We start from the raw sequence: 57,441 nt of genomic DNA, 5'->3' as shown, positions 1-57,441 counted from the left end.
TATGAAATCCGGGCTGCGGAAGCCAGAACCCTGCAGGCGGACTACCTTCCCAATCCAACGCTCAATCTTGATTCGGAAGATTTCGGCGGCAGGGGGACGAGACGGGGATTTGATGGCTCGGCCAGTACGCTTTCCTTCAGCCAACTGATCGAATTGGGCGGCAAACGCAGCCATCGCGTCCGCGCCGCCCAATGGGACGAAAGCCTCGCCGCGTGGGATTACGAAGCGAAACGGTTGGACACGCTTTTGGAAACGAACCGCGCCTTTATCGGGTTGCTCGCCGGACAACAAAAGCTGGAGCTGGCCGAAAAGGCCCTCATGCTCGACCAGCAGGTCCACGCGACGGTGGTCGAACGCGTCCGCGCGGGCCGCGTATCTCCTCAGGAGGAACAGCGTTCCCAGGTCGCCGTCGGCAAGGCCACGGTGACCGCCAATCGCGCCCGAAGAGAGGTCAGCAACGCCCGTGAGCGCCTGGCCACGCTATGGGGAGGGAAAGCCGCCCGCTTCGACAAGGCCGTCGGAGATTTATCCGCGATTTCTCCGCCGCCCTCGCAGGAGGAAATGCTGGCCGCGGTCTCTCAAAATCCCGACATGGCCCGCTGGAAGGCGGAACTGGAAAGCCGGCGGGCGAAACTGGATGTGGAAAAATCCAAAGATATTCCCGATCCGACGATCTCGGCCGGCGTCCGCCGCTACGGGGATGACAGGTCGACCGCGTTCATCGCCGGAATCAGCTTCCCTCTTCCGGTTTTCGGTCTGAACCAGGGCAATGTCCTCGATGCGCAGCAAAAATTGGCAAAAGGCTATGCTGAGCAAAAAGGGGCCGAGACTCGGATCGTGGGAGCCGTGAAGGAAGGCTTCGAACGTCTGTCCTCGGCCTACGATGAGACGACATCGCTTACTCATGACGTGCTCCCCGCCGCCTCATCCGCCTTCGAAGGAGCCCGCGAGGGATACCGCCAGGGCAAGTTCGCCCTGATAGACGTGCTGGATTCGCAACGAATCCTGACCGAGGCGCAGGATCGCCTGGTGGACGCCATGGCCGAATATCAAACCGCCAAAGCGGAAATCGAACGCCTGATCGGTGGACCGACGGGTCCCACCCGGTTTTCCACCAATGTAGATTCAGGAGAAGTGAAATGACCGTCAAGACGACAGGCACCTATCTGGCCGTTGCTTTTTTCAGCGGATTTTTGGCCTCATCACCGGTCATCGCCGTGGAAACGCCAGAAGCGGCGGAAATCCATTTGAACGATGACCAACTCCGTCTCATCGAACTGCAAACGGTCCCCGCCACACGCGGCAATTTTGTCGACGAGCTCACCATAAACGGGGAAATCACGCCGGATCTGGACCGAACGGCCGATATTCAGCCACGGACCGGAGGCGTGGTCCGCGAGGTCCTCGGCCGATTGGGTGAACCGGTCCACTCGGGCGCCGACCTCGCCATCATCGAAAGCGGTCAGACGACGGAAGCGGAAGCGGCATATCTGGCCGCGCGCTCGCGGTTCTCCATGGCCAGGACCCAACTCGACCGCGAAGAGATTTTATGGGCCAAGAAGATCTCCGCCGAACAGGACTATCAAAAGGCGAAGCAGGAGGCCACTTTGGCCGAGATCGAACTGCGCACGGCGGAACGCAAACTCAGGCTGCTCGGCCTCGATCCCGCCGCCAAGGATTACAAGCGCACCTCTCCCGCGGGCGTTTTGCGACTGCCCGTCAAGGCGCCCTTCGATGGAGTCCTGATCGACAAACGCGTCGCCGTCGGAGATCAGGTCACGGAAGCCAGTGCACTCTACCGGCTGGCCAATCTCGACAAGGTCTGGGTCATCGGCAGCATTCATGAGAACGACATGGGACGCGTGGCGGTCGGCATGTCCGCCAAGGTCAAGATTGCGGCTTACGCGGGCCGCAGCTTCGAGGGCCGCGTGGCCTGGGTGGCCGATTTGCTCGACGAAAAAACCCGAACCCTCAAAATCCGCATCGAACTCGATAATAAGGAAAAATTGCTCAAGCCGGGCAGTTTCGCGCAAGTGGTCCTGACGTCGGCGGGCAAGGAAACGTTGATCGTGCCCAATTCCGCGGTCCAGAGGCAAAAAGCGGAGCGAATAGTCTTCGTTGAAACCTCCAAGGGGGTATTCCTGCGCCGGGAAGTGAAAGTCGGCGCGTCATCCCGCCTTTCGGCCGAAATCATCGACGGTTTGAGCGATGGCGAGCGCGTGGTGAGCAACGGAGCCTTTGCCCTCAAATCCGAACTCGAAAAAAGCGCTTTCGCGGACAAGGACTGACCCCCGATGATTGACAAGATAATCGAACGCGCCCTGGCGCAGCGTTTGCTGGTCATCCTTGCCGCTCTCGGCGTTCTCGCGATCGGCATCTGGTCGATGTTTCGACTGAATCTGGATGCCTTCCCCGATGTGACCAACATTCAAGTGCAGGTCAACACCCAATCCCCCGGTCTCGCGGCCGCGGAAGTGGAAAGACTGATCACATTCCCGGTCGAATCCGTCATGAACGGACTTCCCGGCGTTACGGAAGTCCGTTCCACGTCGAAAACCGGACTGTCCGTCGTTACCGTCGTCTTCGAGGACCGGGTCGACACCTACTTCGCCCGCCAGCTCGTCCTTGAGAAACTGCAAACCGCGAAGGAGCGCATCCCCAATGGACTGGGGGCCCCGGAACTCGGCCCCATCACCACCGGCCTGGGACAGGTCTATAAATACATTCTTACCAGCCCCACTCTCAGCGCGATGGAGCTGCGCGAGATCAATGACTGGCAGGTCAAAGTCCACCTGCGCACCGTCCCCGGCGTCACCGACGTCCTCAGCTTCGGCGGCGATGTCCGGCAATATCAAGTCCAAATCGACCCCGATAAACTCGTCTCCTACGACCTGACGCTCGAAGACCTGAAGAAGGCGCTGCAAGCCAACAACGCCAACGCCGGCGGATGGTACATCGAGGGGGCCCAAGAGCAGTTGTCCGTCCGCGGCGAAGGATTGATCAGGGGCGGTGGCGATGGGTTGACCGACATCGAGACCATCGTCCTCAAATCCGTCGATGGGACGCCCGTTCTCATCCGCGACGTGGCCAATGTGGAATATGGCAGCGAGATTCGCCAGGGCGCCATTTCGATGAACGGCAAGGGCGAAGCCGTCATGGGCGTGGTCTTGCAGTTGAAAGGCGCGAATACGAATTCCGTCATCGGCGGAATTCACCGGAAATTGGAGACCCTCCAGGCGGCCTTGCCTCCGAACGTCAAGATCGAGCCGGTCTACGATCAATCCCACTTGATTCAGAAAGCGGTCGAAACGGTACGAAAGGCTCTTGAAGAGGCCGCCGTACTGATCGTCGTCGTTCTCTTCCTTTTTCTGTGGAATCTGCGTTCGGCGCTGGTCGTCCTCGTCTCCATTCCATTTTCCATGCTCACAGCGGTCATCATGATGCGATGGGCGGGACTTTCGGCCAATCTGCAATCACTGGGAGGATTGGCGATCGCCATCGGCATGATGGTCGACGGTTCCCTCGTAATGGTCGAAAACATCGTACGTCATCTGGCGGAACCTCATTATCGGGATCAATCCCTGGCCTGGCGCGTTGCCCAGGCCGCGCGGGAGGTCGGCCATCCGATCTTCTTCGCCGTCCTCATCATCATCGTGGTCTTCCTGCCCTTGTTCACCTTGCAAGGCGTCGAAGGGAAAATGTTCAGCCCAATGGCCTTCGTCATCGCGTTCGCCATGCTGGGTTCGCTGATCGTGGCCTTGACCCTCGTGCCGGTTCTAGCCTCGCTCGTCCTCAAGGCCAATGAAGCCGACGAGGACAGTTTTCTCGTCCGTTCGATCCGACGGATCTACCAGCCGGCTTTGGCCTTCGCGCTGCGCCGCCGCCGCCTCGTGGTGGGATGCGCCTTGGCCGCCCTGCTGATTTCGGGAGGATTGCTGACGCGGCTCGGCACAGAATTCGTCCCCGAATTGGACGAGGGAACGTTGAGCGTGCGGGTCACGATGAACCCCAGCATTTCACTTGCCGAATCGCTCAAGATCGCCAGAAAAATGGAACAGAAGCTCCTGAGAAATCCCGACGTCACCTATGCGGTCAGTCAAATCGGCCGCCCCGAACTGGGAGGAGATCCGGAAGCGGTCAACAACAATGAGATCTGGGTCGGCCTCAAGCCTCAAGCCGAATGGTCGAGCGCCGGTTCGCGCGCCGAGCTCATCGCTCTCATCAACAAGGATCTGGAGGAATATCCCGGCATCGCCATCAACATCTCCCAACCCATCGCCACGCGCATCGACGAGTTGCTGTCCGGAGTCAAAGCGCAAATCGCCATCAAGCTGTTCGGCGACGACTTGGCCCTGCTCGAGGCCAAAGGCCGCGAAATCGAAGAGGTGGTCAAGTCCGTCAAAGGTGCCGCCGATGTGCAGACGGAGCAAATCAGCGGAGAATCTCAACTGGTTGTCCGGGTCAACCGCGAAGAGCTTGCCCGTTACGGCCTCAATGTCGCCGACGTGATGGACGTCGTCTCCACCGCCATCGGCGGAGAAGCGGTAACGAACGTTCTCGACGGTCAACGGCGTTTCGCCGTCTATCTGCGTGCCGCCGAACCTTTCCGTTCCGACCCCGCGGCCATTGGAAATCTCTGGGTCATCAACAAGGATGGCGTTCGCGTTCCCTTGTCGCGAGTGTCCGAAATCAGCCTCATGGAAGGCCCCCCCAGCATCAACCGGGAGGACGCTCAGCGCCGCACGGTCATTCAGGCCAATGTCCGAAACCGGGACATGGGCGGTTTCGTCGCCGAGGCGCAAGCGGCCGTGGCCCAGAAAGTAACCTTGCCGGCCGGCTACGTGGTCACGTGGGGAGGGCAATTCGAAAACCAGCAACGCGCCCAGCGAACGCTGATGATCGTCGTCCCCGTTTGCCTCGGACTGATCTTTCTCCTGCTCTATCTGTCTTTCGGCTCCGTCGGAAACGCGCTCCTTATTCTCCTCAACGTTCCCTTCGCCCTGATCGGGGGAATATTCGCCTTGTGGAGTTCCGGACAATTTCTCAGCGTCCCCTCTTCCGTCGGCTTCATCGCGCTATTCGGCGTCGCCGTTCTGAACGGCGTCGTGATGGTGTCCTATTTCGACCAACTCCTGCGACAAGGCCGCACGGTCGCTGAAGCGGTGACGGAGGGGGCCATGTTACGCCTGCGCCCGGTATTGATGACGGCCACCGTGGCCAGTCTTGGCCTCATACCATTGCTGCTGTCATCCGGAATAGGATCCGAAGTCCAAAAGCCGCTGGCGACGGTCGTTGTCGGCGGCCTCGTCTCTTCGACGCTCCTCACCTTGCTGGTGTTACCCGCGCTCTATGGATGGCTTGCCGAGTGGAGGGAAAGGAGAGAGAAAACGCTGACCGCCGGCCCGTTGTCCACCGCCGATTCCGTCTAAAATCCGAATTGCCCTCCACTTTATTGGGATGGTGCCGGATTAGGGAGCCCCCCAAATCCGGCACTTCCGGGAAACGCGCCCTAAAAGCGCAGCAGTGTCCCGGTGATCTCCTTCAATTCGCCGGCCAGCAGGTCGTCGAGAGCAATCCTTTCTCCGCGTGTCGAACGCCACCGCGCGCCCTCCGCGTCCCAGTCGAAATGCCAGGCGCCGCTTCTCGGCGAGGAGAGCCAGACCTGCTTCAGCGGTGCGTTCTTATTGATGATGTACTGGCCACCGTCGGGCAGGACGAGGGTGAGAATTTCGTTCTGCTCCTCCACGTCGATCTCATCGCCCAGATCAGTGTCGATGGCCTCGGCCAAGGCGCTGATGGTCTTGTCGGCGAGAGAATGAAAACTGGCTTCGTCAAGGGGCATGGCTATCTCCTGCTGCGTTTGGCCATTAGGGCAGAGCCTAGGATTACGTTCAAGGCTTGCAACCTGGGCAGCGCTGGTTTATATACGCCGCTTCGAATTCTGGAGCACCGTTATGAAGCAAGACATTCATCCCGAATATCACGAAATTTCCGTGATCATGACCGATGGCACCGAGTTCAAGACTCGCTCCACCATGGGAAAACCGGGTGACGTGTTGCGCCTCGACATCGATCCCAAGTCCCATCCGGCCTGGACTGGCGTTCATCGCCTGATGGATACCGGGGGGCAGTTGGCGAAGTTCAACAAACGCTTCGCCAATTTCGGTTCGAAGAAATAGGAAATGGCTGGGGGTTGATCTTTTACCCCCCTTCAGCATCTATTTTTTCCCGGTTACTTGATGTATTTGTAGAAGTGCGCCATGTCCTGATCGACTGGCGCACTTCGCTTTTGCGTGGGCGCTAATGTCCATACTATTGTAATCATGGGTTTTCGCTGTGCGCGAATTATGACGGACGCATGAGTTCTCAAGGGATCGCCATCGTTCATTATGAGGTCTATGCGCTCGACGGACAGCGCTGGACTCTCCATGCGCGCTTCCGCAAGGACGAGAAGGAAGACGCGCTGGAGGAAGCCAAGATTGTGGAAAACAGTCTCGGCTTCTGCGCCAAGGTGGTTCGGGAAACCTATTATCCCGGCAACAATGCCAGCGAAGAAATGCTGGTCTACTCCAGCGACAAGAATTTTCGGCCCCGCGTCCATGCGACCGCTCCCCGGCGGGCTTATGCCCGAGGCGACGCCGGTTTCAACGCCGCAATCGCGACACCGGACTTCCGGACGGCAGGAAAGGCCAAAGCGGCGGGGTCCATGGGGGTCCTGCTCAAACTGCTGCTGGTGGTGGCCGCAGCCCTTGCCATCGCGGGCGGCGTCACGGCCATCGTCAGCAATCTGATCACCAAGCTGGATGGTGCGATCAGCGGCAACGCCTCTTCGCTGCTGGTCTTCCTTACCTTCGTCATCACGTTCCTGATTTCGGGCGTGCCGATGGCCTTGTCGGTCGTCGATTGGCGCGAAAGCTCTTCCGTTAAGGATACCAAGCCGAAATACCGGCCGCAGGCGCCGATGAAGGATGTGACGGCTCCGATTGACGACACGCCACCGCCGCCGGTCGATGTGCAACCGGAAGCAGCCGGGGAACCGGAGGCGGAAAAGCAGGCGGCAGAGGAAAAGAAGGACGAGGACGGCGAGGCCGCCCCCGAACAGGTCGCCGCTCCCGAAAAGCCGGCCGAGCCGGAATCGGAAACACCGGCCGACGAGAAATCCGGCGGCCCGGACGAACAGGCCCCGGAGCCGATGGAAAGCTTCCGGATGGCCATGATTCGCCTCCTCAGCGGCTTGCTGACCGAAATCAAAAAGATCCGGCCCAACCTCGATGCCTACAACATTTTTGGCATTGATTTGATGCTGGCCGGCGCCATCGACGTTCTCGGCACGCAAAAACACCTCGAACCGGAAGATAAACGGGCCATTCTCAAGGACACCATCGAGGTGATGGGGACCAAGAGCGAGGTCGCCAAAGCCTTCGCGGACAAATACGAGGACTATCTCGTCGAGCCGAAATACATGACGATGGTGCAGGCCGGCAGGAACAACATGGAGTCGCTTCTGGCCGGCGCCGACATCGCTGCTGATCAAATCACCCAGACGCTCGAGGCCTGGAACAAGCCGCAGCCGCTTTCCCCGGTGTCGCACCGCATCGTTACCGTCCTTTTCACCGACATGGTCGGCTCCACCGACCTGACGCAAACCCGTGGCGATCATGCCGCCCAGGACGTCGTCCGCCGCCATAACAGCATCGTGCGCACGGCGCTGGCGGAATATGCGGGCAAAGAGATCAAACATACCGGCGACGGCATCATGGCTTCGTTCGCCAGCGCGTCGAACGCCATCGAAGCGGCCATCGTCATTCAGCGCGCCTGCGCGGCCCACAACGACATGCGTCCGGAACTTCCTCTGCATCTGCGCATCGGGCTCAACGCCGGCGAACCGATCGAGGAGGAGGACGACCTGTTCGGCACCACGGTACAGTTGTCGGCTCGCGTTTGCGCCAAGGCCGAAACAGACGAAATTCTCTGTACGAATGTCGTTCGCGAACTGTCGGCCGGCAAAGATCTGACCTTTGTCGCCAAAGGCATGCAGGAGCTCAAGGGGTTCAAGGAAACGGTGCCTGTTTACGAAGTTCTCTGGAAGCCCTCCGTGGAAGCCGCCGCCCCGCCGCCTGCGCCATCGACGCCCAAAAAAGAGCCTAAAGCGAAAAGCACGGCACCGAAGGAGGGAAAAGCGAAAGCCCCCCCTTCAAAACAGAAGGCCGCCACCGACGCCTTGCCGGCCAAACAAGCCGTCAAGCCAACCACGGAACGATAAGGCCGGGGTCCCCCTCAGGCCCCGGGACGAAACAATCGCTCCAGAGCCTAAGGGTTTATATGATGCCTGCGCCTCCGGCTTCGGCCAAGCTCATGCGCCGCTCGGGCTTAAGGGCTTGGAGCGATAATTTCGCCCCAAACCCTCAATTGACGGCCCGTGCCAGCCCCACCCGCCCCAGCACCATTTCCTCAAGCCGCGAAACCCGTTGATAGAGATGGTAGCTGCGGTCCAGCAAACTGCGCAACCCGGCGGGCAGACTGTCATCCGTCATGCTGTCGGTATCAAGGCAGACTTCACGACCGGAAAGCCTGTTGCATTCGCGGCAGGCCTCTTCCGGACTGATCTCGCCATAAACCACCGCCCGCTGCAGCATCAGCCAGGCCATCACCTGTGTCAGGCGGGATGTCACCCGCAAAGCCTCGCAACTGAAGCGAAGATCGGGATTGCTGCGGCGTTTCGGAAATATTCTCGGCTCGACATGCGTCATGTAATTCCGAGCCTCGACGATCATATCCAAGGTTTCATCGTAGGTCCGGGTGAAGATCGCAGTTTGAGAGCCCATTCAATCGCTCCGCAGTTCCGCCACACCGAGAATCGAGCCATGCCGCCAGCTTTGTACCTGTGTCCAACAACCAGCTATTTCAACATCGCACGGGGAAATAACAACTAACAGGCGTTTATCATGGGAGACTTGACAGCCTGAACGCAAGACTTAGATCTTTAAGCGTGGCCGCCGAATTGGGGCCGCATGAAGGTTGGCGAAGCCGTATTGCACTTGTTGGATGCCGCTCCGCCGCACGTCACACATTGCTCGTTGGAGGATGTCACTATGCGCACGTTTGATTTCACCCCCCTGTTCCGCTCCACCGTCGGATTTGACCATCTGGCCCAGATGCTCGACGCCAGCTCGCGCGTCGATGAACAGGCATTCGCCTATCCCCCGTACAATATCGAAAAGCTCGGCGACGATCGCTATCGCATCACCATGGCGGTGGCCGGCTTCGCCGAAAGCGACCTGCAAATCACCACTCAGGATCACACTCTGTTGATTTCGGGCACCGCGCAAAAGGAAGAGTCCGCACCGCAATATCTACACCACGGCATTGCCGGCCGCTCCTTCGAACGACGCTTCGAATTGGCGGACCACATCCGTCCCGCCAGCGCCAGCTTGGTGAATGGACTCCTGCATGTCGACTTGTTGCGTGAGGTTCCCGAAGCGTTGAAACCCCGCAGCATCCCGATCGCGGCCGCTGTCGAAAACACGGAGCAGCCGAAGATCCTCGAGAACAAGGCCGCCTGAGCCCACCAAAGCCGGAGGCGCAGGCGTCGTATAAACCTTGGGCTCCGGGGCAATTATTTCGCCCCGGAGCCTCCGCCGCTTCCCCCGACATGTCATTTCCGGAAAAGTTGCTCGGCTCCGCTTCGAACGCTTCGCTTTGCCGCGATGGCGTCCTTCACCCGCAGGATTTCCGCTTCCAATTCGCCGATATAAACCGCCAGTTCCTCGACCGACATCGGTTCGAGATTTCGCCGTTCGGCCGGCTTCACGCGCGGCTCCAGATCGTCCGGATCCATGACTAGCTCCCTTGCCTCTCCAGGGATTAAGGTATCAGACTGATCCTCGCCTAGAAAACTGAAGAGACGAACATGAGCCTTCCCGCGAATATGCAATGTGTCGAAATCAGCACGCCCGGAGGTCCCGAGGTATTGCGGGTCGCCTCTCGCCCGGTTCCCCGCCCCGGCCCCGGCGAGGTCCTCATCCGCGTCGCGGCGGCGGGGGTCAACCGCCCCGACGTGGCGCAACGCATGGGGAAATATCCGCCTCCCCCGGGCGCACCCGACCTGCCCGGTCTGGAAATCGCCGGAACCATCGCCGCCATCGGCGCGGACGCAGGCGGGCTGTCGGTAGGACAATCGGTCTGCGCCCTGGTTTCCGGTGGCGGATATGCGGAGTTCTGTCTCGCCCAGGCCTCCCTCTGCTTTCCTTTTCCCAAGGGCTACACCGCCGTCCAGGCAGCCGCCCTGCCCGAAACGTTCTGCACCGTCTGGCACAACGTCTTCCAACGCGGCGCCCTGAAAAAAGGCGAAAGCCTTCTGGTGCATGGAGGCAGCAGCGGCATCGGAACCACGGCCATCCAACTGGCCAAGGCGTTCGGCTCCACCGTCTACACCACCGCCGGTGGCGGCGCCAAATGTCAGGCCTGTCTCGATCTCGGGGCCGACCGGGCGATCGATTATAAAAGCGAGGACTTCGTCCAAGTGATCGCCGAGGCCACCGGAGGCCGCGGTGTCGACGTCATTCTCGACATGGTGGGGGGGACGTATCTGAACCGTAATATCAAATGCTTGGCTCCCGACGGGCGCCATGTCAGCATCGCCTTCCTGGAGGGCAGCAAGGCGGAGGTGAACTTTCTTCCCGTCATGGTGAAACGCCTGGTGCTCACCGGTTCGACGCTGCGCCCCCGTTCGGTTCCCGAAAAGGCGGCGATCGCCGGCGCGCTCCGCGCCAATGTCTGGCCCTTGCTCGACCAGGGTCGCCTGGCACCGGCTATTTTCGCCACCTTTCCGCTCCATCAGGCGGAGGATGCACATAGACTTATGGAAAGTAGCGCACATATCGGCAAGATCGTGCTGGCTTTGTGAATCATTTTACCTGTATTTGACCTTCAGGTGGGTGCATGCCTATATATGGGCAGACACCCATCTTGCGCCGGTTTCGTCCGGCAAGACCGATCCAGGTCAGAATAACGTCAAGAGAAGACCTGAAAGGAGGACCTATGGCCTTGCCGCTCATGCCCAAGGCGACAGCCGTCTGGCTCGTCGAAAATAGTACGCTGTCATTCGAACAGATCGCCGCCTTCTGCGGGATGCATGCACTTGAGGTGCAAGCCATCGCGGATGGAGAAGTGGCTGTTGGAATCGTCGGCCTCGACCCCGTGGCCAATGGTCAATTGACCCGCGAGGAAATCGAACGCTGCGAAAAGGATGAAAACGCTTATCTTCGTCTTTCGAGCGTTCCCGATCTGGCGCTTCAAAAAGTCAAGGGCGCCCGCTACACGCCGGTATCCAAACGTCAGGATAAGCCGGATGCCATCGCTTGGTTGCTCAAGCATCACCCCGAATTGTCCGACGCCCAGTTGTGCAAACTGATCGGCACGACCAAGGACACCATCGCCAAGGTCAGAGATCGCAGCCACTGGAACGCAGCCAATATCAAGCCGCGCAACCCCGTGACTTTGGGATTGTGCACGGAGCCTGATCTGGAGAAGGCCGTGATCATCGCACGGCCCCGCAGCGGACAAACCGTGGCGGTGCCGCTCGACCTCTACGACCAGGCACAGGAATAGACCTGATCACCATCGATGAAAACGAGGCGCGGGAAGCTCGCTTCCCGCGCCTCGTTTTCATTCAGGCCGTTTCCTCGCGGGCCTTGGCATAGCCGATGGCGGTCAAATCCTCTTCGATTTCCTCCAGAATTCCGGGATCATCGATGGTCGCCGGCATTTTAAAGGCTTCGTGATCGGCGATCTTCTGCATGGTGCCGCGCAGGATCTTGCCCGACCGGGTCTTGGGAAGCCGTTTCACCACCGTCGCCGTCTTGAAGGCGGCGACGGGACCGATCCTTTCGCGCACCAGGGCGACCACCTCCTTCAAGATCTGATCGTGCGACTTGGTGACGCCGGCCTTCAGGACCAGGAACCCCAACGGCAATTGCCCCTTCATCGCGTCATGCACGCCGATAACGGCGCATTCGGCCACATCGGGATGGCTGGCCAGCACCTCCTCCATGGCACCTGTGGAAAGACGATGCCCCGCGACGTTGATGATGTCGTCGGTTCGGCTCATCACATAGATGTAGCCGTCTTCGTCGATATAGCCGGCATCGGCGGTCTTGTAATAGCCGGGGAATTCGTAGAGATAGCTGTCGATGAACCGCTGGTCGGCGTTCCACAGGGTCGTCAGGGTACCGGGCGGCAACGGCAATTTGACGACCAGGGCGCCCACCTTGCCCGGCTCGCAATTGTGATGTCCCTCGTCCAGAACCTGCACGTCCCAGCCCGGCGCCGCCTTGGTCGGCGAGCCGTGTTTTACCGGAAAGGCATGCAGCCCCATACAATTGGCGGCGATGGCCCAGCCCGTTTCCGTCTGCCACCAGTGATCGATCACCGGCACCCGCAAATGCCGCTCGGCCCATTGCAGGGTATCGGGATCCGAGCGTTCCCCGGCCAGGAAAAGCGTCCGGAAATGGCTGAGATCGTAATTCTTGAGCAGCAAGGCATCGGGATCGTCGCGCTTGATGGCGCGAAAGGCCGTGGGAGCGGTGAACAGGGTCTGTACCTTGTGCTCGGCGATCACCCGCCAGAAGGCGCCGGCATCGGGCGTGCCGACCGGTTTTCCCTCGAAAACCAGCGTCGTGCAGCCATGCAGCAAGGGGGCATAGACGATATAGCTGTGCCCCACCACCCAACCGACGTCCGAGGCGGCCCAATAGACCTCGCCCGGCTTGACGTCATAGATGTTGGACATGGTCCATTTCAACGCCACCATATGGCCGCCGTTGTCGCGCACCACTCCTTTCGGCTGCCCGGTGGTCCCCGAGGTATAAAGGATATAGAGCGGATCGGTCGCCGCGACCGGCACGCAGTCGTGCGGCGTCGCCTTGGCTTCCGCCTCCTCCCAATCGAGATCGCGGCCCGGGGTCAAGGATGCCTCGACCTGCGGACGCTGCAGGATGACGGTATGATCGGGCTTGTGCTCCGCCAGTTCGATCGCATGATCGAGCAACGGCTTATAGGCGATGACTTTCTGCCCTTCGATGCCGCATGAGGCGGAAACGATGACCTTCGGCCGGGCGTCGTTGATCCTGGTCGCCAATTCGTTCGCGGCGAAGCCTCCGAACACCACCGAATGGACGGCCCCCAGCCGGGCCGTCGCCAGCATGGCCACCAGGGCCTCCGGCACCATCGGCATATAGACGATCACCCGATCGCCCTTCCCCACGCCCAGCCCCGCCAGAACCCCGGCGAAACGCGCCGTGCGGTCCCGCAATTGCCGATAGCTGAGCCGACGCACCGTATGGGTCATAGGACTGTCGTAAATGATGGCGGCCTGATCGCCGCGACCGTTTTCGACATGACGATCGACCGCATTGTAGCAGGTGTTGACAATACCTCCCGAGAACCAGCGGTAGAACGGCGCATTGCTGTCGTCCAAGACCCTGTCCCAGGTCTTGTACCAGGAAATCTCCCGGGCGGCCTCAGCCCAGAATTCAGCGGGATTTTCGATCGATCGCCGATAGGCCAGGTCGTAGGCGTTGGTCATGTTCTTTCCATCCGCATCTATATTGGACAATTTCATGTCGTTCTTATGCCGTAAAACTTTGCAAGAATTTTACCTCTTTGGCTAGGCGGCATATGCCGACCTCGCCATCGGGGATAGATCCCAAGGGACTGGCGGACGGACATGCGGTATGTTATTTTCCTTTTTGGAAACTTTTGGCTACAATTTCGATGCAAGAGGACCTTTCCATGAGGACATTCATCACCGCCCTCGGCATGACCACGCTGCTGCTGACGGCCCCCTGCCTGGCCGCGTCTTCGGTCAAGACCACCGATGCGGCGAGCACCGCCCCCGTAACCCAGGCTGCTCCGGCGAAAGAGGACGGCCGCGATCAGATCAAGGCGAAATTCAAGGAACAGAGGGAGAAGCTCAAGCTGACCCAGAAGGATCAGAGCGAAAAGCTGAAGGCCGACATCAAGGAACAACGGGACAAACTGAAGGCCGAGCAAAAGCAGCAACGGGACAAACTGAAGATCGCCGAACGCGAACAGTTGCGGAAATTCGCCGACCAGCAGGCCGACGCCGAAGACACCGCCACCGCCCCCCGAAGCAAGAAGGCCACCTCGGCGCTGCGCTGAACCGACGGGGAACAGTCTGGACATTAAAAAAGCGGCCATCAGCCGCTTGGATCAAGACTTTGTCCGGCACCACCGGTTTCCCGATCTCCCCGGGAAACCGGCTGCCGAAGACCGATCAGTGTGGGGCGATACGCTCCAGTTCATCCTTGATCTTCAGCTTTTTTCGTTTGAGCTCCGCGATCGCAACTTCATCCGGCGCCGGACGCCGCGCCTCGTCATCGAGCGCTGCATCCAAAGCCGCATGCTTTGCTTTGAGGGACTGGACACGATCGAGAAGGCTCATCACTATCCTCCCATAACATGGATACCCGACTATGATATTAAGCTTGGGCTAGATCGATTGTCAGCAGATAAAAAATGAACATCCCCCCCCTGCTCGTCGGTATCAGCGGCGCGTCCGGCGTCATTTACGGCATCCGCATGCTCGAAGCCCTGCGCGCCCTCGGCATCCCCAGCCACCTAGTGATGAGCCGCTCGGCCGAGGTCACCCTCGCCCTCGAAACGACGCTTAAATTGGCGGATGTCCATGCCCTGGCCGACAGCGTTTTCAATCCGGCCGATATCGCCGCGGCGCCGTCGTCAGGCTCGGCGCGCTACCGGGGAATGGTCATCGCCCCCTGCTCGATCCGTTCGATGTCGGAAATCGCCACGGGCGTCACCTCAAGCCTCCTGACACGGGCGGCCGACGTCACTTTGAAGGAGCGCCGGCGCCTGATCCTCATGGTCAGGGAGACGCCCCTCCATACGGGACATCTGCGGACAATGACCGCGCTTTCCGAAATGGGCGCGATCATCGCCCCCCCCGTCCCGGCCTTCTACGCAGCTCCCGTCAGCATCGACGATATGGTCGATCACACGGTCGGCCGCATCCTCGATCTTTTCGACCTCGACACCGGCCGGGTGAAGCGCTGGGGCCAGACGGGACAAGCGGCTCGAAAGCGTCCCCGGCGCGAAGACGGCGGTCAGTAGCCGGGATAGTAGCCGGGCGCATAATAGACGGCACGCGGCTGGGCGTAATAGGGCTGGGCGTAGACGACGGTCGGCGGCGGCGCATAGACCACCTGCGGCGGCGGCGCATAAGCCGGAGCCACATAGACCTGCTGGGGCGGAGGAGCGGAGGACGCCGCCAAGGCGGCGACCGAGCCGATCACCGCGGCTCCCAGCAATCCCAGACCGATCGCATCGCCCCGCCCATGATCATGGGCCTGGGCCGGTACGTAAGGAACGGCGACCAACATCGCGGTAGCCACCAAACCCGCAATCGTTTTGCCCTGCATCTTTACCATGATGACCTCGCGGCCCCTTTTGGGCCGATCCAATATTGGGCGAAACAAGATGCCCGCCCCATGAAGGAAGACGTTATCGGGTAATGGTGACGGAAATATGGCCGGTTGCCGGCTCAATCAAGGCAAGTGTTGGCATGAACGCCTGAGGTGGGTTAGATTTAACATAAGGAAACCTTAGAGATATAAATGTGACCGTCGGACGGCGGCAGGGGGAACGACAATGTCGAGCGCTAAATTCAGACTGGTGACCCGTAGCGACTTCGACGGCCTGGTTTGCGCCGTACTGTTGAAACATCTCGATCTCATCGAAGACATCAAATTCGTTCATCCCAAGGATATGCAGGACGGTCTGGTCGCCATCGGACCCAACGACATCACGACCAATCTGCCCTACGTCGATGGCGTCTATCAGGCCTTCGACCATCATCTATCGGAGACCTTGCGGGTCGGACCGGAGGCCAACCACATCATCGACCCCGATGCCCCTTCGGCCGCCCATGTCGTCTGCAAACATTTCGGAGGGCGCTCCCGCTTCCCGGCGAACTGGAAGGCTATGCTGGACGCCGTCGATCGGGGCGATTCGGCGCAATACCGCGTCGACGATATTCTGGAACCGAAAGACTGGACGCTGCTGAATTTCATCATGGACGCGCGCACCGGTCTGGGTCGCTTCCGCGATTTCCGGGTATCCAATTACGAACTGATGATGAATCTCATCGATTATTGCACCCGGCACAGTATCGATGAGATCCTGGCCCTTCCGGACGTGCGCGAACGGACGGATCTTTACTTCGCCCATCAGGAACGTTTCGAGGAACAGATTACACGCTGCGCGACGGTCCGGAACAATCTGGTGGTGCTCGATCTCCGCGACGAGGAAACCATCTACGCCGGCAACCGTTTCGTCATTTACGCCCTGTTTCCCGCCTGCAACATCTCGATCCACGTCATGTGGGGCGTGAAGAAGGCCAACACGGTGTTCGCCATCGGCAAATCGATCGTCAACCGGACATCCAACACCAACATCGGCGCGCTGTGCCTACAATACGGCGGCGGCGGCCACGCCAACGCGGGAACCTGCCAAGTGGCCAATGAACGGGCGGCGGAGGTGCTGGCGGATCTGATCGCCCGCATCACCGCCGACGGTTGAGCCGAAACGGCGATTAAGGGCCTGGTGATCGGTTATGATCACCGAGATTTGGTATCAGTGCACGAGAGACAAACCATCGCTCAAGGATGACATCCGGGACCGCTGCCGGACATGGACGAGGAATTCCTCGGCCGGCATCGGGCGGCCGAACAGAAAGCCTTGCGCCTGGTCACATCCTTCGTCGTGCAGAAACCGCCACTGGCCCGGCTCTTCGACCCCTTCGGCGATCACACTCAATCCCAGGGATTTTCCCAGCACGATAATGGTTTTGGCGATGGTGGCGTCATTGGCGTCGACCAGGATGTCGCGCACGAAGGACCGGTCGATCTTGATCTGGCTGAGCGGCAGGCGCTTCAGATAGGCAAGCGACGAATATCCAGTGCCGAAATCATCAAGGGACAAGGAAACACCCAGATTTTCCAGGGCGCGCATCTTTTGAACGGCGTCGTCCATTTCCTGAAGCAGAAGGCTCTCGGTCAGTTCCAGTTTCAAAAGACGCGGATCGATTTTCGAACGGGCCAGGGCCCCCTCGACTTCGCCGATGAAACCGGGATGGCGAAACTGGCGGGCGCTGACATTGATCGCCAGCGCCAGGTGACTCGTCACCGGGTCGCGGCTCCAGGCCGCCAATTGATCGCAAGCCATGGCGATAACCCTGGTTCCCAAGGCCAGGATAAGGCCGCTGGCCTCGGCCAGGGGAATGAACTCATCGGGCTGAACGATGCCCTTGACGGGATGGCGCCATCGCAACAACCCTTCGGCCCCGATCAAGCCGCCACGCCGATCGACCTGAGGCTGGTAATGAAGAACCAGCGACTCCTTGTTCTCCAAGGCGGCGCGCAGATCGCTTTCCAACGCCGACTGGGCGGCCAGGCCGGCTTGCATTTTCGGATCGAAGAACCGGCGGGTATTCCGTCCCCCCGCCTTGGCCTGATACATGGCGAGATCGGCTTGACGCAGCAGATCGTCGTTGGTGACGTCCTTGTCGTGGAACAGGGTGACGCCCAGGCTCACCGTGCTGAAATGCAGATGATTTTCCAGTTGGTACGGTTCAGCCAGATGCTCCAGAACCTTCTCGACGATGCCATCGGCCCGCAGCGCCGCCTCCTCGACGTCGCCGCTCAAGTCCTCCAGTACGATGACGAACTCGTCGCCGCCGAACCGGGCCACGGTATCCGTGTCCCTTACGCAAGCCTTGAGGCGCCCGGCGATCTCCGCCAGCAGCAGATCGCCCATCCGGTGCCCCAAGGTGTCATTGAGGATCTTGAAATTATCGACGTCGAAGAAGGCCACCGCACCATGGGTTCCGTTGCGGCTGACCAGCGCCTTGGCCTGCGTGAGGCGTTCCAACAGAAGGCGACGGTTGGGCAGATGGGTCAGACTATCGTAGAAAGCGAGTTGCTGGATCTTGGCTTCCGCCGTCTTGCGTTCGGTGATATCGCGGGCAGCGGCATAAAGATAGCGCATGCCGTCGACATGCACCCCACGGCAGGAAATCTCGACATCGAAGACGGTTCCGTCACGTCGACGGAATTTGGCCTCGAAAATTCGCCCTTCCTGCTCTTCCACCTGAAAGCGCAGCGACGCCAGAGTGGTGTCCGGATGAAAGTCGACATACCAGTCACCGACCGCCATCCCCTCCATTTCGTGGGCCTCGTAGCCCAGCATCCGCAGGAAGGAATCGCTGGTCTCCAGCAGATTGCCGTGCTCATCGAGAGTATGGATACCGTCGCTGGCGGTCTTCAGCAAAGCCTGAAAACGCCCGGCCGACTGAATCACCTGCGCCTGGGAAAGGCGCAATTCCTCGACCAGGCGCGCCAGCATGGCCTCGGTCGTCTTGCTCTCGCTCAACTCGGCGCAGACCTGAATCTCGCGAGAACGCGCGTTGCCGAGGGCGGCACCCATTTCGTCGAGTTCCCGGATAAGCGTCGCGGGCAATCGCCGCTCCTCGCCAGCGTCCAGCGTCGTCGAGGCGACGGCCAGATCGGAGACCTGTCGCGCCAGATGACGCGCCAGCCACAGGGAGGCGGCCATACCCACCATGACCAGCAGCGCTCCTCCGATCCCCATCGCCCACAACGATTGCATGAGACCGGCGTTCAGCAACGCGACGGGAGCCCCGATAACCACCGCCCAGTCCGCCTCCGGGATACGTTGCACCAGGGTTTTAACCTGCGTTCCTTCATGGGTAACGCTGTCGAAAACCCCTTCCCGGCGGGAGGCGATGGCCTCGAAGATGTCATCGCGGCTCCTCTCTCCAACGAATTGTTCGGCCTCATGATTGCGGGCGATGATGACACCGCTTTGACTGATCAACGCCACCGTCCAACCCGGCGGAACCGCCTGATCGCGAAGCGCCTGGCTGAAAATGTCGACGAGAACGCTCATTCTGAGGCAATAGACGACCCGCCCTTCGCGCGAGACGGGCACATTGATGGAAATAGTCGGCTCAGCCACGACCACGCCCGTATAAAGATCGGACACGACCGGCAAGCCGGTCGAAAACACCCTCCGCACCACCTCACCTTGACTGGCTGGCGGAATAGCCGATCCCAAAGGCACGGCCGTATTGAAAATCTGCCGGCCTTCGGCATCGATAAGGGTGATCAGCCGCGCCTCCGGCGCCACCTTGAGCAGACGCGTCGCCTGCCGATAAAGCGCCGGGACGTCGCCTTGCAGGGCAGCATCGGACAGGGCCAGCCCCCGGGTCATCGCCGACATCGCGGCCAAGCGCTGTTCGACCGCCACAGCGGCCGCCACGGCCCGATGGGACAAACGGGATATCTGGACGTTCTGCTGCGAGACCCCCAGGCGGTAAATGGTGAACCCGGAAAAAAGGACGATGGGAATGGCCGAGAACAGGGAAAGGAGAATCAACCAGGCATTAATGCCCAGCCGTAGCCGACGCCTCATGCCTTGGCCCCCTTTTCGCCACCCCCGACCAGACGCACTCTAACACGGAGGGTGGCATCGCGCCTAAATCTATCACCTTAAACGCGAACAACTTCAATGCAAAACGCGTCATGCAGGGAAGCGGGGATCCGCCTCAATCTCACCCGATCTCCCTGATCAAGGGCCTATGGATTCGATAATTTATCAACAGGACCTAAGGATCTTATGCCCATCGTGGCGAATCGATGGGGGACCGCTATCCTGCCGACCGGGCCCTGTCCTGGGAGGACTCCGCGGGAAAGCGCAGAGAATTGTCCATCGACTGGTAAAGACTTTCGACGGCGGACAGCAGTTCCGACACCACGGACGTCAAGCGCAGGAGCGCCGCTTCGTCCCGGCGCTCCGCCGCATTCACCACTTCTCCGAAACGGGGGGAGATCAGGTCCGATTGCAGAAAATGCTGGCGGAACGCCTCGAAAACCGAGGCATCGGACGGCGTTTGCACGCCCCTCGTGATCAGAAGGGCGCGGGACGCCAAAAAAGCCAGTCGCTGGAGACGCGCGCCCTCGGTCAAATCGCCGCCGCTTTCGCCATCCCGCAGACGCGCCGCCGCCTTCAGGTCCAGTTCGATCAGGTCGAACAATCCGGCAGCGCATTCGCCACTGCCCCGCCCCGCCAACGAAAACGGCTCGCTGGCGCCCCAGTCGACGTAATAACTGCGGTCGTCGCGGAAATCGGGGATCTCCCGGTAGCGTTCGGCGATGGTGCGCATGTCTCCCTCCCCGCCATTGTCGATATAATCGGCAAAGGACGCATGTGCTGCTTTCCTCTCGATCCAAAGCGCCATGACGTCGCGGGCGAACGATGGGACATCATGCGCGCTGACGCGGGCGACTTGCCGGGCGAAGCGCGCCTGACCATCGGCCAGACGGGCCCCGGCGACCACCGCATAGGCGGGATACATGCGCTGCCCCTTGCTGCCGGCGTTCCCGAAAAAGCCCAGATCCGCCAGCAGATGCTGACCGCAGGTATTGGGGCAACCGGACACATGCAGACGGAAATCGGGAACCGTGTCGAGCGGTAAATCCGACTTTCCCAGGGTGTCGAGCGTCGCCGTCAGCGCCCCCTTGGAAAGGCAGATGCCCAACTGGCAGGTATCGGCGCCGGTGCAGGACACGGCATTGGCCAGCATGGCCGGCGCCCGCGACAGTCCGCCGATGCCGGAAAGCACGGACCAGACATTGCCCAGATAGGCTTCCGGAATATTACGCAGGCGCAGGTTCTGCCCAAAGGTGGCGCGAATTGTCTGCGGGCCGAACGGCTCCAGAAAATCGGCCAGACGCAGCGCGTCCTCGTTTCTCACATTGCCCAGGAAAAGCGGAACGAGAACGGAGTACAGCCCGGCCTGCCGCTGCGCCGAGACGAAACGGTTCTTCCATTCGACGAAATCCGAGGAACCGACGGAAAGCGGCGCGATGTCCGGCGCCAATCCTTCAACGGAAAAATCCTCGACGAGCAGCGGTGGACGTCCTTCCGTGCGCAGCGCTTCCAACTCCGCCGCATAGAGATCACGGAAACCGGCCTCGCCTGCGGAATTCCACAGAAAGCGCAGACGCGCGGCGTTGCGTTTCTTCCGGTTTCCATGCTTGTCGAACAGCCGTTTCACCGCCTCGGCGATCAGATAGACGTCAGAAGCGGGAACGAAATCATGCAGCAGATGACCGACTTCCGGTTTGCCGCCCATGCCCCCCGCCACATAAACCCGGAAACCGGACACGCCATCGCGGATACGGGCGATGAACCCGATATCGTTGAATTGGGCGAGGCCGGTGTCGGCCGGTGAGTTTGAAAAAGCGATCTTCAACTTCCGGGGCAGCAACCAGGAATCTCCTTCCGAGATCAGGCGGCTGGTCAGGGCGAAGGCATGGGGGCTCGGATCGAAGACCTCGTCCAAACCGATGCCGGCCTCGGGCGAAACCATGATATTGCGTACCGTATTGCCGCCACCACCACGGCTGGCCAGGCCGACGGCCAGCAACTCGCGCATGACGGTGGTGACGTCTTCGAGGGACAGGTCGTGGATCTGGAATTCCTGCCGGGTCGTGACATGCAGGGACGACGCGCCGTAGCGTGCCGAAATCCGCGCGATGGTTCCCAGTTGATGGGGTGAGAGCGCGCCGCCCGTGGTGCGGATGCGGACCATGAAGGTCCCATCCCGGCGCTGCTCGTAACAGCCGAAAGGCACCCGGTGAGCCTTGAGGGCCGCCGCATCGAGCCTCCCCTGCCGGAAGTCCGCGATATATCCGTCCAATTCGGCCAGTTCGGCGGACAGATTGGATGGGATCTCATAGAACATCGAAGAACTCCTCGGGTGGTCGCTTCGGCCGGCCCGCGCCGGCGCCATATCCGCATGGGATGTGAGGATTAGTAGCGCCGATCAGCGGGAACGATCAAGCCACAACCACACATGCAATGCACTAAATCATCAAAATTATACATTAATTTTTTGTTAAATATGCCTCGCGCACTTGCGAATGCAAATGATTATTATTTGTAATGCGCCGGGGCCGTGATAGAGTCCGCCTTGTCGTCAAGGCCGATCCCTTCGGGATGGCAGGCGGCTGGTCTTCACTGCGGAATGGGCGAAAAAAGGTGCTGGTACCATTTTTGATCATGCTGCGGGAGGGGTTGGAAGCCGCTCTCATCGTCGGAATCGTCGCAAGCTATCTGAAACAGACGGGACGGACTCAATGGCTGCCCGCCATCTGGTCGGGCATCGGCCTGGCCTGCCTCCTCTGCCTGGGGATCGGCCTGGGGCTGGATCTCATCAGCGCGGAATTTCCGCAAAAACAGCAGGAAATGTTCGAGGCCGCCGTCGGACTGATCGCCGTAGGCATCCTGACGTCGATGGTTTTCTGGATGAAGAAGGCCGGACATTCGGTCAAATCCCAGCTTCACGGCGCCATTGACGAGGCATTGCGCCCCGGCGCCCGCCAGGGCGCCGCCCTGGTCGGCATGGTGTTCTTCGCCGTCGCCCGCGAAGGGCTGGAGGCGGTGTTCTTCCTGTTGGCCGTCTTCCAGCAAAGCAGCGGTTCCGGCCCCGTCATCGGCGCGGCCGCCGGCCTTCTGGCCGCCGCCGCCACCGGCTATGGCCTTTATTACGGCGGCATGCGGCTCAATCTCAGGCTGTTCTTCCGCATCACCGGTCTTTTCATCCTGGTGGTGGCCGCCGGCCTGCTGTCCGGATCCGTGCGCGCCCTGCATGAGGCCGGCCTGTGGAACGGCCTTCAGGCCACCGCCTTCGACCTGAGCGCCGTCCTGCCCAACGATAGCGCCATCGGCTCGGTGCTGACCGGACTGTTCGGCTATCAGGACACGCCCAGCGTCGGCGAGGTGTCAGCCTATATCCTGTTTCTCGCCTTGAGCCTCCCCCTCTTCCTGTCCGACGCCCGACGCCCCCTGATCGCCCGGCCCCGATCCGGCACCTGACAAGAAGGCCTTTCCATGCCATTCACACGCTCACAACGACGCTGGGGGGCCGGGATCTCCGTGTTCATCCTGGCCGCCGCCGGAATGATCGGCGCCTATACGGTGGAGAAATCCCGCCGCCTCCAACTCAAGGCGTCGGCTGAAACCGCCTCCCCCGTCAAGCCTGCCGCCGCCCGCGAGATCACCGTCACGGTGACCGCCAAGACCTGCGAGCCGGCACATCTGACGGCGCCCGCCGGAAAGATCGCCTTCCGCATCGTCAATCAAAGCCAGCGCGTGCTGGAATGGGAAATCCTGAAGGGCGTGATGGTGGTCGATGAACGGGAGAACATCGCGCCCGGCTTCGCCCAGACACTGACCACCACGCTGCAGGCCGGCGACTATGAGATCACCTGCGGATTGCTGGGCAATCCTCGCGGCACATTGACCGTGACGGCGGATGGCGCAGCCGGTGCCGGCCGTCCCGTCAAGCCGACGCCGGTCGAACTGATCGGACCGACGGTCGAATACAAGGTTTTCATCTCGCTGGAAGCGGACGATCTGATCGACGCCCTGCGGGACCTGGCCGATGCCGCGAAAACCGGCGATCTGACGGCCGCCCGATCCGCTTATGCCCAGGCGAGAAGTCACTACCTGCGCATCGCGACGACGGCGGGCCTCTTCGATGATCTGGACAAGACGATCACCGAGGACCTTCTCCAGGCCGGCAAGACGCTCTTCCCGCAACATGTCCCGCAAGGGCTGCCCCCCGCCGCCGACAGGCTGGCGGCCGATGCCGCCGCCCTGCAGACGCGGCTGCGGGATCTGTCCGTTCCCCCCGGCAAGATGGTGGCGGGCGCCGCCGCCCAAGTCCGGGCGATCGGAGACGGCAAGGACGGCCTCAATGCGCAAGAGCCGCCCGACCTCCGCGCCCGGCTGGATGGCGTCCGCAAGATCGTCGCCCTCTTGCGCCCCTTGAGCGAAAGAACCGACCCGGCATTGAGCGGACGGATCGACGCGACGGTGACGGCCCTCCAGGAAGCCCTGATCCGGCCGCACGGCGGCACGCCGGCGGCGAATGATGCCTTGCGCCGGCAAATCGGAGAGCTGGCGGACGATCTGACCAAACTGGGGAGCGCCTTGGGCCTGAGTTGAGCGAGCCCCATTCACTTGAGAAACAAGGAGTTTTGAACCATGAACCACCCTACCGCCACCGATCATCCAGTTTCGGATGACCTGCCGGCGCAACCGGGCCGGCGCAATTTGCTGATGGGTCTCGGGCTGATGGGCGGCGGCGCCGCCCTCGGCGCCCTGACCTCCGCCGGCGCGGCCCTGGCGGAAAGCGCCGCGCCGGACTCCTCTCCGGCTTCGGCCTCGTCTCCGTCGACATCATCAATTCCGTTCCATGGCGTGCATCAGGCCGGAATCGTCAACCCGGCGCCCAGCGCCGGCGCCCTGGCCGCCTTCGACGTTCTGGCCCGCGACGCGGCCGAACTGCGGCAGTTGATGCAAGGACTCACCCAGCGCATCGCGTTCCTCACGCAGGGCGGGCAGGCCCCCAGCCGCGACGCGAAATTTCCCCCGCTGGATTCCGGATTGCTGGGCCCGACCATCGCCCCGGACAATCTGACCGTCACCGTGGCGGTGGGCGCCTCGCTGTTCGATAACCGCTTCGGCCTGGCCTCCGTCAAGCCGAAGCGCCTGGACCGCATGCGGGGCTTTCCCAACGACGCCCTGGTTCCCGGCCTGTGCCATGGCGATCTGCTGCTGCAATTCTGCGCCGATTCGCCGGAAACCAACATTCACGCCCTCAGGGATATCGTGAAGCATTTCCCCGGCCAATTGGCCATCCGCTGGCGAATGGACGGGTTTCTGCCCCACAAGCCCCCGGGGGACGACGGCGCCGGACGCAATCTGCTGGGCTTCAAGGACGGCACCGGAAATCCCGACACCAAGGACAAGGATCTGATGGACCGGGTGATCTGGGTGCAACCCGACTCGGACGAACCCGCCTGGGCCGCCGGCGGCAGCTACCAGGTGGTCCGCATCGTCCGGCATTTTCTGGAACGCTGGGACAGAACCCCTCTGCAGGAACAGCAGACCATTTTCGGCCGCGAGCGCACAAGCGGCGCGCCTTTGGGCAAAGCCCGCGAATTCGATGATCCCGACTATGCCGCCGATCCCGAGGGAAAGCGCATTCCCATGACATCGCACATGCGCCTTGCCAATCCGCGCACGCCGGAAAGCCAGGCCAATCTGCTGCTGCGCCGGGCCTTCAACTATTCCCGCGAAATCACCAAGGCGGGCCAGCTCGACATGGGCCTGCTGTTCATCTGCTTCCAGGCGGACCTGGAGAAGGGTTTCATCACCGTGCAGAACCGGCTGAACGGGGAACCCCTGGAGGAATATATCAAGCCCATCGGCGGCGGTTATTTCTTCGCCCTGCCCGGTGTTCCCGACAACGGCGTCTTTCTGGGCCAGGGCATGCTGGAAGCGATTTAAACGGAAACCGGCTTTTTTCTTCCATTCATTCGAGAGGACCTTTCCATGAAGTCATTTGTCGCGCTTTGCGTCGGGTTGTCCGGTTTGTGCGCCGCCACGGCGATGGCCGCCGAATCGCCGGTCGCCCCGATGGACCTGGTACAGCCCCTCGCCGATTACAAAGTCTATGTCAGCGCCGAGGTGAAGAAGCTGGTCGCCGAGACCAGGAAATTCACCGCGGCGGTGAAAGCGGGCGATTTGAAGACGGCACAGGCGCTTTACTCCCCCACCCGCGCCCACTACGAACGCGTCGAACCGGTGGCTGAACTGTTCGACGATCTGGACAAATCCATCGATTCGCGCGCCGACGATCATGAGGGGAAGGAGGAAGACCCCGACTTCAAGGGCTTCCACCGTATCGAGTACGGCCTGTTCGCCAAGAAATCCACCGCCGGTCTGGCGCCCTTCGCCGACAAGCTGAACGCCGACGTCGCTGAATTGCAGGGTCGCCTGAAGGAACTGGCCTTCCCGCCGGAAAAGGTGGTGGGCGGCGCCGCCGCCCTGATCGAGGAAGTGGCCTCGACCAAGATCTCCGGCGAGGAGGACCGCTACAGCGGCACCGATCTATCCGACTTCCGCGCCAATGTCGACGGTGCCCAGAAGATCGTCGCCCTGTTGCACCCGTTGACCGTCAAGGCCGACAAACCCTTGAGCGACAAGATCGACGCCAATCTGGCGGCGGTCGACAAGGTTCTCGGCAAATACGCGCTGAAGGACGGCGGGTTCCAGTCCTACGACAAACTGAACCCCGCCGACCGCGCCGCCCTGCAAGGCCCGATCACCACCCTGGCGGAGGATCTCTCCAAGCTGCGCGGGACCTTCGGCCTCGATTGAGGCCGGGGCGAATCGCGCCGGGAACCGTTGACGTCATCCGGGGTTCGGCCAGATGACGTCAACGAACAGGGAAGCGGCACGCAAGGCTTCAATGCGCGCTTAAGCCGCCAGCGGCCTCCCCGCCGGAATCCGCCGGGCAAGCCGCGCCCGACCCTCCGCATCCGCCGACTTCAGGGCCGCGACCACCAGCTCCGCCGAGACCTCGCAAGGAACATTGTGTATCGTCTCGCCGTCGGCGCATGCCGCCTTGCCGACCAGCAGCAATTGCTCGTCGGTGACCTTCCCAAGTCCGATCTGTGCGAGAGTGATCGGCAAACCGACGGCCTCGCAGAAATCGAATACCTGGGTGATGACGGCCGGCGCGCGATCGGTGAGGAACAACAACGCCAGCGTTCCGATGGCCACCTTCTCACCGTGCCAATAGGCATGCGTTTCTTCCAACACGGTCAGGCCATTGTGGATGGCGTGCGCGCCGGACAGGCCGCCGCTTTCGAAGCCCAACCCGCTGAGTAGCGTATTGGTTTCCACGATATGCTCCAGGGCCGGCGTCACCACGCCTTGTTCCGCCGCCCGTTTGGCCACCACGCCATAACGCAGCAAGGTGTCGTAGCAAAGACGGGCGAGCCCATAGGCGGTGACCGAGCCGGGGCGGCCGGTCATATTGGCGGCCTGCCTGATTTGGCAATCCTCGGCCTCGAACCAGGTGGAAAGCGCATCCCCCATCCCGGAGACCAGAAAACGCACGGGCGCCCGCGCGATGAGCGCCGTGTCCACCAGAACCACATCCGGATTACGCGGCAGTACGAGATAACGCGAGAAAGCGCCTTGCTGCGTGTAGATGACGGCAAGGGCGCTGCAAGGCGCGTCGGTCGAGGCAATCGTCGGCACGATCACCACCGGCAACCCCAATCCATGCGCGATGGCCTTGGCGGTATCGACGCACTTTCCTCCCCCCACGCCGACGATAACCTGGCAATGCTCCGTCTTGGCGCACGCCGAGCCTCGCTCGATTTCAAGATCGCAACACTCGCCGCCAAAGCGCTCGATGGCGAAGCTGGCTTCCGAGGCGCTCCGCAGATAGTCGGTCACGACGGAAAGAGACGAACCACTCACAATCGCCAGGGCTCTGGAACCCAAACGACCAACTTCCTGCGCAAGAAACTTGAGAGCACCGGCACCTTGGACATAACGGCCGGGAAATATGGAAGTGGTAATCATTTGACCGTCCTCCTTCAAAGGGACGGGTGTCGAGTCTATCGAGCACTGATTGATCGTCAATTTTTATTTTCAACTTTTAGAATAAAGAGCATCATTAATATCCCGTGAAAATAACCGCGGCCCACGGATGTTTTCGGCACTCCGCCGGAGAGCACGCTCCATTCGAGGGGATCTTTTGCGAGATGAGGCGCCATAAATCACAGTCCCCAAATGGGGATTTGGCTTGCCCATCAGGCACCTTACGGTGATTGACAACATAGAAATCTCCATTGCGGCGTTCGCTCCGGGCGACTGAATGCTCGACGGCGCCGGTCAGGATCCATCATGCTGAAGCGGTTGGGAATCTCTGCGAAATTGATCTTCCTGGTATTTGGCGGAGTGATCGGGTCCGCCATTCTGGCGGCTTTCGCCCTCTATTTCCTGCATTCGACGATGATCGACGACCGCGTAACCAAGGTTCAAAACCTGGCGGAAGCGGCCCGCGACATCGCCAAGACCTTCGACGGGAAGGTCAAAGCCGGCGAAATGGATCTGGCGGCGGCACAAGCGGCGACCAAGGCGGCCTGGCGCAGCATGCGTTATGGAAACGGTGACTATTTCTTCGCCTACGACTACGAGGCGACCTGCATCGTGCAGGGTCTCGTCCCCGAACGGGAAGGGAAGAATTTCCGGGAAGACAAAGACGATCATGGCTATGCCTTTCTGCCGGACATGATCAGCAAGGCCCGTTCCGGAGGGGGGGCCGTCTTCTACAACTTTGCCAAGCCCGGGGCTCAAGGCTCATTCCGCAAAGTCTCCTCGGCCGCCGACTACGCGCCCTGGGGCTGGGTTGTCGGGACCGGGATCTATATCGACGATGTCGATACTGAATTTTCCAATATTGCCTTGAAATTTGCCGCGATCATCGGGCCGGTCACCCTGATCCTCATCGTCGGCGGTCTGCTTTTGGCCCGCAATATCGCCAATCCGCTGCGGCGCCTGGCCACTGTCACCGATCAATTGGCACACCAGGATTTCGATGTCCATGTCGGGGAGACCGAACGCGGCGACGAGATCGGTCTTCTGGGGCGGTCCATCGAGGTCCTGCGCGACGGCGCCCGTGAAGCGAGCGAGCTGCGCCAGGCACAGGAACAGGCAAAATTACAGGCCGAGGAGGAAAAACGCCGGACGCTGAACGAATTGGCCGATCAGTTCGAAGCCGACGTCAAGGGCGTGGTGCAAACGGTGGCCTCCGCCTCCACCGAGATGCAAAGTACGGCCCAGTCCCTGTCGTCGGTGGCGGAAGCGACCAGCCAGCAGGCCGCGGTTGTCGCCGCCGCGTCGGAAGAGGCCAGCAGCAATGTGCAGACGGTGGCCTCCGCCGCCGAGGAACTGAGTTCGTCGATCCACGAGATCAGCCGTCAGGTCAACGCGGCGGCGGGAATTTCCAGCAACGCGGTGACACAGGCGGCGAGAACCAACGACATCGTCAACGGCCTGGCCAGCTCGGCCGACCTGATCGGCAACGTCGTCAAATTGATCCACGACATCGCCAGCCAGACCAATCTTCTCGCCTTGAACGCCACCATCGAAGCGGCGCGCGCCGGTGACGCCGGCAAGGGATTCGCCGTGGTCGCCGGGGAAGTCAAAAGCCTGGCCAATCAGACGGCAAAGGCAACCGAGGAAATTTCTCAACACATCGCCGGCGTGCAGACGGCGACCGGCGAAGCCGTCACCGCGATCCAGGAGATCAGCGCGACGATCTCCGAAATCAGCCAGATCTCGGCCGCGATCGCCTCGGCGATCGAGGAGCAGGGAGCCGCCACGCAGGAAATCGCCCGCAATGTAGAACAGGCATCGGCGGGAACCCAGGAAGTCTCCCGCAACATCGCCGGCGTGACGGAAGCGGCCGACGAAACCGGGACCGGAGCCGGTCACGTCCTCGAAGCGTCCACCGAATTGTCGAGACAAGCGGAAACCCTGGGCAACCAGGTCGATCGCTTCATCGACCGCATCCGCAAGTCCTGATGCCAAACAACGCGCGATCCGGGCATTGTGCCAAGGTCGCGCGTTGTCGTTTTCCGGAATGCCGGGCACAGGCGTCCGGGCGTCGGATTTGACGCGATCTGGAGCCTGTCGTCAGTTACCACTTTTCCGGTATTTTTGTTTCACGATTCAATCAAAAGACGTCATGCCCGGCTTTGAGCCGGGCATCCACGCCCCCGAACAAGTCTCCGTCGTTCGCTCCCTCCACGTGGATGGCCGTGTCGAGCACGGCCATGACGGTTTTTGGGGCACCAGCACCGTATCCCGGTAACTGACGACAGGCTCTAGGAAAGCAATGCCCGTAGCGCGTCAACCAGCCGATCGCATTGAGCGTCGGTCCCGATGCTGATCCGCAAATAGTCCTTGATCCGCTCTTTCGGAAAATGCCGCACGATAACGGACCGCTCGCGCAGTCCCCCAGCCAGAACGGCGCCGCCATGGACGGGATGGCGAACGAACAGAAAATTGGCCGCCGACGGCAATATCTCGAAGCCGAGGTTCCGCAAAGACAGGGTCAGACGGTCTCGGCTTCCGATGACGCGGCGCCGCGTTTCCTCAAACCAATCGTCATCTTCATAGGCCGCGATCGCCCCGGCCTGGGCAAGCCGGTCTAAAGGATAGGAGTTGAAGCTGTCCTTGACGCGTTCCAGGGCCTCGATAAGGGGCCGTTGTCCGATGGCGAAGCCGACACGCAGCCCGGCGAGAGATCGCGACTTGGAAAACGTCTGGATGACCAGCAGATTGGGAAAATTGGCGACCAGGGGGATCGCGCTCTCGGCCCCGAAGTCCACATAGGCCTCATCGATCACCACCACCTGATCGGGGTGATCATGCGCCAGTTCCGCAATGGATTGGCGAGTCAAGGGGCATCCGGTCGGGGCATTCGGATTGGGAAAGATGATCGCCCCGCAGGGTTGCCTGTAGTCGGTGATATCGATCCGCATCTCTGCGGTAAGAGGCACCTCCCGATATTCGATCCCGTAAAGGCCGCAATAAACCGGATAGAAGCTGTAAGTGATATCGGGGAAAAGAAGCACCTGATCATGCTTCAGCAGGGCCTGGAACGTATGGGCAAGAACCTCGTCGGAACCGTTGCCGACGAACACCTGGTTCGCCTCCACGCCATTGCGGGCGGCGATCGTCGCCCGCAATCGGGATGACGTCGGATCCGGATAGAGCCGGAGACCGTCCGTGGCTTGAGCCCGGATCGCCGCGATGACGCGGTCCGACGGACCATAGGGATTCTCGTTGGTATTCAGCTTCACGAGGTCGTCGAGGACGGGCTGCTCGCCAGCGACATACGGCTTCAACGTGTGGACAAGCGGACTCCAGAAGCGGCTCATTTCATATCACTTCACAACAGAAAAATCACCATGGCGCACCGGTATCGTTTGCCAGCTTTTGGTTACGCCGATGCTCATCTCGATCCCGGCTGGCACTCTGAAGAGTAACTATCTCAGGCAATATCCGGAGGGGGAGAAAAACTCTACCTACCCCATTTTCATAAGAAGAGAAATTATATTCACCGTCGCCCGAACCGCTCTTTTGTTACCAAAATATCAACATTCATCTGATGGCCGGAATTGGGGAAATCACCTTAACCCGGATTCCCGGACAGCTCATCGGTCTTGCGGAGAGGACCAAACCGGTTCATAAATGCAACGTTATAACATTTCATTTATGAACCGTACCCTCGGCACGAACGCCTTCTTTTGGAAATCCCGGAGATCAGATGCGCCCCCTAGGCCTCACCCCCAAGCTCGTCACATCGAAGCCTGCCGACGGCCGAATATCAGACGGCCCCGCCTCGCCTTTGGCTTGGAACGCGGCTTATCGCGGCCTCTACGCGGTGATTGCGATTTGCGGCCTGTGGTCCGCGGTCGGCTGGGCGCTGGGCTGGTGGGGAAACCCGCAATGAACGCCATCCGCCTGACCGACGTCACTCTCGGTTACGACCGCCATCCGGCGGTTCACCATATCGACGGCCATTTCGAGGACGGCAGCATGACCGCCGTCATCGGACCCAACGGTGCCGGAAAAAGCACCTTGCTGAAAGGAATCATGGGCCTGCTGCCGCCCCTGACCGGCGCGATCACCCTCGACGGCGCGACATGCGGGGATATCGCCTATCTGCCGCAGCAGGCCGACATCGACCGGGAATTTCCCCTGTCGGTCCTCGATGTCGTTCTGCTTGGCGCCTGGAAATGGACCGGACCCTTCGGCGGAGCGACGCGGGCCATGCGGCAGCAGGCCGAGGAAGCGTTGCGGGCGGTCGGCCTGGAGGGATTCGGGAAACGCCAGATCGCCGCCCTCAGCGCCGGCCAGCGGCAACGCATGTTGTTCGCCCGGCTGCTGTTGCAGGACTGCCGGGTGATCCTGCTCGACGAACCCTTTACCGCCATCGACGCCCGCACCACCGCCGATCTGCTGGCCCTGGTCAATCACTGGCACGAGGAACGGCGCACCATCATCGCCGTCCTGCATGACTTCGTGCAGGTCCGCCGGAATTTTCCGCAGACCCTGCTGCTGGCCCGGGAAACCATCGGATGGGGCGCCACAGCCGAGGTTCTGACCGCGGAAAACCTGCTGGCCGCCCAAAACATGTGCGAGGCCGGGGACGACCGCGCGCCGCCTTGCCGAAGGAGCGCGTCATGATGGCGGACATTTTCCTCGATCCCTTCACGCATTTCGAATTCATGCGCCGGGCGCTGATCGCCTGTCTCGCCCTGGCTTTGGGCAGCGGCCCCGTGGGTGTCTTCCTGGTCCTGCGGCGCATGAGTCTGGTGGGGGACGCCTTGTCTCACGCCATTATGCCGGGCGCCGCCGCCGGCTTTCTGATCGCCGGCCTGTCCCTGCCAGCCATGAGCCTGGGAGGCTTCGTCGCCGGCCTCTGCGTCGCCTTGCTTTCGGGAATCGTCACCCGCCTGACCAGACAGCGCGAAGACGCCAGTTTCGCCGCCTTCTATCTGATGTCGCTGGCCGCCGGCGTCCTCATCGTCTCGATGCGCGGCAGCAACGTCGATCTCATGCATGTGCTGTTCGGAACCATTCTGGCGGTGGACGACCTGTCGCTCCTCCTTGTCGCCGGCATTGCGTCGGTAAGCACCCTTCTCTTCAGCCTCATCTACCGGCCCCTGGTGGTCGAATGCTTCGATCCGGGTTTCCTGCGCTCGGTTCACGGCAGAGGCAGCGTCTATCACATGGCGTTCCTGGTCATCGTGGTGCTCAATCTGGTCGCCGGCTTCCAGGCCCTCGGCACGCTGATGGCCGTCGGCTTGATGATGCTGCCGGCCGCCGCCAGCCGGTTCTGGGCCCGCGAGGTGTGGAGCCTCGGCCTGCTTTCCATCGCCCTGGCCTTCCTGTCCGGGTACGCCGGACTGGTGATTTCCTTCCGCCACAACCTGCCCTCGGGGCCGGCCATCGTCCTGTTCGCCGGGGCCATTTATGTCTTTTCCTTCGTCTTCGGCAGCAATGGAGGGCTGATCGGCGCATTGCTGCCGAGACGACATCTGCAAGCCTGACCTTTCCCCAAATCACCCATCGCCACGACAAACAATGAACGGAGTTCGCAATGATGCGGAAAATCGCTGTAGCCGCCGGTATATTCGCCTTTTTCCTGGCCGGCTCGGCCTCGGCAAAGGAACTGACCGCGGTGGCCAGCTTCACCGTGCTGGCCGATATGGTCCAGCAGGTCGGCGGCGCGCATGTGCATGTCAAAAGCCTGGTCGGCCCCAACGGCGACCCTCATGTCTATGAACCGACGCCTTCGGACGCCGACGCCCTGGCCCATGCGGATCTGGTCTTCGTCAGCGGGCTGGGCCTGGAAGGCTGGATCGACCGGCTGATCTCCTCGTCAGGCACCAAGGGCAAGATCATTGTCGCCTCAGACGGTATCGCCGCGCGCACCATGGTCGATGAGGATGACGGCCCCACCAAGGGCAAGACCATTACCGACCCCCATGCCTGGAACAGTGCCGCCAATGGGGCGATCTATGCCGCCAACATCGAAAAGGCCCTGATCGACGCCGACCCCGAGGATGCCGCCGACATCAAGGCCAGCGGTGATCGCTACATCGCCCAACTGCGCGACCTCGACGCCTGGGCCCGGAAGGAAATCGACGCGGTGCCCAAGGCCAGACGGAAGGTGATTACCAGCCACGATGCGTTCTCCTATCTGGGCGCCGCTTACGGCATCTCCTTCCTGGCCCCTCAGGGCGTGTCGAGTGAAGCCGAACCGACGGCGGCCCAGGTGGCTGCCCTGATCCGCCAGATTCGCGCCGAAAAGGTCAAGACGGTGTTCATCGAGAACCAGACGGATCCTCGCCTGGTGACCCAGGTGGCGCGCGAAGGCGGCGCCAAGATCGGTGGCGAACTGTATCCGGAAGCCCTGTCCAAGGCGGACCAGCCGGCTTCCACCTACGTCAAGGCCTTCACCTATAATATCGAGACTCTGAAGGCCGGCATGCTGGGGAAATAAGGGCCCCCACGACGATCGCCCCGGTTCGGCCCGCATGGCGGCCGAACCGGGGAACGATGGAAAAGTTTCCTCAAAATTTCTTGAAAAAGTGGCGGGAAATAAAGGCTCTATAGCCATTCGGCGTAAGTGGGGCAAAAGGCCGGGCATGACGATTTCGGGTTTTTCCGCACCTGCGTGCCCGGCCTTTTGCCCCACTTACCATCCGACTCCCACTTCCCGTTTCGACGCTCGTTCTCCGCACCGTCCCCGCGCCGTCGCACCGATCCGGCGGTGCAGGACAATCAGTCCAAGATGAGGTTTCCATGAAACGTCTTGAATCTCTTGTCCGGCCATTTCTGGTAATCCTGCTCACCGCAAGCCCGATGACGGTCTCCGCCAAAAGCGATCTTCAGGGTTATCTTTCGCCGGACGGCGTGGATATCGTCAAGATTCTGCCGCCCGCCCCGGCCAAAGGGGACGCCCGCTACGAGGCCGATCGCGCAATTTTCAAGACGACGCGCAGCTTTGCCGGTTCGCCCCGATGGGCACTGGCGACCAACGATGTGAAACTATCCACGTCCGACATGCTTCGCGACTTCAGTTGTGCCGCGGGGGTTGCGCTCACTCCTGAAACCGTGCCGCATCTGGTCCAAGTGGCGGAAAGGGCCGGCGTCGACACGGCGCGCAGCGCAGGCGTCGCCAAGGATTATTTCAAGCGGCTCCGCCCCTATCGGATCGACGAGGGAGAAATCTGCCAACCGGCGGCGGAGCTTGGCGACAGTTACGACTATCCGTCCGGTCATACGACACGAGGCTGGACCTGGGCTGAATTGCTTGCCGAACTGCTTCCCGATCAGGCAAGCGCCATTCTCGCCCGGGGTCGGGCCTTTGGGGAAAGCCGGATCGTCTGTGGCGTGCATAATGCGAGTGCCGTCGAAGCCGGCCGCCTGACGGCGGCCGCGGCCCTTGCCGCCGTTCACGCATCCCCGGAGTTTCAGGCGGACCTCACGGCGGCAAAGGAAGAACTCGCCGCTTTGCGCGCCGACGCCAAGGCAGCGCGTCCACGAGACTGCGCGGCCGAGTCCAGCCTCGTGGCCCAACCGATCTTCTAGAACAAGAACGGTTAATACCAAGTTCTTGGTGATCGCAACCGATCACCGAGCCCTCAATGGGCCAGACCAAGTCTCGATGAATCATCCTTATCGAGACTTGGTATAAGGCTTTTCGGCCTGGAAAGTCCCGACGGCGAACGCCACAAAGTGGGGTTGACTTGTTATGTTATAACATTGCATATTTATCCCAACGAACGAATTTGATGGTTCTGATTTCATGACGCCGGCAGCCCGCCTGTTCACAAAAGCTTCGGTTTCACGGGCACCAGACCGGCCATTGCGGCTGACGCCCCTGAGGTCGGGCATTCTTGAAATCGTCACACGCCACAGGAGACCGATCCGGGCCTATGAGATCCTGGAGCAACTGTCCGGCCACATGGGAAAACGAGTTTTCCCGCCCACCGTCTACCGGACTCTCGATTACCTGACGCGCAGCGGCGTCGTCAAACGTATCGAATGTTTGAATGCCTATGTCGCCATTCTCCAAACGGCCGACACCTCCCTCCTGTTCATTTGCAACGCTTGTGGCTCCGCTGTCGGCGTTCCGGATCCGGACATAGACGGTTCCCTGGCGAAAGACGCCGACGCGGCCGGATTCGCAATCGAACACAGTCTTCTGGAGGTTCGGGGGTTGTGTCGGAATTGCCGCTCGCAGGCTGACTCATAGATACGGGGCATGACCGTTCCGGGTCCCGATGTCGCTTTTAAATAGCGTTCCGGACAACGGTCCGGCGGCATTTTCTTCTCCATCCGGAAGCGGTGGAAACGACGGCCGGAGCGGAAACATCGTCCATGATGCCTCCCGGACGGCCAGCGAGGGCTTGCCTCGAAAACAAATTGTTACGTTATTACATTTCATTTTGTGGGGATGATGATATGAAACGCTACCAAACCGGAACCGCCCTGGCATTGCTCATGGCCTTCGCCCATCCGGCTTCCGCCCAGCAGGCCGCCATCCAGGGCGATGTCCGCGACGCCCTGGGGCGGCCGCTGGCCGGTGTCACCCTCGTGCTGGAAGGCGGCGACGGCAAAGCCGTCGCCCAAACCACCGTCGACCAGAATGGGCATTTCTCCTTCCCCGGCGTGTCAACCGGCACCTATGCCGTCGTCGCCACCAAGGACGATTATGACACGGCCACGGCCGTCGTTTCGGCCAACGCCGCCGGCCTGGCGAATACCCAACTGGTGCTGCGGGCCCATGCGGCATTGAACATGGCCGTCGTCGCCAAACAACTGGACGAAGCGCGCAACAACCTGTCGCCGCAGACCGGCACCAGCGCCTATACCATCGACAGCCAGGCCATCGCCGACCTGCCCCAGGGCGCCAACACCTCCTTCAACCAGGTTCTGGAACAGGCTCCCGGCGTCGCCCGGGACTCCTATGGCCAGGTCCATGTCCGCGGCGAGCACGCCAATCTGCAATACCGCATCAACGGCATTCTGCTGCCCGAGGGCATCAGCGGGTTCGGGCAGGTCCTGGACAGCCGCATCGTCGACCGGGCGCAACTGCTGACCGGCGCCCTGCCGGCTCAATACGGCTATCGGACGGCCGGCGTCGTCGACATCCAGACGAAGAGCGGCGCCTTCGAGCAGGGAGGTCTCGCCGATTTCTACGGCGGCAGCCACAGCACCATGCAGCCGTCGCTCCAATATGGCGGCAGCGAAGGTACCCTCAACTATTTCGTCACCGGCAGCTATCTGACCAACAATGAAGGAATCGAGCCGCCGACATCGGCCCTTCATCCCCTGCACGACCATACGGATCAAGGCAAGGGATTCGGCTATTTCTCCTATCTGCTGAACCCGACCAACCGGCTCAACGTCATCCTCGGCAGTTCGGTCGGACAGTTCGAACTGCCCAACAATCCCGGCCAGAGTTCCTCCTTCTCCCTGAACGGAGCGGCCGATCTGCCGTCGTCGCGGCTCAAGGAAAGCCAGCGCGAGGAAAATCATTACGGCACCGTCGCCCTGCAGGGCACCATGGACGACTGGGGCTATCAATTGGCCCCCTACTACCGTTATTCGAAATTGCGTTTCAAGCCCGATACCATCGGCGATCTGGAATACAACGGCATCGCCTCGGACGTGCTGCGGACCAATTTCGCCACCGGCATGCAGGGCGACGGCAGCTATCGGGTGAACGACCAGCACACCCTGCGATCCGGCGTCGAGATCCAGCATGAACGCGCGGTGGCCAACAACAGCTCCAGCGTCTTCCCCCTGGATAATTCCGGCAATGCGCTGACCTCGCCGGAAACCATCGTCGACGACCAGGCGAAGAACGGCATGCTCTACGGCGTCTATCTGCAAGACGAATGGACGCTGACGGACAGGCTGACGATGAACTACGGCGCCCGGTTCGACGCGGTCAACGCCTATGTCAACGAGACCCAGTTGAGCCCGCGACTGGGCTTCGTCTATCAGCTGACCCGGGCGACGACGCTCCACGCCGGTTATGCCCGCTATTTCACGCCGCCGCCGCTGGAACTGGTCGCCTCGACGTCGGTCGACAAATTCGCCAACACCACCGGCGCGCCGACACTGACCCAGAACGACCCGGTCAAGTCCGAGCGCTCGCATAACTTCGACGTGGGCGTGACCCACAAGCTCACCGACCGGATTCAGCTCGGACTGGACGGCTATTACAAACGGGTCCGCAATCTGCTCGACGAGGGCCAGTTCGGCGCGGCGCTGGTTTACACGCCCTTCAACTACGCCCAGGGCCGAATCTACGGAACGGAGGCGACACTCTCCTACACCGGCGAAAAGGTGACCGGCTATCTGAACTTCGCCGCCTCGCGCGCCGTCGGCAAGGACATCATTTCCAGCCAGGTCAGCTTCGACGATCCGGCGGAGCTGGCCTATATCTCCAACCACTGGGTCCATCTGGATCATGATCAGCTCTACACCGCCTCGGGCGGCCTGTCCTACCAGGTCCTCAAGGACACGCGGGCCAGCATGGACAGCATTTTCGGCAGCGGGTTGCGCAAGGACTTCGCCAATACCGGTCACCTTCCCTGGTACGCCACGCTCAATCTCGGCGTCACTCAGCATCTCGGGATCTTCGACGACTCCGGGATCGACGTCCGTCTGGCCGTCGTCAATCTGTTCGACACCGCCTATGAACTGCGCAGCGGCACCGGCATCGGCGTCGGCGCTCCGCAATTCGGGGAACGCCGCGGCTATTACGCGGGCCTGAGCCGGAAGTTCTGATCATGGAAACCTCCGTTCTCTCGGCGCTGGCCGGCCTGCGGGCCGGCGGCGTCTTCATATATCCGCTGCTGGCGGTCGGCTTGCTCGGCGTCGCCTGCATCGTCGATCGCATCTACGTCTTCCTCCGCCACGCCCGGCTGCCTTCGGCCTTGGCCAAACAACTCGCCGATCCCTATTTCGCCTGGGATGGCGTTCACCGCCTTTTGTCGGACACCCCGTCCGGCAACGACTATGTCCGCTTTTTCGAGGTGATCGTCGATAATGCCGCCCGCCCCGTCTGGTGGATTGAAACCCGTGCCGCCGATCAGGCGGCACTGACCGAACGCCGCCTCGACCAGGGTCTGTGGATTCTTGAAACGGTGGTGACGGCGGCGCCGCTGCTGGGACTATTGGGCACCATTTCCGGCATGATCGGCGCTTTCCGGCTGTTTGGCGGCACCGGCGCCGTCGATCCCGGCGCCGTCACCGGAGGCGTGGCGGAAGCGCTGATCGCCACCGCCATCGGCATTGTCATCGCCCTCATGGCCCTGGCCGCCTACAACTTCTTCAGCCACCGGCGCGCCATCGTTCTCGATGAAATGGAACGTTTGGGGACCCGGCTGATCGACCGCATCCGCCTCGACCGGGGAGAGGCGGCATGAAGCTCAAGCCTTCGCGCGCCAGGCGGCGGGGCCGCATCGAAATCATCCCGATGATCGACGTGATGTTTTTCCTGCTGGCGACCTTCATGCTGGCCTCGCTGGCCATGCAGAACCTGCATTCGCTGCCGGTGAACCTGCCCCAGGGCAATGCGCAGTCCCTGCAAGTCGCCAATCCGCTGACCCTGACCGTCACCCGGGAGGGACATCTGATGGTCAATGAGGAGCCGACGACGCTGGAGGGGCTGGGCGAGGTCCTTCGCCCCCGCCTGACCGACGACGCCGGAACGGTCATCGTCAATGCCGATACGGATGCTCCCAACGGCGTCGTGGTTCAGGCGATGCTCGCCGGCCGCGCCGCCGGCGTGGAAAAATTCCTGTTTGCCGTTCGCCGAAAATGACCCCATGGACCGAACGATGGCGGCGGGCGGGCGTGGTGACGCTCGGCACGACGACAGTGGTCGTCCTGGCGATCGCCGCCGGTTACGCTGCCCTCGTCCATCCGATGGCTCCCTCCCCGGTTCCCCGCCCGATGACCGTCGAGGCGGGCCTGGTGGAGACGGCGCCGACACCTCCGGCACCGCGTCGGGCGGATCCTCCGCCATCTTCGGAACCACCGGTGCCTTCCCCATCGCCCGAACCACGCCGGCAGGCTCCTCCCGTCGCGAAGCCGAAGGAACCGAGGCCACATCCGCCGGCGCATGCCCCGGAGGGCGCCGCCCCCCCGCCTTCGCAAACGACGGAGACGGAGACGGCGGAAAAAGCGGCCCCGACGGTCGCACCGCCCCCACGAAATGATGGGTTACCAGGAGGAACCAGCGCCGCCCGGGCCATCGCCCAGCCAACTCCGGTCATTCCTCCCGAACTGCGCCGCCATCTGCTGGCCGTGGAAGCGGTGGTGCGTTTCACCATCGCCGCCGACGGCAACGCCACGGCAGACCTGGAGGAGGCCACCCCGGACCCCCGGCTCAACCAGATCCTGCTCGACGCCTTTCGCCATTGGCGGTTCTTTCCTGCCATGCAGGACGGAAGGCCCACCGCCTCCACTCTCGTTCTCCGGGTGCCGATCAGGGTGGAATAGCTCTCACCCGGGTGATGGCAAGCCTCGATAGATCCGTCGACCCAGCGACGACATCGCGTCAATGAGCGTCGATGCTTCGACAGCGCACGGCGGCTCGTCCCGCCGCATATTTCGCGGAATGCCTTTTGAATCCTGACGCCACAACCGTCGCCTTCCCTCACGGCGCGCTGGCACGGCTCTTGCGCCGAGGCGAGGGCTGCGGTTGCGGCTTTTCGTCCGACCAGGCTTCGTCATGGCGGATCCGCACGCATGCATGTTCGGTGAGAATTTCAGAAATGACCCACACCCTCCACTTTTCCTTGAAGACGGACATCGTATACGGGCCGGGCCTGCTCGATCGCCTGGAGGATTTTCGCGGTCAGCGAATAGGCATCATCACGGACGCCGTCATGGTTTCTTCGGGCGCGCTGGAGCGGATCCGCGCCCGGTTGCCCGATTGCGTGGTGACGGTGTTCGCCGATGTGGCGCCGGAAACGCCTCTCGGGGTGATCATGAAGGGTACCGCCTGCCTGGCGGAGTTCGCGCCGGACGTCATCATCGCCCTCGGCGGCGGATCGTCGATGGACACGGCCAAGGCGATCCGGGCGAGCTTGCGGGAAATCGACGGATCGAAGCGGATCATCCTGATCGCCGTGCCGACGACCAGCGGAACCGGTTCCGAGGTGACCAATTATACCGTCGTCTCCGATCCCGAGCAGGGACGCAAATATCCCCTGTGCTCGGATGACATCCTGCCCGATATCGCCCTTCTGGACCCGGAGCTGGTCAAAAGCGTGCCGCCGCACATCACGGCCGATACCGGCATGGACGCGATCACCCATGGGCTGGAGGCCTATGTGTCGACGAAGGCCTCCGACTTCACCGACGCCTTCGTCGAGAAGGCGCTCGATCTCGCCTTTAGCAGCCTGCCGCTGGCCTATGCCGACGGCAACGACCTCCGGGCCCGCGAGGCCATGCATCACGCCTCCTGCATGGCCGGCATCGCCTTCAATGCCGCCGGACTGGGGCTGGCCCATGCCCTGGCGCACGCCATCGGCGGCAGATTTCATATCTCGCACGGCAGAATCAACGCCATGCTGCTGCCCCATGTCATCGAGTTCAATGCCGGTATTTACAATTCCTCGGTCGCGTCCAGCGCCTCTTGCCTTGTCACGGCCAAACGCTATTCGGCGATCGGCCGCCGTCTCGGAATCGAAAGCCCGACGGTGAAGGGCGGCGCGAAGAATCTCGCCCGGGCCGTCAGCCGTCTGAATGCCAGGCTCTCCATCCCGGCGACGCTGAAGGCCCTCGGAATCGATATGGCCGAATACGCCCGTGGTGAAGAGGAGTTGATTCAATCCGCCCTGGCGGACACCTGCCTCGCGACCAATCCGCTCAAGCCCGCTTCCGAAGATATAAAGGCGCTGATCCGGACCTTGGCTGGAAATTGAGGGTAAGCGAGCAGATCCCGAAGGGAAAGCCGACTGTGGCCGGAGAGCCGTAGCAGCCCGCATTTGAAATTCGCAATGAATGACGGTTCGCGATATTTCAAATGCAGGCCACTACGGCAAGCTCCGATCACGCGGCGCGTACGCTTTGCAGGAACTTGGCGACCACGTCACGGAGTTCCGTCGCCTCCTTTGATAGGGACTGGGCCGAAGACAATACCTGTCCGGCCGCCTGTCCGGTTTCCGACGATGCCTGGGTAACCCCGCCGATATTGGTCGAGACTTCCTGGGTTCCGGTCGACGCCTGCTGGACGTTTCTGGCGATTTCGGCGGTGGCCGCAGATTGCTCCTCGACCGCCGACGCGATGGTCGATGCGATCTGATTGATCTCCTCGATCCGCCCGACGATGCCGGCGATCGCCGTCACCACATCCTCGGTAGCGATCTGCACGGCGCCGATCTGGACCCCGATCTCTTCGGTCGCCTTGGCGGTCTGATTGGCCAAATTCTTGACCTCGCCCGCCACGACGGCGAACCCCTTGCCCGCATCGCCGGCGCGCGCCGCCTCGATGGTGGCGTTCAGGGCCAACAGATTGGTCTGGCTGGCAATGTCGTTGATCAGCTTGACGACTTCGCCAATCTTGGCGGAACTCGCCGCCAAACCCTGGACCTTTTGGTTGGTGCGACTGGCCTCTTCGGAAGCATTCCGCGACGTGAGACTGGACTGTTCGACCTGACGCGCGATCTCGCGAATGGACGACGACAGTTCCTCCGCGGCGGATGCCACGGTCTGTACGCTGGCCGTGGTCTCTTCGGCGGCGGCGGCGACAGTGCTCGCCTGATGGTTCGTCTGCTCGGCATTGGCCGACATGGATTGAGCCGTCGATTGCATTTGCGTTGCCGCCGAAGTGACATTCGTTACCACGCCGCCGACCGAGGATTCAAAGCTATCCGCCAGCTTTTGCATCGTGCTCCGCCGCTCCGCCTCCGCCTTGGCCTGATCTTCGGCGCGCTGTGCGATGTTGCGCTTCAAATCGCCCTGCATCTTGCGCAAGGCACCGGCCAGGATTCCGACTTCGTCGGCCTGTTCCGTTTCAAGCGATTGATTGAAGTCCTCGTTGGCGATCCCGTTGGCAAAATCCGCGCATTGGCGAATCGGCGTGGCGATGCCTTTGGCGGCTTTCGCCGTGACGAAGATCGCCAGCACGGCGATGGTCAAGCCGACACCAATCTGCCACAGGATGTTCGATGTCGATCGAGCGCTCAACGAAGCCCCGAGTTCATATGTCGGAGCCAGAACCACGTCTCTCGGCACCGAAAGCACCACCGCCCAGGGCGTGGTGGTCAAGCCGATATTGATCGGCGCGTAGGTGTCGATGAAGGCCGATTTTGGATCATCCAGGATCACGGACTTGCCGGACTGGACGATAGAGAGACTGTCGCTCCAGCGCTGATCGGCGTTGACCGCGGGCTTGCCGATGACACTCGAATCCGCGCTATCGGCGACGATCAACCCGGTATCGCTGATGATGGCCACTTTGCCCTTGCCTTTGTTCTTTCCATCGAGAATCTCGGCATTGACCCGCTCGGCCAGCTTCTGCACGAAGTCCAGATTATAGTCGGCGCCAACCAGGCCATGAAACTTGCCGCCGATGATGACGGGCACGGACATGGTGGCCAGGAAGACCGACTTGCCTTGCACGATGTAAGGCAGCGGGCCGAGGATGTTTTCCTTTCCGCTATTGTGGGGGTTGATGTACCAGGCCCCCTTGACCAGCCCGTTCGGGTGCTTCTCCGCGCTGTCATATTCGACCAGAGGCTGGATGGCGATTGTTCCCTTGGCGTCGCGTGTCCAGTAGGGAAGGAACCGACCGGTGCCATCCGATCCCACCTCATGACGATTCTTGAACGCCGCGTCGTTGCCATCCAAGCCATCCGGCTCCCAGGCTGAATAAGTGCCGTTAAAGCCGGGATTGCGTTCCAGAACGTTGCGCAGCACGGCGTTGAACTGGGTGCGGCGGTCGCCAGCCGGGATGCCTCCATTCTTGTCGTCAGCCAGCACGGTAAAGGCGTGAGCCATGGTCCGCGCCGCATCGAAACCGAGATCGAGTTCCGCCTTGATCGCGCGCGCTTCGGCTCCGGCATTGTTCAGCAGCGCCTTCTTGGTCATATCGTCGGCGGTCCGGGTGGTTTCGGCGCTGACGAAGGCCTGAGTGCTCCATGCGGAATAAAGGCCATAGCCGATAAGGGCCGTGATGGCTCCCACCAAAAAAAGCCCAGAAATTAGGGAGATCTTTAATTGAAGAGAGCGAATTTTAGAGAATGATAAAGATGTCATTTTCTTATTAATCCCTTCACATATGGTATATGTGATAAGTTTACGATGCCGGCCCAAGCGAGCTACTTTGAAAGCAGTAGTCACAATTTGGCTCCGCCAACATCCTCATTTAGGGACTATGGATATAAAACCCTTACCCGGTCGCAGGTCTTTGCATCGAATGGGTGACGACGGAAATCGGGGACCCGTCCATGGGCCGCTTAAATTGGCGGCAAGGGGGCCAACTTTGGTGAGGGCAGATCACAACGGCCAAAGGCGCCTCGTCGTCGAGGTGTCGCCCGAGCATCGGATCTGAGTATTTTCCGAGACTACCCAGGCGGCTTTGCCGCCACCTATGCTGAAGCCATCGTCGCCCGTATCTGGCCCAATCCCAGTGACCAGTCGGCCGATCACCGGCCAATCCGGCTTACGGAGACCCAATATGATCGGCTCAGTTGCCGGCGCCTCACGCGCATCGCGTATTGCTTTCCTCGTCCCGCTGCTCTGCCTTTTCCTGGCGGGGTGCGGGGTCAACAGCATCCCGACCTATGAAGAACAGGCAAAGGCCAAATGGTCGGAGGTGCTGAACCAATACCAGCGGCGCGCCGATCTCATTCCCAATCTGGTGGAAACCGTCAAGGGCTTTGCCAAGCAGGAAAGCAGCGTGTTCGAGGCGGTGACCGTGGCCCGCGCGCAAGCCTCCGCCATCCAGGTCAACGCCAGCACCATCACCGATCCGGAAGCTTTCAAGAAATTCCAGGCCGCGCAGGGGCAGCTGTCCGGGGCGCTAGGCCGCCTTCTCGCAGTTTCCGAGAGCTATCCCGACCTTAAATCCAACCAGAACTTCCTGGCTTTGCAGTCGCAGCTCGAAGGTACGGAAAACCGTATCTCCGTGGCGCGGCGCGACTACATAGAAGCCGTGAGGCTCTACAATACCGAGCTCACCACCTTCCCCGGCCGGATCTGGGCATCGATCCTCTACTCCAGCAAAAAGCCGATGGAGGAGTTCACCGTTTCGGAAGAAGCCAAGCGTCTTCCGCAGGTGAAATTCTAGTGGTCCGATCCCGACGCATGATTCCCAGGCATCGGGTGAACCGGCCCACCAACTAATCCGAACACTAAGGTGCCGCGCCATGCCCCGTCGCGCGATCCTCTGCGTCATCGCCTGGATCTGTCTCACCTGTGCCGTTGCGGCAGAGGTACCGAGTTTTCCTGCGCTCACCGGCCGCGTCGTCGATGAAGCCGGGCTGCTGACGGCGACGGATCGAGCGGCGCTCACCGAATCCCTGGCGGCTTTTGAAACCAAGACCAAGGATCAGTTGGTCATCGTCACGGTGAAATCGCTGCAAGGGACGCCGATCGAGGACTATGGCTATCAGCTTGGGCGGCACTGGCAGATCGGCCAGAAGGACAAAAACACCGGGGCGCTCTTGATCGTCGCGACAACCGAACACCGGGTCCGCATCGAAGTCGGCTACGGCCTTGAGGGCACACTGACCGACGCCCTGACGAAGGTCATCATCGAAAATTCGATCCTGCCGAAGTTCAAGACCGGCGACTTCGCCGGCGGCATCAAAAGCGGGACCCAGGACATCATCCGCGTGCTGAGCGGCGATGCCGAGACGATCCAGAGCGCCGCCGAGAGGAACGTCGCCATGGACGTCAAACAAACGAAGACCGACATGCCGGTTTGGGTGGCCATCGTCGCGGTTCTGGCCGTCGTCGGACTGTTGGTCCTCTGCACTGTCACCGGCGGTGGTGGCGTCTGCCAGGCGATCTGGATGATGGTCTTGCTGCTATTGTCCGGTGGACGCGGCTCGTCGCGCGGCTCGTCCTTTGGCGGCGGCGGCGGATCATTCGGCGGCGGCGGCAGCTCGGGAAAATGGTAAGGAGCGAGGAATGATCGCCGACTCCGACAAGATCCGCGTTTCAGACGCGATCCGCAAAGCCGAGTCGCAGACGACCGGAGAAATCTTTTGCGTCGTCGCAAAGCATTCAAGCGACTACCGGCTGGTGCCGATCGCCTGGGCGGCACTGATCGCGCTGTTTGCGCCGCTGCCACTGATCATTCTGACCGATTGGTCGGTTCCCGTCGTCTACCTCGCCCAGCTAGCCGTCTTTCTCGTCGCGGCCCTGGCGTTGTCGCATGCAAAACTCAGATTCCATATCGTCCCGCAGCGGGCCAGGCATGATCGGGCGCACGCCGAAGCGATGCGTCAATTCTTTGCGCAAGGGCTGCATAAGACCGTGCATCGGACCGGGGTGCTGATATTCGCCTCGACGGGAGAACGGTATGCCGAGATCGTCGCCGACGCCGGGATCAATGAAAAGGTCGGACCGGAAGTCTGGGATGACGCGGTCACCGCCTTGGTGACAGCGATCAAGGCCGGACGTCCGGCCGATGGCTTCGTGGCTGCGATCGAACGATGCGGCAGCGTGCTCGCGGCGCATTTCCCGCCGAACGCCCTGAAACGCGACCAACTGGCCGACAAGCTGCTGGAGATTTGAGAGACCGCAACGCCGTCGGCCGCAATCGGAGCACATTGCCGATAACGCCGACCGAACTCGGGACGCTCTGATGGCGACCTCGGTGCCCGTTAAGGGTTCGCGGGTTAGTGCGAGCGGCGGCCCAAGGAATGACGACAATCGACATCAATGAGATCAAGCCGCGTGCGGCGTGATCTCATGCGGAGTGACATTCCTCTGCCGTCCTCAAGAGGAAGGAAAAGGATAATCAGAACTGTCGGGAAAGAGAGAATGGTGCCCAGGGGCGGAATCGAACCACCGACACTGCGATTTTCAGTCGCATGCTCTACCAACTGAGCTACCTGGGCACCGGCACCTTGCGGTGAGGACGCCGCTTATAGACAAAAACCGAAGCGCTGTCCAGACCCACGGAACAGCATTTTTGCCTTTATTCTTCATCCTCGTCGCATGCGGCTCCGCTGCCGGCCAACGGCACGGTTTCCTCGCCGGGCACCACATAAACGTCGCTCAGCCAGCGGTTACAGTCGATCTTGGCGCAGCGGGCCGAACAAAAAGGCCGATGCTCCTGCACCGGGGGCTTGCCGCAGATCGGACAGGCCGCTTTCCGGGAATGCTTCGTCTTCATGGCTCCTCGATGATTTGATAAGTGGCGACGTCCGGTACCGCGCGCACCGGCAGCGGCCGGCCGAGACGGCGGGCGGCATCGTCCAGGGCCGCATGGTTGCGCGACAGCAGCGCCGCCACCCCGGGCGCGGCGGCCAGCGCGATCCGCGCTTGGGGACGGTCGAAGGCGGCCCGCAGGGCGGCGCGCAATCCTTCCAATCCGAGGGTTTCGGCGTTGCGCGTCGGCGCCCCCCCGTCAAGCAGGAGTTCTGCAAGCGACGGGCGGCGACGTTCGCGGGTCATCTCGACGGAACCGAGCGGCGTCACCCCCACCACATGGGTCGGCGTCGGATCGTCCGCCACCGCCTTGCGCAACGCGGCAAGCAGGCGCGCCTGCGCCTGACGGTCCTTCAAGGGGATGATGTCGATCAGAATATGGCCGGCCAGGCCGCGCAGGCGAAGCTGGCGGGCGATTTCCGGAACAGCGGCGAGATTGGCCGCCAGGGGGGCGCCGCCGCCGCTGTCGATGTCGACGGTGACATAGGCCGCCGTCGTCTCGATGATCAGGCTTCCGCCACCGGGCAGGGGAACCCTGGGATCCAATGCCTGATCGAGGGCTTCGCCGGCCTCGCGGTCGAATACCCCCTCCTCATGGATGGCGGCGGGGAACAGCGCCTTCGCCTCGGCCAGGGCGGCACGGTCGTCGACACGCAAGGCGGCGACCCGCGGGTGGGCGGCCAGCAGTTCCGCCAGCGGCGGGACGGCCAGCAGCCGGGCCGGCGCCGCCGCCTTCGCGGCCTGCTCGCTCAAGCTTCGCCAACGGCCCCGGAGCGAGGTCAATTCGGCGAGGAGAGCCGCCTCGTCCGCCTCCGCCGCCTCGGTGCGGACCACCAGCCCCTCGTGGGGTTCCAACAGCCCCCGCAACAGGGTTCGCAGCCCCTCCCGCCGGGCATCGTCGGCGATCCGCCGCGACAGATTGAGCCCGGGACGGGCCGGCGTATAAACCAGCAGCGATCCCTGCATCGAGGGCTGGGCGCTCAACGCCGCCCCCTTGCTCCCGCGGGATGCCGCCGTGACCTGGACCAGAACGACGGCGCCTTCGCCATGGGCGGCCCCCGGCGAGGCCAGAAAACCCGGCAAAGGCTCGCCGATGTCGACGAAGGCGGCGTCGAGGCCGCGGTTGACGCTCAACACCCGGCCCAGGACGAAAGCCCCGACCCCGGCGGCTCCGCGATCGATCACGAATTCCACCGGAACGCCGCCGGCCATCAGGGCGAAGCGGCTCTCTCCCGGCGATCGGGAAAACAGGATCTCATCGACCGGCGGCATGCCCCAACCCGTGCAGCAACCCATAGGTCTCGTGCAACGCCAGACCGACCACGTTGGAATAGGACCCGCCGATATAGCGCACGAACACCGCCGCGCGGCCCTGGATGGCGTAACCGCCGGCCTTGCCCTGCCATTCGCCGGAGGCCAGATAAGCGTCCTTTTCGGCCTGATCGAGGCTTTTGAAAATGACCGTGGTGGTGACCAGCCGCGAAACCCGCCGACCATCCGGCGCCACCAGGCAAATGCCGCCTAACACGCGATGACGCCGCCCCGACAACAGTTCCAGGCACGCCTTCGCCTGCGCCTCCTCCTCGGCCTTGGGCAGAATGCGGCGACCGCAGGCGACCACCGTATCGGCGGCCAGGACGAAGGCACCGGGATGACGGGCCGCCACGCTTCCCGCCTTGGCCTCGGCCAGGCGCAGGGCATGGGGACCCGGCAGTTCGCGCGCCAGGGGCGCCTCATCGATGCAGGCGGGATCGACCAGATCGGGGACCAGCCCGATCTGGGCCAGGAGGTCGAGACGGCGCGGCGACGACGAGGCGAGAACCAGGGAAGAGGAAATCTGTGTCAAATCATCCAAACCGAAGAGAGAAACCAGGACATGGGACGAAGGCCCCCAAGGGCCTGTTGATCAATAAGCGAAACAGGCCTAGAGCCCGAGCGGCGATTGAGCCCACCGAAAGCGAAGCGGAGGCGTCATATAAAACCGAAGGACCCGGAGCGACTATTTCGCGACGCGCTCTAAGTGGGCGGATGGATGAAATAGGTCAAGACCTTTTCGCTTCTCATCCCGGCGGGCCCCGGCATCACACGGCGGTGGCCACAACGGGAAAGCGTTGCAGGATGTGGCGAGAGAGCTGGTCGCGGACCTGGCGATAGACGGACAGCCGGGTTTCCCGGCTGCCCTCGATCATCGAAGGATCCAGCGTGTTCCAGAACTCGACCTCGCAAGCCATGGCGCGGGTCATCTCCACCGCATGGTGCTGGGCTTCCGGCGAAAGGGAGATGACCAGATCGAAGCTGGTGTCCTCCAACTCGTCGAAACTGGTGGCATGGTGGCGGGTAATGTCGATGCCGATCTCGTCCATCACGCTGACCGCGAAGGGATCGAGCAGCCCCTTATGGACGCCGACCGAGCGGACCCAGACGTGGCGGCCATGGAAATGCCTCATCAGCGCCTCGGCCATCGGCGAACGGATGGCGTTCATCGTGCAAGCGAAGAGAACCGCGGAGGGAAGGTCGCCTGGCACCACGCGCCTACCCCCGGATATGTAGGACGCAGATGAGTGTGAACAGCCGCCGGGCGGTTTTCAGATCAAGCTCCACCTTGTCGGCCAGGCGTTCGCGCAGAAGCGCCGAGCCTTCGTTATGCAGACCGCGGCGCCCCAGGTCGATGGCTTCGATCTGCGATGGCGTGGACTGCTTGATGGCCCCGTAATAGCTTTCGCAGACGATGAAATAGTCTTTGACGATGCCGCGGAAAGGCGCCAGCGGCAAGGCCACCTCGGCCAGGGGATCGCCGGCCTCCGAGCGGATGTCGAAGATCAGCCGATTGTCGATGAGGGAGAGATGCAGGGCGTAGGGCCCGCCCTCGTCGCCGAGGGGATGAAAATAATTGTCTTCCAGCAGGTCGTAGATGGCGATGGCGCGCTCATGCTCGACCTCGGGCTTGCGCCGCACGAAGGTTTTTTCGTCCAGCTGGACGTGGATCAGACGATGACGCTGTTCCTCGCCACTCACTCTGCCCTCGGCATATTGACCCTGAGCGCCACCGACAACCCGTGCGCCCCCAACCCTTCGGACTTGGCCAGGGTCACTGCGGCGGGTCCGATCCGGTGCAAGGCGGCGGCGTCACAGCCCAGAAGGGTGGTCCGCTTCATGAAGTCGAGGACACCCAGACCCGACGAGAAGCGGGCGCTGCGCGCTGTCGGCAGCACGTGATTGGGTCCGCCGACGTAATCGCCGATCGCCTCGGGCGTATAGCGGCCAAGGAAGATGGCTCCGGCGTTTCGCACCCGTTCGGCCAAAGCATCGGGATTGGCCACAGCCAATTCCAAATGCTCGGGCGCGACACGGTCGACCAGGGCCGGCGCGGCGTCCAGGCTGTCGACCAGAATGATCGCCCCATGGCTTTCCCAGCTTTCCCGCGCGATGGCGGCACGCGGCAGGGTGGCCAGATGACCCTCCACGGCGGCGGCGACCTTTTGTCCGAACGCAGCGTCGTCGGTGATGAGGATCGACTGGGCCGCCGTGTCGTGCTCGGCCTGGCTCAACAGGTCGGCGGCGATCCAAGAAGGGTCGTTGTCCCCGTCGGCGACCACCAGGATCTCGGACGGACCGGCGATCATGTCGATGCCCACCGTGCCGAACACCTGACGCTTGGCGGCGGCGACGAAGGCGTTGCCGGGACCGACGATCTTGTCGACCGGCCGGATGGTGGCCGTGCCATAAGCCAGGGCGGCGACGGCCTGGGCGCCGCCGATGCGGTAGATCTCGTCGACCCCGGCGATGCGGGCGGCGGCGAGGACCAGGGGATTGAGCTTGCCGTCGGGCGTCGGCACCACCATGACCAGGCGCTCGACCCCGGCGACCTTGGCCGGCAGGGCGTTCATCAGCACCGACGAGGGATAGGAGGCCGTACCGCCCGGCACATAGAGGCCGACGGCGGCCAGCGCCGTCCAGCGATAACCGAGGCGGACCCCGGCGGCGTCGGTATAGCTGAGCCCCTCGGGCTTCTGGCGGCGGTGGAAATCCTCGATCCGGCTGGCGGCCAGACGAAGCGCCGTCAAGGTCTCCTCGTCGCAGGCGGCGACGGCGGCGGTAACCTCCTCGGCGCCGATGGCCAGGCCGGTGGCGTCGAGGCTCAGCCGATCGAAGCGCCGGGTATAATCGAGCAGCGCCGCGTCGCCACGAAGACGCACGTCATCCAGAATGCCGGTGACCACGGCATTGACATCGTCCGACGTCTCGCGCTTGTCGGCAAGCAGGGCGGTGAAGGCCGCCTCGAAATCGGCGGCGCGGGCATCCAGGTTACGCGGCATCGGCGGCCTCGCGGAAACGATCGATCCAGGCGCTCAGTTCGTCCGGCTGGGTCTTCAGCGCGGCGCGGTTGACGATGAGGCGCGAACTGATATCGGCGATATGTTCGATCTCGACCAGGCCGTTGGCCTTCAAGGTGGATCCGGTCGACACCAGATCGACGATGCGCCGGCACAGTCCCAGACTGGGCGCCAGTTCCATGGCGCCGTTCAGCTTGATGCATTCGGCCTGGACACCCCGGCGGGCGAAATGCCGGGCGGTGATGGCCGGGTATTTGGTGGCGATGCGGATGTGGCTCCAGCGGCTGGGATCATCGGATCCGGCCAGATCCACCGGCTCGGCGACGGCCAGGCGGCACAGGCCGATCTTCAGATCCAGCGGCGCATAAATTTCCGGGTAATCGAATTCCATCAGCACGTCGTTGCCGGCAATGCCGATCTGCGCGGCGCCGAAGGCGACGAAGGTCGCCACGTCGAAGGCCCGCACCCGGATGATGTCGATATGCGGATGGTTGGTGGAAAAGCGCAGCGCCCGCGATTTCGGATTGTCAAAATCGGCTTCCGGCTCGATGCCGGCCGCGCGGACCAACGGCATCGCCTCGTCGAGAATGCGCCCCTTGGGCAGGGCCAGCACCAGTTTCTGCAGATCGCTCACTTTATCGCCCACTTGTTGGGAAGCTTGTATTTATAGGGTTTTATCCCCGTACCGCAAGCGGCGCGGCACCATTTGATTATTGATGAACCACCAAGGCACCAAGACACCAAGGCGTTTCCCAAACCGTCCGGCAGCCCGCGGCCGTGAATTCGGGCCGCCGGCATGCTTTCGTTTCCATCAGGGTGTGAGGCTTGAGGAACGGGCGGGAAATCGCCCGCAGCACACGCCGTTACCTTGGTGCCTTGGTGGTTCAAAACATCCAACGGCAGATCTCCACCGATCATGCCGACAACCTCACTCGGCCGGAGTGCCGTCCTTGATGCGTTCGATCTCGGCGCCGCAAGCGGCCAGCTTCTCCTCGACCCGCTCATAGCCCCGGTCCAGATGATAGACGCGGTTGACCAGGGTCTCGCCCTCGGCGGCCAGACCGGCCAGAACCAGCGACACCGAGGCGCGAAGGTCGGTCGCCATCACCGGGGCGCCGGACAGCTTCGGCACGCCGCGGATGATCGCCGAAGCGCCGTGCACGTTCACCCTGGCCCCCATGCGCAACAGTTCCGGCACATGCATGAAGCGATTCTCGAAGATGGTTTCGGTGATCATGCTGGCCCCCTCGGCCGTGGTCATCAGGGCCATCAACTGGGCCTGCATGTCGGTCGGGAAACCGGGATAGGGCTCGGTCATGATATCGACGCCGCCGATCCGCCGGCCGTCGGCGTCGATCCGCACGCCGCGCGGCGTCTCGGAGATCTTGACGCCGGCTTCCACCAGCACCTTCTCCACCGACTGCATCAGATCGCGCCGGGCGCCGACCAGTTCGATGTCGCCACGGGTGATGGCGGCGGCCACGGCATAGGTGCCGGTCTCGATGCGATCGGGCAGCACGGAATATTGGGCGCCGTGGAGACGCTCGCCCCCTTCGATGCGGATGGTGGGCGTGCCGATGCCGCTGATCTTGGCGCCCATGGCGACCAGACAGTGGGCCAGGTCGCAAACCTCGGGCTCGCGCGCGGCGTTGGCGATGATGGTTTCGCCGTCGGCGAGCGAGGCGGCCATCAGAATGTTCTCAGTGCCGCCGACGGTCACCTGCGGAAAGATCACCTCGCCGCCCTTCAAGCGTCCGCCGGGCACCGAGGCGACGATATAGCCCCCCTGGACGTCGATCTTGGCGCCCATGGTCTCCAGCGCCTTCAAATGCAGATCGACGGGCCGGGTGCCGATGGCGCAACCGCCCGGCAGGGATACCTTGGCCTGACCGTAGCGGGCGAGCAGCGGACCGAGGACCAGGACGGAGGCGCGCATCTTGCGCACCAGATCGTAAGGCGCCGTGGTGCTGGTGATTTTGGCGGCGTTGAGATCGAGCACGCGTCCCGTCGGACCGCCATTCGCCGCGTGGCCGTTCAGCGACATGGTCACGCCGTGCTGGCTCAACAGATTGGCCATGGTGGTGATGTCGACCAGATGCGGCAGATTGGACAGCGACAACGTTCCGTCGGTCAGCAGACAGGCCGGCATCAGGGCCAGCGCCGCGTTTTTCGCTCCGCCAATGGGAATGACGCCCCGCAGAGGGGTGCCGCCGACGATCCGGATTTTATCCATGGAATTTCAGTCCTGAAGATGGGGCCGGAAACCGGCCCGAACGATGTCCTAAAGGCGTGGCAGGGTCACGCCGGTTTGCGCCTGATATTTGCCCGAGCGATCGCGGTAGGAAGTCTCGCAGAGGCTGTCGCCCTTCAAAAAGATGAACTGGCAGGCGCCCTCGTTGGCATAGATCTTCGCCGGCAGCGGAGTGGTGTTGGAAAACTCCAGGGTGACATGCCCCTCCCATTCCGGTTCCAGCGGCGTGACATTGACGATGATGCCGCAACGGGCATAGGTCGATTTACCCAGGCAGATGACCAGGACGTCGCGCGGAATACGGAAATATTCGACGGTGCGGGCCAGGGCGAAACTGTTGGGCGGGATGATGCAGACGGGACCGGAGCGGTCGACGAAGCTCTTCTCCGAGAAGTCCTTCGGATCGACCACCGCCGAATCGACATTGGTGAAGATCTTGAATTCCTGGGAAACACGGGCGTCGTAGCCATAAGACGACAACCCATAGGAAATCACGCCCTCCCGCTGCAGCTTCTCGGTAAAAGGCTCGATCATGCCGTGCTGGACGGCCATGTCGCGGATCCAATGATCTGGCATTACGGGCATCGGGGGGCTCTCCTGCAAATCCCCGCCTTGGGGCGGAGATGAGACCGACGGATCTTGTAGCGCAGGTTTCCCGCGCGCTACAAGCCTTAGTGGCGCGTTTCATCTTAAATGAAAGGGCCCCTTAAGCCCGAGCGGCGCTTGAGCTTCGCCGACGCCGGAGGCGAAGGCAGACGCGAAACGCGTCCGGCGGATTTTCACCATGGGCGTCAAGAGCCGCCATTCTCGTCGGACCGGACGCAGCAGCCGCTCTCGCCCGTCTCCAGCGGGGTCTCGGCCCTGGCCCGGCTTTGCGCCTTGCGCCGCAGCAGATTGGCCCGCAGAGCCTCGGCCTGCCGCTGTCGCTTTTCCTCCGCCTGGCGCCGAACCTTCTCGGCCCGGCTCTCTCCGTCCCCCGTCCGCTCCGTCATGTCCATCCTTATCTCATCGATCAACCCCGACCGGCATCGGCCCAATGTGCGAAGCCCGGAGCCTCTCGTCAACCCGTCGAACGGTCTTAGAGAAAATCGTCACGCGAATGGGCTTGCATCCCCCGGCGCCCTGTGGCATGAAGTGCGCCTCTTCGCACCGGCACGACTTTACCGTCGGACTTTCGCGAAGATTATGGCTTGCTGGTGTAGCTCAGGGGTAGAGCACGTCCTTGGTAAGGACGGGGTCGGAGGTTCGATTCCTCTCACCAGCACCAGCCCTCTCCTCAGCCCGCCAACATCACCACTCTGTTGCGGCCTAGGTCCTTCGCCCGATACATCGCCTGATCGGCTCTGGAAATCGCCTCCGACCAATTCTGATCGTCATTCAAGAATTGCGATATCCCGATGCTGACGGTCATGCCGAAATTGACCGATTCGAATGTCACCTCGGTTTCCGCGACCGCCGCGCGAATGCGCTCGGCCTTTTCCAAGGCGCCCGAAGCATCGCTGCCGACCAAGAGAAATACGAACTCCTCTCCTCCAAATCGTGCGGGAAAGTCCGTAGCGCGAGCCGACATCTGTAACGTTTTGGCCAGACTGACGAGCGCCGCATCTCCCGCTTCGTGTCCATACGCGTCATTGATTGCCTTGAAATGGTCGACGTCGATCATAAGCACGGCGGCGACGGATCCGAAGCGCCGGCAGCGAAGGAATTCAATTTCGGAAACCTCAATGAATGCGCGGCGATTAGACAAGTTCGTGAGAGGATCGGTGCGAGACAGTTTCCGAAGTTCCTCGGCAATACGCGTCTGACGGATGATGACGTCGTTAATCGTGGCACAGACTGTCGCAACGATATCCAATTCCCAGGGCAGCCAAGGCTGTGAATACCCACGCTTCACCTCGATCCAGCGGTCGAAGGCCCTTCTCGGCAGATTCGGGACACCGTCCGACCCCACCAGCTTTTCCGGCTTTCCCGCCCACGACACCGACTGAATGACCTCGGGACGGAACAACAGCAACACCGTATGGCGGGGATCTTCAAAAAAGCAGGCCATAACACCACTGGCCAACTCGCGATGACGATGAAATGGGGGAAAGCGATACGACAGATCGTCCGCGGCGAATACCGGCACGTCGCCACTCGAGCGTATCCAGGCGGCGAGGGAAATAAGGTCGCCGCCGGGAGGCACTCTCCCCACGGTGCGAACAGATGCCAAATTCTCTCCGTCATCCCAAACCACGGCCGCTCCGGAGCAGCCGGGGATCAACTCGATGATCTCCGGTTCGCCTTCGGTAAGCGCGACCAGAAAATTATCCACGCCGGCCAGTTTGCGCAGCATAGCCAAACAGGCATGCATGCCCTGCTCAAGATAGGTTCTGGTCTCGCGGCTCAGCAAAGCGTCCAGGCGCAACGCGAACGCCTGCACCACGCCGACTATATCGCGCCGGATCGCCGACGGCACATGATGAGGCTCGCGATGATGGCCGATAACCAATCCCCAAAGATCCCCATCACGCATCACCGACACGGACATCGCGCCATCGACGCCGATATTGCGTTGGTACATCCGATGGATAGGCGACATGCTGCGGTAATGGCTGAGACCGATATTGAATGGCTGACCTCGTGGATCGAGTGCCGGTTCCAATGGCGACGGCCGATAGTCACGGGTTGGAATCCAACGGTCGCGCGTTATCCGGTACAGCTCTCGCGCCTGCGCGGGGATGTCACTTGACGGAAAGCGCAGACCGAAAAAACTTTGCGCCCAGTCGGATGCCAGGCTCTCGCCGACCACCTCACCATTGCCTTCCAGATCGAAACGATAGATCAGTACCCGCTCGAAACCTGAAATCGAGCGGATAGCCTCGGCGGCCGTCATGAACAATCCGTTAATGTCGTCGGCAGCGCCCAATTGTCTGACGACATTGGTGGCCTGCAGCGAAATATTTTCCGTCGGCGGCGAGGCCGGGGAAGGCGCCGCCGCCTCGAATTCGCAGAAAACGATCCCGGATGCGCTAAAACAATGTACCTCTGTCGTCCCTATCCCAACAATCACGGCCGGAAGAGTTCGATCCTGTGACGGGGACTCTCCGAGATCACGGCAAACCTCGATCACGGATGGAGGAAGCCACGTCGGTTTTTCGTGCAGGGGGGTCGAGCCCAAGATCGCATCGACATTGGCGCTTTTGGTAAGCAGCTCCAATGTCCGGCCGTCCAGCCCGACCAGAAGCCCGTGGGGTTGTATAGCCCCAGGAACATGGATCGGTTCCTGGGCGCAGACATCGTCGCCGAGTTTCGTTATCTCCAGTAAGCTTATTCCATCGCCCAAACCATTAATCCTTCAGCCTGGCGAGCTCTTCGCATTGATCTAGATGTGCCTTGATGGCATGAAACACGGATGCGGCGCTCACTGCCGCGGACTGGTGGTCGGCAGCAGGACAAGCCGCCGCGGCAAAAGCCAGGAACTCATGCCAGCGGGACTCGGTATGTTCCCCATATCCTGAGAAAAATCGCTTCGGAAGGTTATCGAATTGTCTCAGGCAGCGAACGATATGCCGCCCCCCCATGGTTGTTCCCTCGACGGCATAGAGAATCCCCACCAGTTCACCGATCGTCGAAGGAACGGGATAGCGCATCGTCACCCCCCAGGGCGCGCGCCCAAGTGCCGCGAGATCGCTCAGCAACGCCGGAATCTTGCATCGAAGACGGTAATCGAACGTTTCGGGACGAGAACCAAGAAATCGCGTTATTCCATCCTCCAACGGCACAAAAACGCTGTGGAGAACGGCTAAGGCCTTGCCATATTGCTCAACCGTCAGGTCGTCTCGAACCAACGGCGCCAGAAGCCTGTGGTGATCCAGGTGGCGATGGGGG

Annotated in this window: 53 protein-coding genes and 2 tRNA genes (2 of these 55 cut by a window edge); 30 read left to right on the top strand and 25 right to left on the bottom strand. The window is 61.8% G+C overall.

Annotated features, from left to right (window positions below):
• The 3 genes in view from CWS72_RS00550 to CWS72_RS00540 are tightly spaced (at most 6 nt apart) and all read left to right on the top strand, a layout consistent with a single transcriptional unit that may run on beyond the window.
• Positions 1–1,143 carry the 3' portion of a TolC family protein gene (locus CWS72_RS00550; protein WP_101248606.1) on the top strand. The gene continues 300 nt to the left of window position 1, outside the view, so 1,143 of the gene's 1,443 nt are visible here — the last part of the coding sequence; the start codon falls outside the window, past its left edge; the stop codon is at positions 1,141–1,143.
• Complete coding sequence (locus CWS72_RS00545) at positions 1,140–2,288, top strand: efflux RND transporter periplasmic adaptor subunit (RefSeq protein ID WP_101248605.1); 1,149 nt, start codon at positions 1,140–1,142, stop codon at positions 2,286–2,288. The genes CWS72_RS00550 and CWS72_RS00545 overlap by 4 nt, the downstream gene beginning before the upstream one ends.
• A 6-nt stretch (positions 2,289–2,294) precedes the next feature.
• The gene (locus CWS72_RS00540) at positions 2,295–5,429 is read left to right on the top strand and encodes an efflux RND transporter permease subunit (protein ID WP_101248604.1); all 3,135 of its coding nucleotides are present in this window, start codon (positions 2,295–2,297) and stop codon (positions 5,427–5,429) included.
• An 80-nt stretch (positions 5,430–5,509) separates the two neighbouring features.
• Here CWS72_RS00540 and cyaY read toward each other — a convergent pair whose 3' ends face one another.
• The gene (cyaY, locus tag CWS72_RS00535) at positions 5,510–5,842 is read right to left on the bottom strand and encodes an iron donor protein CyaY (RefSeq protein WP_101248603.1); all 333 of its coding nucleotides are present in this window, start codon (positions 5,840–5,842) and stop codon (positions 5,510–5,512) included.
• 112 nt (positions 5,843–5,954) lie between these two features.
• Here cyaY and rpmE point away from each other — a divergent pair, with 112 nt between their 5' ends.
• Both rpmE and CWS72_RS00525 read left to right on the top strand, forming a co-directional pair.
• The gene (gene rpmE / locus CWS72_RS00530) at positions 5,955–6,179 is read left to right on the top strand and encodes a 50S ribosomal protein L31 (protein ID WP_101248602.1); all 225 of its coding nucleotides are present in this window, start codon (positions 5,955–5,957) and stop codon (positions 6,177–6,179) included.
• Between the two features lie 179 nt (positions 6,180–6,358).
• On the top strand, positions 6,359–8,263 hold the full coding sequence (locus CWS72_RS00525) for an adenylate/guanylate cyclase domain-containing protein (RefSeq protein ID WP_101248601.1): 1,905 nt from the start codon (positions 6,359–6,361) through the stop codon (positions 8,261–8,263).
• 142 nt (positions 8,264–8,405) lie between these two features.
• On the opposite strand, the gene CWS72_RS00520 is transcribed toward CWS72_RS00525, so the two are convergent.
• Positions 8,406–8,825: a DUF1465 family protein gene (locus CWS72_RS00520; protein ID WP_101248600.1), complete on the bottom strand. Its 420-nt coding sequence runs from the start codon at positions 8,823–8,825 to the stop codon at positions 8,406–8,408.
• 267 nt (positions 8,826–9,092) lie between these two features.
• Here CWS72_RS00520 and CWS72_RS00515 point away from each other — a divergent pair, with 267 nt between their 5' ends.
• Positions 9,093–9,563: an Hsp20 family protein gene (locus tag CWS72_RS00515; RefSeq protein WP_101248599.1), complete on the top strand. Its 471-nt coding sequence runs from the start codon at positions 9,093–9,095 to the stop codon at positions 9,561–9,563.
• Between the two features lie 92 nt (positions 9,564–9,655).
• Here CWS72_RS00515 and CWS72_RS00510 read toward each other — a convergent pair whose 3' ends face one another.
• A complete protein-coding gene (locus CWS72_RS00510; RefSeq protein ID WP_101248598.1) occupies positions 9,656–9,838 on the bottom strand; it encodes a DUF1192 domain-containing protein in 183 nt (60 codons plus the stop codon).
• Between the two features lie 72 nt (positions 9,839–9,910).
• On the opposite strand from CWS72_RS00510, the gene CWS72_RS00505 reads away from it, so the two are divergent.
• Both CWS72_RS00505 and CWS72_RS00500 read left to right on the top strand, forming a co-directional pair.
• Entirely contained in the window at positions 9,911–10,906 is a 996-nt protein-coding gene (locus CWS72_RS00505) for an NAD(P)H-quinone oxidoreductase (protein ID WP_101248597.1), read from the top strand.
• Between the two features lie 134 nt (positions 10,907–11,040).
• On the top strand, positions 11,041–11,610 hold the full coding sequence (locus tag CWS72_RS00500; RefSeq protein WP_101248596.1) for a DUF1013 domain-containing protein: 570 nt from the start codon (positions 11,041–11,043) through the stop codon (positions 11,608–11,610).
• 61 nt (positions 11,611–11,671) lie between these two features.
• Here CWS72_RS00500 and CWS72_RS00495 read toward each other — a convergent pair whose 3' ends face one another.
• Positions 11,672–13,621: a propionyl-CoA synthetase gene (locus CWS72_RS00495; protein WP_274540575.1), complete on the bottom strand. Its 1,950-nt coding sequence runs from the start codon at positions 13,619–13,621 to the stop codon at positions 11,672–11,674.
• A gap of 170 nt (positions 13,622–13,791) precedes the next feature.
• Between CWS72_RS00495 and CWS72_RS00490 the strand changes: the two genes are divergently transcribed.
• The gene (locus CWS72_RS00490) at positions 13,792–14,181 is read left to right on the top strand and encodes a hypothetical protein (RefSeq protein ID WP_146002575.1); all 390 of its coding nucleotides are present in this window, start codon (positions 13,792–13,794) and stop codon (positions 14,179–14,181) included.
• Positions 14,182–14,296: 115 nt separating this feature from the next.
• Here CWS72_RS00490 and CWS72_RS00485 read toward each other — a convergent pair whose 3' ends face one another.
• Entirely contained in the window at positions 14,297–14,464 is a 168-nt protein-coding gene (locus CWS72_RS00485) for a YdcH family protein (protein ID WP_101248594.1), read from the bottom strand.
• A gap of 74 nt (positions 14,465–14,538) precedes the next feature.
• Here CWS72_RS00485 and CWS72_RS00480 point away from each other — a divergent pair, with 74 nt between their 5' ends.
• On the top strand, positions 14,539–15,150 hold the full coding sequence (locus tag CWS72_RS00480; RefSeq protein ID WP_101248593.1) for a UbiX family flavin prenyltransferase: 612 nt from the start codon (positions 14,539–14,541) through the stop codon (positions 15,148–15,150).
• Here the strand turns inward: CWS72_RS00480 and CWS72_RS00475 are convergent.
• Positions 15,144–15,467: a hypothetical protein gene (locus CWS72_RS00475; protein ID WP_146002574.1), complete on the bottom strand. Its 324-nt coding sequence runs from the start codon at positions 15,465–15,467 to the stop codon at positions 15,144–15,146. The two genes, CWS72_RS00480 and CWS72_RS00475, sit on opposite strands and share 7 nt — an antisense overlap.
• Before the next feature lie 220 nt (positions 15,468–15,687).
• Here CWS72_RS00475 and CWS72_RS00470 point away from each other — a divergent pair, with 220 nt between their 5' ends.
• The gene (locus tag CWS72_RS00470) at positions 15,688–16,617 is read left to right on the top strand and encodes a DHH family phosphoesterase (RefSeq protein ID WP_101248591.1); all 930 of its coding nucleotides are present in this window, start codon (positions 15,688–15,690) and stop codon (positions 16,615–16,617) included.
• A 54-nt stretch (positions 16,618–16,671) separates the two neighbouring features.
• Here the strand turns inward: CWS72_RS00470 and CWS72_RS00465 are convergent, their stop codons facing one another.
• Together CWS72_RS00465 and CWS72_RS00460 are read right to left on the bottom strand one after the other, a co-directional pair.
• Positions 16,672–19,530: a bifunctional diguanylate cyclase/phosphodiesterase gene (locus tag CWS72_RS00465; RefSeq protein WP_101248590.1), complete on the bottom strand. Its 2,859-nt coding sequence runs from the start codon at positions 19,528–19,530 to the stop codon at positions 16,672–16,674.
• Positions 19,531–19,765: 235 nt separating this feature from the next.
• Complete coding sequence (locus CWS72_RS00460) at positions 19,766–21,865, bottom strand: nitrite/sulfite reductase (RefSeq protein WP_158240444.1); 2,100 nt, start codon at positions 21,863–21,865, stop codon at positions 19,766–19,768.
• 296 nt (positions 21,866–22,161) lie between these two features.
• Here CWS72_RS00460 and efeU point away from each other — a divergent pair, with 296 nt between their 5' ends.
• Genes efeU through efeO form a run of 4 tightly spaced genes read left to right on the top strand, consistent with a single transcriptional unit; the run spans position 22,162 to position 26,352 of the window.
• Positions 22,162–22,998, top strand: coding sequence for an iron uptake transporter permease EfeU (efeU, locus tag CWS72_RS00455; RefSeq protein WP_101248880.1), 837 nt, complete (start codon positions 22,162–22,164; stop codon positions 22,996–22,998).
• Between the two features lie 15 nt (positions 22,999–23,013).
• A complete protein-coding gene (locus tag CWS72_RS00450) occupies positions 23,014–24,132 on the top strand; it encodes a cupredoxin domain-containing protein (protein ID WP_101248588.1) in 1,119 nt (372 codons plus the stop codon).
• 39 nt (positions 24,133–24,171) lie between these two features.
• Complete coding sequence (efeB, locus tag CWS72_RS00445) at positions 24,172–25,479, top strand: iron uptake transporter deferrochelatase/peroxidase subunit (protein WP_101248587.1); 1,308 nt, start codon at positions 24,172–24,174, stop codon at positions 25,477–25,479.
• A gap of 45 nt (positions 25,480–25,524) precedes the next feature.
• Positions 25,525–26,352, top strand: a complete 828-nt coding sequence (efeO, locus tag CWS72_RS00440) for an iron uptake system protein EfeO (protein ID WP_101248586.1) — start codon at positions 25,525–25,527, stop codon at positions 26,350–26,352.
• Between the two features lie 99 nt (positions 26,353–26,451).
• On the opposite strand, the gene CWS72_RS00435 is transcribed toward efeO, so the two are convergent.
• Positions 26,452–27,570, bottom strand: a complete 1,119-nt coding sequence (locus CWS72_RS00435; protein ID WP_101248585.1) for a glycerol dehydrogenase — start codon at positions 27,568–27,570, stop codon at positions 26,452–26,454.
• A gap of 324 nt (positions 27,571–27,894) precedes the next feature.
• Here CWS72_RS00435 and CWS72_RS00430 point away from each other — a divergent pair, with 324 nt between their 5' ends.
• Positions 27,895–29,577: a methyl-accepting chemotaxis protein gene (locus tag CWS72_RS00430; RefSeq protein ID WP_101248584.1), complete on the top strand. Its 1,683-nt coding sequence runs from the start codon at positions 27,895–27,897 to the stop codon at positions 29,575–29,577.
• Positions 29,578–29,879: 302 nt separating this feature from the next.
• Here CWS72_RS00430 and hisC read toward each other — a convergent pair whose 3' ends face one another.
• The gene (gene hisC, locus CWS72_RS00425; protein ID WP_101248583.1) at positions 29,880–30,938 is read right to left on the bottom strand and encodes a histidinol-phosphate transaminase; all 1,059 of its coding nucleotides are present in this window, start codon (positions 30,936–30,938) and stop codon (positions 29,880–29,882) included.
• 571 nt (positions 30,939–31,509) lie between these two features.
• Here hisC and CWS72_RS00420 point away from each other — a divergent pair.
• The 10 genes from CWS72_RS00420 (at position 31,510) to CWS72_RS00375 (ending at position 41,525) form a co-directional block, all read left to right on the top strand.
• Positions 31,510–32,250 carry a metal ABC transporter ATP-binding protein gene (locus tag CWS72_RS00420; protein WP_101248582.1) on the top strand — a complete coding sequence of 247 codons (741 nt, stop codon included), beginning with the start codon at positions 31,510–31,512 and terminating at the stop codon, positions 32,248–32,250.
• The gene (locus CWS72_RS00415) at positions 32,247–33,116 is read left to right on the top strand and encodes a metal ABC transporter permease (protein WP_101248581.1); all 870 of its coding nucleotides are present in this window, start codon (positions 32,247–32,249) and stop codon (positions 33,114–33,116) included. Before CWS72_RS00420 ends, CWS72_RS00415 begins: the two co-directional genes overlap by 4 nt.
• Positions 33,117–33,166: 50 nt before the next feature.
• Complete coding sequence (locus tag CWS72_RS00410) at positions 33,167–34,072, top strand: metal ABC transporter substrate-binding protein (RefSeq protein ID WP_199175487.1); 906 nt, start codon at positions 33,167–33,169, stop codon at positions 34,070–34,072.
• 302 nt (positions 34,073–34,374) lie between these two features.
• On the top strand, positions 34,375–35,163 hold the full coding sequence (locus CWS72_RS00405) for an acid phosphatase (protein ID WP_199175486.1): 789 nt from the start codon (positions 34,375–34,377) through the stop codon (positions 35,161–35,163).
• Positions 35,164–35,380: 217 nt separating this feature from the next.
• The gene (locus CWS72_RS00400; RefSeq protein ID WP_101248579.1) at positions 35,381–35,830 is read left to right on the top strand and encodes a Fur family transcriptional regulator; all 450 of its coding nucleotides are present in this window, start codon (positions 35,381–35,383) and stop codon (positions 35,828–35,830) included.
• A gap of 209 nt (positions 35,831–36,039) precedes the next feature.
• On the top strand, positions 36,040–38,376 hold the full coding sequence (locus CWS72_RS00395; RefSeq protein ID WP_101248578.1) for a TonB-dependent receptor: 2,337 nt from the start codon (positions 36,040–36,042) through the stop codon (positions 38,374–38,376).
• 2 nt (positions 38,377–38,378) lie between these two features.
• A complete protein-coding gene (locus CWS72_RS00390; protein WP_101248577.1) occupies positions 38,379–39,017 on the top strand; it encodes a MotA/TolQ/ExbB proton channel family protein in 639 nt (212 codons plus the stop codon).
• A complete protein-coding gene (locus tag CWS72_RS00385; protein ID WP_101248576.1) occupies positions 39,014–39,415 on the top strand; it encodes an ExbD/TolR family protein in 402 nt (133 codons plus the stop codon). Before CWS72_RS00390 ends, CWS72_RS00385 begins: the two co-directional genes overlap by 4 nt.
• Positions 39,412–40,095, top strand: coding sequence for an energy transducer TonB (locus CWS72_RS00380; RefSeq protein WP_101248575.1), 684 nt, complete (start codon positions 39,412–39,414; stop codon positions 40,093–40,095). Before CWS72_RS00385 ends, CWS72_RS00380 begins: the two co-directional genes overlap by 4 nt.
• A 275-nt stretch (positions 40,096–40,370) precedes the next feature.
• Positions 40,371–41,525 carry a 1-propanol dehydrogenase PduQ gene (locus CWS72_RS00375; RefSeq protein ID WP_101248574.1) on the top strand — a complete coding sequence of 385 codons (1,155 nt, stop codon included), beginning with the start codon at positions 40,371–40,373 and terminating at the stop codon, positions 41,523–41,525.
• A 127-nt stretch (positions 41,526–41,652) separates the two neighbouring features.
• Here the strand turns inward: CWS72_RS00375 and CWS72_RS00370 are convergent, their stop codons facing one another.
• A complete protein-coding gene (locus tag CWS72_RS00370; protein ID WP_338056131.1) occupies positions 41,653–43,788 on the bottom strand; it encodes a methyl-accepting chemotaxis protein in 2,136 nt (711 codons plus the stop codon).
• 493 nt (positions 43,789–44,281) lie between these two features.
• Between CWS72_RS00370 and CWS72_RS00365 the strand changes: the two genes are divergently transcribed.
• The 3 genes from CWS72_RS00365 (at position 44,282) to CWS72_RS00355 (ending at position 46,347) form a co-directional block, all read left to right on the top strand.
• Positions 44,282–44,893: a LemA family protein gene (locus tag CWS72_RS00365; RefSeq protein WP_101248572.1), complete on the top strand. Its 612-nt coding sequence runs from the start codon at positions 44,282–44,284 to the stop codon at positions 44,891–44,893.
• A 79-nt stretch (positions 44,894–44,972) separates the two neighbouring features.
• Positions 44,973–45,728 carry a TPM domain-containing protein gene (locus CWS72_RS00360; RefSeq protein WP_101248571.1) on the top strand — a complete coding sequence of 252 codons (756 nt, stop codon included), beginning with the start codon at positions 44,973–44,975 and terminating at the stop codon, positions 45,726–45,728.
• Between the two features lie 10 nt (positions 45,729–45,738).
• Positions 45,739–46,347 (top strand): TPM domain-containing protein, encoded by a 609-nt coding sequence (locus CWS72_RS00355; protein WP_101248570.1) that lies wholly within the window; start codon positions 45,739–45,741, stop codon positions 46,345–46,347.
• A 250-nt stretch (positions 46,348–46,597) separates the two neighbouring features.
• On the opposite strand, the gene CWS72_RS00350 is transcribed toward CWS72_RS00355, so the two are convergent.
• The 12 genes from CWS72_RS00350 to CWS72_RS00300 form a co-directional block, all read right to left on the bottom strand.
• Positions 46,598–46,673: transfer RNA gene (locus CWS72_RS00350), tRNA-Phe, on the bottom strand.
• Positions 46,674–46,753: 80 nt separating this feature from the next.
• Entirely contained in the window at positions 46,754–46,951 is a 198-nt protein-coding gene (gene yacG / locus CWS72_RS00345) for a DNA gyrase inhibitor YacG (RefSeq protein ID WP_101248569.1), read from the bottom strand.
• Complete coding sequence (locus CWS72_RS00340) at positions 46,948–48,258, bottom strand: ribonuclease E/G (RefSeq protein ID WP_158240443.1); 1,311 nt, start codon at positions 48,256–48,258, stop codon at positions 46,948–46,950. Before CWS72_RS00340 ends, yacG begins: the two co-directional genes overlap by 4 nt.
• On the bottom strand, positions 48,242–48,832 hold the full coding sequence (locus CWS72_RS00335; protein WP_199175485.1) for a Maf family protein: 591 nt from the start codon (positions 48,830–48,832) through the stop codon (positions 48,242–48,244). The genes CWS72_RS00340 and CWS72_RS00335 overlap by 17 nt, the downstream gene beginning before the upstream one ends.
• 235 nt (positions 48,833–49,067) lie before the next feature.
• Positions 49,068–49,511 (bottom strand): arsenate reductase ArsC, encoded by a 444-nt coding sequence (locus tag CWS72_RS00330; protein ID WP_101248877.1) that lies wholly within the window; start codon positions 49,509–49,511, stop codon positions 49,068–49,070.
• A 7-nt stretch (positions 49,512–49,518) separates the two neighbouring features.
• The gene (locus tag CWS72_RS00325; RefSeq protein ID WP_101248567.1) at positions 49,519–50,001 is read right to left on the bottom strand and encodes a UPF0262 family protein; all 483 of its coding nucleotides are present in this window, start codon (positions 49,999–50,001) and stop codon (positions 49,519–49,521) included.
• Positions 49,998–51,302 carry a histidinol dehydrogenase gene (gene hisD / locus CWS72_RS00320; protein ID WP_101248566.1) on the bottom strand — a complete coding sequence of 435 codons (1,305 nt, stop codon included), beginning with the start codon at positions 51,300–51,302 and terminating at the stop codon, positions 49,998–50,000. The genes CWS72_RS00325 and hisD overlap by 4 nt, the downstream gene beginning before the upstream one ends.
• Entirely contained in the window at positions 51,292–51,954 is a 663-nt protein-coding gene (hisG, locus tag CWS72_RS00315; RefSeq protein WP_101248876.1) for an ATP phosphoribosyltransferase, read from the bottom strand. The genes hisD and hisG overlap by 11 nt, the downstream gene beginning before the upstream one ends.
• On the bottom strand, positions 51,951–52,238 hold the full coding sequence (locus tag CWS72_RS27305) for a hypothetical protein (protein ID WP_146002573.1): 288 nt from the start codon (positions 52,236–52,238) through the stop codon (positions 51,951–51,953). Before CWS72_RS27305 ends, hisG begins: the two co-directional genes overlap by 4 nt.
• Positions 52,239–52,248: 10 nt before the next feature.
• Positions 52,249–53,553 (bottom strand): UDP-N-acetylglucosamine 1-carboxyvinyltransferase, encoded by a 1,305-nt coding sequence (gene murA / locus CWS72_RS00310; RefSeq protein ID WP_101248565.1) that lies wholly within the window; start codon positions 53,551–53,553, stop codon positions 52,249–52,251.
• A 48-nt stretch (positions 53,554–53,601) separates the two neighbouring features.
• Positions 53,602–54,156: a dCTP deaminase gene (gene dcd / locus CWS72_RS00305; protein ID WP_101248564.1), complete on the bottom strand. Its 555-nt coding sequence runs from the start codon at positions 54,154–54,156 to the stop codon at positions 53,602–53,604.
• 206 nt (positions 54,157–54,362) lie between these two features.
• On the bottom strand, positions 54,363–54,563 hold the full coding sequence (locus CWS72_RS00300; RefSeq protein WP_101248875.1) for a hypothetical protein: 201 nt from the start codon (positions 54,561–54,563) through the stop codon (positions 54,363–54,365).
• A 200-nt stretch (positions 54,564–54,763) separates the two neighbouring features.
• Between CWS72_RS00300 and CWS72_RS00295 the strand changes: the two genes are divergently transcribed.
• Positions 54,764–54,838, top strand: a tRNA-Thr gene (locus CWS72_RS00295).
• 9 nt (positions 54,839–54,847) lie between these two features.
• On the opposite strand, the gene CWS72_RS00290 is transcribed toward CWS72_RS00295, so the two are convergent.
• On the bottom strand, positions 54,848–56,896 hold the full coding sequence (locus CWS72_RS00290) for a sensor domain-containing diguanylate cyclase (RefSeq protein ID WP_101248563.1): 2,049 nt from the start codon (positions 56,894–56,896) through the stop codon (positions 54,848–54,850).
• 4 nt (positions 56,897–56,900) lie between these two features.
• Positions 56,901–57,441, bottom strand: partial view of a biliverdin-producing heme oxygenase gene (locus CWS72_RS00285; protein WP_101248562.1) — the 3' portion only. Its footprint extends 44 nt past the window's final position; only the last 541 of its 585 coding nucleotides appear in the window; its start codon lies off the right edge, out of view; it ends in the stop codon at positions 56,901–56,903.

It is taken from the genome of Telmatospirillum siberiense, from assembly GCF_002845745.1.
GTDB classification, from domain to species: domain Bacteria; phylum Pseudomonadota; class Alphaproteobacteria; order Rhodospirillales; family Magnetospirillaceae; genus Telmatospirillum; species Telmatospirillum siberiense.
Note: the sequence above shows the minus strand (reverse complement) of the source record. Positions and strands in the feature narration are given on the sequence as shown.

Coding starts and splice junctions, on each gene's coding strand:
- CWS72_RS00545 (WP_101248605.1), top strand. CDS start 1,140: ATGACCGTCAAGACGACAGGCACCTATCTGGCCGTTGCTTTTTTCAGC.
- CWS72_RS00540 (WP_101248604.1), top strand. CDS start 2,295: ATGATTGACAAGATAATCGAACGCGCCCTGGCGCAGCGTTTGCTGGTC.
- cyaY (WP_101248603.1), bottom strand. CDS start 5,842: ATGCCCCTTGACGAAGCCAGTTTTCATTCTCTCGCCGACAAGACCATC.
- rpmE (WP_101248602.1), top strand. CDS start 5,955: ATGAAGCAAGACATTCATCCCGAATATCACGAAATTTCCGTGATCATG.
- CWS72_RS00525 (WP_101248601.1), top strand. CDS start 6,359: ATGAGTTCTCAAGGGATCGCCATCGTTCATTATGAGGTCTATGCGCTC.
- CWS72_RS00520 (WP_101248600.1), bottom strand. CDS start 8,825: ATGGGCTCTCAAACTGCGATCTTCACCCGGACCTACGATGAAACCTTG.
- CWS72_RS00515 (WP_101248599.1), top strand. CDS start 9,093: ATGCGCACGTTTGATTTCACCCCCCTGTTCCGCTCCACCGTCGGATTT.
- CWS72_RS00510 (WP_101248598.1), bottom strand. CDS start 9,838: ATGGATCCGGACGATCTGGAGCCGCGCGTGAAGCCGGCCGAACGGCGA.
- CWS72_RS00505 (WP_101248597.1), top strand. CDS start 9,911: ATGAGCCTTCCCGCGAATATGCAATGTGTCGAAATCAGCACGCCCGGA.
- CWS72_RS00500 (WP_101248596.1), top strand. CDS start 11,041: ATGGCCTTGCCGCTCATGCCCAAGGCGACAGCCGTCTGGCTCGTCGAA.
- CWS72_RS00495 (WP_274540575.1), bottom strand. CDS start 13,621: ATGAAATTGTCCAATATAGATGCGGATGGAAAGAACATGACCAACGCC.
- CWS72_RS00490 (WP_146002575.1), top strand. CDS start 13,792: ATGAGGACATTCATCACCGCCCTCGGCATGACCACGCTGCTGCTGACG.
- CWS72_RS00485 (WP_101248594.1), bottom strand. CDS start 14,464: ATGAGCCTTCTCGATCGTGTCCAGTCCCTCAAAGCAAAGCATGCGGCT.
- CWS72_RS00480 (WP_101248593.1), top strand. CDS start 14,539: ATGAACATCCCCCCCCTGCTCGTCGGTATCAGCGGCGCGTCCGGCGTC.
- CWS72_RS00475 (WP_146002574.1), bottom strand. CDS start 15,467: ATGGTAAAGATGCAGGGCAAAACGATTGCGGGTTTGGTGGCTACCGCG.
- CWS72_RS00470 (WP_101248591.1), top strand. CDS start 15,688: ATGTCGAGCGCTAAATTCAGACTGGTGACCCGTAGCGACTTCGACGGC.
- CWS72_RS00465 (WP_101248590.1), bottom strand. CDS start 19,530: ATGAGGCGTCGGCTACGGCTGGGCATTAATGCCTGGTTGATTCTCCTT.
- CWS72_RS00460 (WP_158240444.1), bottom strand. CDS start 21,865: ATGTTCTATGAGATCCCATCCAATCTGTCCGCCGAACTGGCCGAATTG.
- CWS72_RS00450 (WP_101248588.1), top strand. CDS start 23,014: ATGCCATTCACACGCTCACAACGACGCTGGGGGGCCGGGATCTCCGTG.
- efeB (WP_101248587.1), top strand. CDS start 24,172: ATGAACCACCCTACCGCCACCGATCATCCAGTTTCGGATGACCTGCCG.
- efeO (WP_101248586.1), top strand. CDS start 25,525: ATGAAGTCATTTGTCGCGCTTTGCGTCGGGTTGTCCGGTTTGTGCGCC.
- CWS72_RS00435 (WP_101248585.1), bottom strand. CDS start 27,570: ATGATTACCACTTCCATATTTCCCGGCCGTTATGTCCAAGGTGCCGGT.
- CWS72_RS00430 (WP_101248584.1), top strand. CDS start 27,895: ATGCTGAAGCGGTTGGGAATCTCTGCGAAATTGATCTTCCTGGTATTT.
- hisC (WP_101248583.1), bottom strand. CDS start 30,938: ATGAGCCGCTTCTGGAGTCCGCTTGTCCACACGTTGAAGCCGTATGTC.
- CWS72_RS00420 (WP_101248582.1), top strand. CDS start 31,510: ATGAACGCCATCCGCCTGACCGACGTCACTCTCGGTTACGACCGCCAT.
- CWS72_RS00415 (WP_101248581.1), top strand. CDS start 32,247: ATGATGGCGGACATTTTCCTCGATCCCTTCACGCATTTCGAATTCATG.
- CWS72_RS00410 (WP_199175487.1), top strand. CDS start 33,167: ATGATGCGGAAAATCGCTGTAGCCGCCGGTATATTCGCCTTTTTCCTG.
- CWS72_RS00405 (WP_199175486.1), top strand. CDS start 34,375: ATGAAACGTCTTGAATCTCTTGTCCGGCCATTTCTGGTAATCCTGCTC.
- CWS72_RS00400 (WP_101248579.1), top strand. CDS start 35,381: ATGACGCCGGCAGCCCGCCTGTTCACAAAAGCTTCGGTTTCACGGGCA.
- CWS72_RS00395 (WP_101248578.1), top strand. CDS start 36,040: ATGAAACGCTACCAAACCGGAACCGCCCTGGCATTGCTCATGGCCTTC.
- CWS72_RS00390 (WP_101248577.1), top strand. CDS start 38,379: ATGGAAACCTCCGTTCTCTCGGCGCTGGCCGGCCTGCGGGCCGGCGGC.
- CWS72_RS00385 (WP_101248576.1), top strand. CDS start 39,014: ATGAAGCTCAAGCCTTCGCGCGCCAGGCGGCGGGGCCGCATCGAAATC.
- CWS72_RS00380 (WP_101248575.1), top strand. CDS start 39,412: ATGACCCCATGGACCGAACGATGGCGGCGGGCGGGCGTGGTGACGCTC.
- CWS72_RS00375 (WP_101248574.1), top strand. CDS start 40,371: ATGACCCACACCCTCCACTTTTCCTTGAAGACGGACATCGTATACGGG.
- CWS72_RS00365 (WP_101248572.1), top strand. CDS start 44,282: ATGATCGGCTCAGTTGCCGGCGCCTCACGCGCATCGCGTATTGCTTTC.
- CWS72_RS00360 (WP_101248571.1), top strand. CDS start 44,973: ATGCCCCGTCGCGCGATCCTCTGCGTCATCGCCTGGATCTGTCTCACC.
- CWS72_RS00355 (WP_101248570.1), top strand. CDS start 45,739: ATGATCGCCGACTCCGACAAGATCCGCGTTTCAGACGCGATCCGCAAA.
- yacG (WP_101248569.1), bottom strand. CDS start 46,951: ATGAAGACGAAGCATTCCCGGAAAGCGGCCTGTCCGATCTGCGGCAAG.
- CWS72_RS00340 (WP_158240443.1), bottom strand. CDS start 48,258: ATGCCGCCGGTCGATGAGATCCTGTTTTCCCGATCGCCGGGAGAGAGC.
- hisD (WP_101248566.1), bottom strand. CDS start 51,302: ATGCCGCGTAACCTGGATGCCCGCGCCGCCGATTTCGAGGCGGCCTTC.
- CWS72_RS27305 (WP_146002573.1), bottom strand. CDS start 52,238: ATGATCGGTGGAGATCTGCCGTTGGATGTTTTGAACCACCAAGGCACC.
- murA (WP_101248565.1), bottom strand. CDS start 53,553: ATGGATAAAATCCGGATCGTCGGCGGCACCCCTCTGCGGGGCGTCATT.
- dcd (WP_101248564.1), bottom strand. CDS start 54,156: ATGCCCGTAATGCCAGATCATTGGATCCGCGACATGGCCGTCCAGCAC.
- CWS72_RS00300 (WP_101248875.1), bottom strand. CDS start 54,563: ATGACGGAGCGGACGGGGGACGGAGAGAGCCGGGCCGAGAAGGTTCGG.